This is a genomic window from Pseudomonas fluorescens (assembly GCF_902497785.1).
In the GTDB taxonomy this organism is placed as follows: domain Bacteria; phylum Pseudomonadota; class Gammaproteobacteria; order Pseudomonadales; family Pseudomonadaceae; genus Aquipseudomonas; species Aquipseudomonas fluorescens_BO.
On sequence record NZ_CABVHK010000019.1, the window covers coordinates 55,366 to 112,176 of the forward strand.

Sequence of the window (56,811 nt, forward strand, 5' to 3'; positions counted from 1 at the left end):
TCAACTCGTACCGCCGTTTTGGCGCGCAGTTCTACGTACCGAACTCGCCGAGCTGGGGCATCGACAACCGCACCGTCGCGGTCCGTGTGCCGACCGGTTCGCCAGACTCCGTGCGCATCGAGCATCGTGTCGCTGGCGCCGACGCCAACCCGTATTTGCTGATGGCCTCGGTGCTGGCGGGTATCCACCACGGCCTGACCAACCAGATCGAGCCGGGCGCCCCGGTGGAAGGCAACAGCTACGAGCAGAATGAGCAGAGCTTGCCGAACAACCTGCGCGATGCACTGCGCGAGCTGGACGACAGCGAAGTCATGGCCAAGTACATCGACCCGCTGTACATCGACGTGTTCGTGGCGTGCAAGGAAAGCGAGCTGGCCGAGTTCGAGAATTCCATCTCGGACCTTGAGTACAACTGGTATTTGCACACCGTTTGATTGGGTCAGCCCCATCCCTTACGACAGGCCATTAGCCCCGTAGGAGCTGCCGAAGGCTGCGATCTTTTGCTCTTGATCTTAAAAGCAAAATCAAAAGATCGCAGCCTTCGGCAGCTCCTACGGGGCACCGGCCAGACGATCACTCATTCCTCTGCGTCGAGTCACAACCATGCCAAACACTCGCAGCGACTGGGAACAACGCTTCCAGTCACTCACCATCGAAAGCCGCGCCTTCATCGACGGTGAATACCGCGATGCGCTCAGCGGTGACACCTTCGAATGCATCAGCCCGGTCGACGGCCGCTTCCTGGCCAATGTCGCCAGCACCGATGAAGCCGACGCCAACGCCGCCGTGGCCGTAGCGCGGCGCACCTTCGAATCCGGGATCTGGGCCAGCCTCGCTCCGGCCGAGCGCAAGCGCATCCTGATTCGCTTCGCCGACCTGATCCTCGCCAACCAGGAAGAACTGGCCCTGCTCGAAACCCTCGACATGGGCAAGCCGATCAACGATTCGATGAACATCGACATCCCGGCGACCGCCAACGCGATCCGCTGGAGCGCCGAAGCCATCGACAAGATCTACGACGAAGTTGCTGCCACCCCTCACGACCAACTCGGCCTGATCACCCGTGAGCCTGCGGGCGTGGTCGCCGCCATCGTGCCGTGGAACTTCCCGTTGATCATGGCCAGCTGGAAGTTCGCCCCGGCCCTGGCGGCGGGCAACTCGTTCATCCTCAAGCCTTCGGAAAAGTCGCCACTGACCGCGATCCGCATCGCGCAATTGGCGCTGGACGCCGGCATTCCGAAAGGCGTGTTCAACGTCCTGCCGGGCTATGGCCACACCGTCGGCAAGGCGCTGGCGTTGCACATGGACGTCGACGTGCTGGCCTTCACCGGTTCGACCGCGATTGCCAAGCAACTGCTGATCTACTCGGGCCAGAGCAACATGAAGCGCGTGTGGCTCGAAGCCGGTGGCAAGAGCCCGAACGTGGTGTTCGCCGACGCGCCGGATTTACGCGCGGCAGCCCAAGCGGCGGCCAGCGGCATTGCTTTCAATCAGGGCGAAGTCTGCACCGCGGGCTCGCGATTGCTGGTGGAGCGCTCGATTCGCGAGCAATTCATTCCGCTGCTGGTGGAAGCGCTGCAAGCGTGGAAACCGGGGCACGCGCTGGACCCGCAAACCACCGTTGGCGCGGTCGTCGATCAGCGTCAACTGGACAACGTGTTGCGCTACATCCAGATCGGCAAAGACCAGGGCGCGCAACTGATCGCGGGCGGCAGTCGCACCCTCGAAGCCACCGGCGGCCTGTACGTGGAGCCGGCGATTTTCGACGGCGTGACCAACGCCATGACCATCGCCCGTGAAGAAATCTTCGGCCCGGTGCTGTCGCTGATCACCTTCGACTCCGCTGAAGAAGCCCTGGCCATCGCCAACGACAGCATCTTCGGCCTCGCCGCGGGCGTCTGGACCAGCAACCTGAGCAAGGCCCACACCTTCGCTCGCGGCTTGCGCGCCGGCAGCGTCTGGGTCAACCAGTACGACGGCGGCGACATGACCGCACCGTTCGGCGGGTACAAGCAGTCGGGTAACGGTCGGGACAAATCGCTGCACGCGTTCGACAAATACACCGAACTCAAAGCGACCTGGATCAAGCTCTAATACTTCTACAACGACGGTTGCCGGCGAGTGTCGGTGACCCTCGGAGAAACCTATGAAACAAGGCTCTATTGAACAACAGCATGTAAACAGCTACTACGCCGCCACCCGCAACTTTACCGGCGACTTTCCGGTGCTGGAACAAGCGGTGGACTGCGACGTCTGCGTGATCGGCGCCGGCTACACCGGTTTGTCCTCGGCGCTGTTCCTCGCCGAAGCCGGTTACAGCGTGACCGTGCTCGAAGCCGCCAAAGTCGGGTTCGGCGCCAGCGGTCGCAACGGCGGTCAACTGGTCAACTCCTACAGTCGGGACGTCGATGTCATCGAAGAGCGCTACGGCGACAAGACCGCTGAAGTGCTCGGCAGCATGATTTTCGAAGGCGCCGACATCATTCGTCAGCGCATACAACACTACGACATCCAGTGCGATTACAAGCCGGGCGGGATTTTTGCTGCGCTGAACAAAAAGCAGCTCAAAGGCCTGGCCGAGCAGAAAAGCAGCTGGGAACGTTACGGCAACAAGAACCTGAAGATGCTCGACGCCGCCGAGATCAAGCGCGAAGTCGGGTGCGACAACTACGTCGGCGGCCTGCTCGACATGCAGGGTGGCCACATTCATCCGCTGAACCTGGCCCTCGGTGAAGCCTCGGCGATCATCGGCCTCGGCGGGAAAATCTACGAACAATCGGCGGCGGTGGAAATCACCTACGGCGAGCCGATCACCGTGCGCACCGCCAAAGGTGTGGTCCGCGCCAAGTACTTGCTGATCGCCGGCAACGCCTACTTGCCGCAGGGCCTCGACAACCGCGTGACCAGCAAAAGCATGCCGTGCGGCTCGCAAATCGTCGTCACCGAGCCGTTGTCCGAGCAGGTGGCGCGCAGTCTGATCAAAAACAACTATTGCGTCGAAGACTGCAATTATCTGCTCGACTATTACCGCCTCACCGCCGACAACCGCCTGCTTTATGGTGGCGGCGTGGTCTACGGTGCGCGTGAACCCGACGACATCGAGCAGCTGATCAAACCGAAAATCCTCAAGACCTTCCCGCAACTGAAGGACGTGAAGATCGACTACCGCTGGACCGGCAACTTCCTGCTGACCATGTCACGCATGCCGCAATTCGGTCGTATCGAGAAAAACGCCTACTACATGCAAGGCTACAGCGGTCACGGCGTTACCTGCTCGCACCTGGCCGGCAAACTGATCTCGGAAATGATCCGCGGCGACGCCGAGCGTTTCGACGCCTTCGCCTCCTTGCCGCACATGCCGATGCTCGGCGGCCGCACCTTCCAGGCCCCGCTCACCGCCATGGGTGCGGCGTACTACGCGCTGCGTGACCGGTTCGGCATCTGAGTCCAATGCAATCGGCGGCCATCCAATTGGCCGCCAGCGAATGCCATCGAGTGAAATGCAATCCATGTGGGAGCGAGCTTGCTCGCGATGACTGACTGTCAGCTGACATCAATGTTGAATGAACCGCCCTCATCGCGAGCAAGCTCGCTCCCACTGGTTCTGCATCCGGCCTGACTGGCAACCGGCCTACGGCCTTTTTATCCGGCCATCGATCGAACCTGCTGAGCAACACCCCCAAACATGATTTAATACCCGCCTTTCACCATTCCGGGACAGGGAAGCGGTACCTTCGCGGCAAAAGTCGCCCGCCATCCACCCCCATAACCCTTAAGTATTTCTCGCATAAGGCTGTCATGGACACGGGCTCACGACTCAAATTAGTACGCGAAAGCTACAAACTGTCCCAGCGCGAGCTGGCCCGGCGTAGCGGCGTCACCAATGCCACCATTTCCCTGATCGAGCAGAATCGCGTCAGTCCCTCCGTCAGTTCCCTGAAAAAACTGCTCGAAGGCATCCCCATGTCTTTGGCGGACTTTTTCACCTTCGACCAGCCACCCCGCGAACACCAATACGTCTTCCGTGCCAATGAACAGCCGGATCTCGGCCGCCACGGCCTGCGGCTGCTGCTGATCGGCGCGTCGGTGCCGAGCCGGCAGATGCGCTTGCTGCGCGAGCAATACGCACCGGGCGCAAGTTCGGGGGAAGAGCCGATCGTTCACTCAGAGGGCGAGGAGTGCGGGCTGGTGACGAGGGGAACGGTCGAGCTGACGGTGGATGGGCAGATCAGTGTGCTCAACGCCGGTGATGGCTACTACTTCCCGACCACGCTGCCGCACAAGTTTCGCAATATTGGCCAGGATGAAGCGGAAATCATCAGCGCCAACACACCGGCAAACTTCTGATGAAGAGGCGCGTGTATTACGTTCGTCTCGACGAATGAGTGGTTAAGATTTTGAGTTGTGTGCTGAGATAGGAGGAAGACACAAAACTCTTCAGTTTGCGATTGGGGTATGTTGGGTTTCTCTAAGTATTATTTTTTAGATATTTTGCTTTGCAGTTATTAACAAGGAGGTTTGATGCGCGCTTACACAATAACCGTAGTCTTTATTGCTGCATGTCATGTTTACTTCAGTCTGGGCGAAGGAAAGTCTCCGCTGTCCATTTTGTTTGTATTTCTCATTTTAAGTCCGTTTCTTCCTTTCGTATGGAAAGAGTTGGCAAATGTAAAGCTGGGGAAAGATGGGATTTCCCTTGAAAGACTAAAAATCGACGTAAATAGTACAATCAAAGAAGCTACTCATGGCAAAGCCATCGATCCCAAGTCCCTTGATGACCTTTTTAAAACAGTAGAATTGAACGAATGGATGACTTTGGTGTTGGCCCGGATGCTTATGCGACAAGGCTTGGTGTGCCTCGTGCCAGATCACGGTTTTGGCCCATCACCAAGTTTGGTAAAGCTGATCCCTCTATGCCTGGCTAAAGGACTGATCTCCTCAGAGGAAGCTGTCCATTTGGACGAACTCCGTGAGATAACCTTCTTTGCCGAATGGTGGGACGGGAGAGCACCCAACCATGGGCAATGGCGCTGGGCACTTGAAAATTGCCAAAACATTGTGCGCGCACTGTTTGAAAAACAACCTATATCCTGAGTCATTTTTGCATATCATGGAGGGAGTATGTGGTGGGATGTAATGCTGGTATCGGTAAAGGTAACAGTCACTGTATGGTTGGTTTCATATCTTCTTCGACCTTTTCTTCCTTGTTGGTATAACAATACTGCGGAGATTATTGGTTATCGGCTGCTTGGCGTAATTTTTGCGGTACCTGCATTCGCGCGTAATGTATGGATAGTGTCATCATCTATCATGTATTACTTTGGGATGTTCTCAATTTTGGGGCTGTTGTTGGCGGGGGCATTTCTTTTTGGCTATACGCTACTAATGGAATTAGGGATTAATATTGCCGGCTTATGGCCCTACTATTTGGTCTTAAGTAAAATTGCACAGAATAAAACCGCCTGGGCTGGAGCCACGACCGTCATTGCGACAACCGTCGCTATTGGTCATATGTGGAATCTAAGAATCACTACAACAAAATTTTATGAAGAGATGAAAAAATTTGCCAGGGAGGAACGGGAAGCCCGAGAAAAACGAAGCAAAGAGCAGAAAAATAAATCGCTTTACTAACAGCTAAAAAGTATTGCAAGGGTGAGTCTTGCTCATCCATGTCTGAATTGACCAACCCTGAACCTGATCCTGGCCCGTTGCCGAAAAGAGACGGAAAAGGGTGACGAATAAGGTTTCAAGTAAATGGACTTCACCTCATGATCGCCCCCCGCATCCGCCCGCTCGCAATCTGCATCTTCCATCACGACGGCAAGATACTGGTCAACGAAGCGCACGACCCCATCACCAACAAACCATTCTTCCGCCCAATCGGCGGCGGTATCGAATTCGGCGAAACCAGCGCCCACGCCATCGAGCGTGAAGTAGACGAAGAGGTTGGTTTATCCATCACCGATGTTCGTTTGCTGGGCACGCTGGAAAGCCTCTTCACCTATGCCGGCAAACAAGGACACGAAATCGTCCAGGTCTACGATGCGAAGTTTGTCGATGCCAGCGTCTATGGGTTGTCGCACTTGGACGGTCACGAAAGTAACGGTGCGGCGTTCATCGCCAAATGGCTACCGTTAACAAGCTTTACTGACGAAACGCCACTGGTGCCTGCTGGGCTCTCGGATCTGCTGAGGAAAGTTGCCCTGCTGGACTGACGCCAAGCTTTGTCCAAAGAAAAGCGGCGAGCCCTAACCGCTCGTCCGCTTCTCCGCACGTTTTCGATGCTGATTCTTCCAATGCTGTGTAATCCCACGCGCAGGAAGAATCAACATGATGAATCACAAGATTGTGGTACTGACGCTTGCAGCCATTCTGTCGGGAAGTTCGCTGTATGCCGTCGCAGCTGACTCTACAACGGGAACAACCTCTTCCGACGGCAAGAGCGAGACTCGTAAACCCGCACCCGAGGCGACCAATGCCGATCCCGATGCTGGCTCGCTGCCAAAAGGCGCGGATGGCGGGACGACGGATAACGGTCCTACGCCGGGTGGAACCAAGGCGGGTGGAACCGGGGGGAGTAGCAGTAGTAGTGGTGGGAGTTAGTTTTTGGTTCTGAAAGGTTGGTCTATTGGGGCGGTTGGAAATGCCTGTGTCGTGAGATGCGGGCATTTTTTCGTCGGCTGTTTTTGGCGGACGAGGTCGTTAGGTATCAGTTGAAAAAGCCCGGATGGAAAGAGTTGGATAGTTTTTATGGGCTGCCATTTCGCAGCCGATTTAGGCTAGAGCGGGCTTGGCAGCGGATTTGCCTGGTACAGGTTTTCACTTGCCGGGAGCTGCGGCTGGCGGCGCTATTGGGCGTACGGTGAGTTCCAGACCTATCGCTGTCATCAGCTTTCTTATGGTCTCAAAGCGCGTTTTGGATCCGCCTTTAAGCAATTTGTAAAGGCTTTCGCGGTTGAGTCCGGCTTCCAGGGCGACTCTGTTCATGCCTTTGGCTTTTGCAACTTCGCCCAGAGCATGAATGAACGCAGCGTCGCCAAACTTCATGCTTTCGGAAATGTAAGCAGCCATAATTTCCGGGTTGTCGAGAAAGCTGGATGCTTCATAGAGGCTTGTGCCTGAAGTGTCCAGGCCAAGGATCGGCATATCTTCGGGATCGAATCGGTTATTTGTCATTTCATTTACCTCTCATGGCAACGAGGATTTGTTTAGCTCGTTTGATGCCTCTCATTTGATCAGTTTTATCGCTTCCAGTGAGCATCGTGTAGACGGTCGTCCCGGTGCGAACGAAATAGAGCCTGTAGCCGGGGCCACCAAAAACACGCATTTCGCTCACACCGCCGCCCACGCTTTCGCAATCTCCAAAATGGCCCACTTCGGCGCGGTCCAGCCGGTTTAAAATAGCGGTTTTTCCATCAGCATCCTTTACATCCCGCAGCCACCTATCAAACTCCAGCGTTTTGTAGATACTGTTTTTTTTCTTCTCGATCATAGACTCGTATGTAGCCTACTGGCTACTCCATATTTTTGGCGGCCATTGGTTGCAGGTGTACGTGTGTCCTGCAATCGCGCCGTTGAGCAGTCATGGGCTAAAAAAACCAGCCTCCATGCGGTTTTTTTACGTTTGAGGAACGGTTACTCACCTCTGGCGCTAGCAAACCCACGCTGCTCAATCACCCGAAACACATCGCTCACGTCCTGGAGCAAGATCCGGGCGATGTTGGCGACGGTGTTGATGTCGTTTTCGGCGTAGTCGGGGAGGTTGGTGCAGCCCATGAGCTGTAGGTAGGGGAGGACAGCGTTGAGGCGTTCGCTGACGACGTTGTGGAGCTCGCGGATTGGGGCGTCGCTGTCGACGACCAGGACGGGGTAGTCGGTGGCGAATTGGGACATTGGGATGAAGCGGCGTGGCGGGTGTTGGGTTGTCATGGAAGTAGTCCTAAAAAGATGAATCACAATCGCCTCATCCGATTGCCGGCGAAGGTTGGCAATGGGCGTCTGGCGGTCTTTGGTGTCTTCTTTTTGGGCTGCGAATCCCGGGCACCGACAATGGCGGTCAGGCCAAACTATAAGCGCCAATTTCTGGGCTCACAACCGGGCTGTAGGACGCTCCGGCCATCGTTCGGGCAAGGCGCAATGCCACTGTCTGCGGGCTTTTCGCGATATTCCGGGTGGTGTGGGGTGCCGTTGGAAATGGGGTGCAGGGTTTGGGGTCGCTTCGCGGCCCAGCGGGGATAAATCCCCTCACCACAGAGGGTAAATTCCTACGAGATTCTCGGATGGCGGGTTTGAGAGTCGAGCGGTGAAAAAAACAACAAAGCCCCAATGGTTGGGGCTTTGTGGTTTCAAGCTATGCGGTTTCCAACGACTGATTGCGGATCAACCGACGTCACTGCCTGGCCTGCGGCGAATGCGGATTCGGGTTGGTGTGTTTCGGTCCCGCCACGGCCCACGCGATCAATCCGAACAGCGGAACAAATACAATCACCACCATCCAGACGAGTTTATTGCTGGATTTGCCTTCGGCCTTGCGGACTTTGTTGATGGCCCATAACTCGATCAGCACGAGGACTGCGGCGAGTACGATCCAGAGGGTTTCGGTTTGCATGGGTTACCTCCTAAGGTCATGGCTTTAGGTGGTTTGATGCGGGTGGGGTTCATTTATTTTTGGGATCAGAAGATCGCAGCCTCGTTGCACTCGACAGCTCCTACAGGCGATGGCGTCAGTTTGGACGCCATCGCGAGCAGGCTCGCTCCCACAGGGGATTGGGGGATTTTAAATGGAGTTGGCGAGTTTTCCGCTGCAGAGGCGGCGTTTGTAGGCGGTGTCGCGGTTGGCCAGCCAGTAGTAGAGCGGCGAGGTGATGAGCAGGCCGACCAGCCACGACAGGTCGGCGCCGTTGATGTGTTCGGAGATCGGGCCGACGTACAGCGGGGTGTTCATGAAGGGGATTTGCACGGCGATGCCGATGGCGTAGGCCAGCAGTGCCTGCGGGTTGTAGCGGCCGTAGATGCCGCCGTCGACCTTGAAAATCGAGTGGATGTCGTATTGGCCTTTGTGAATCGCGTAGAAGTCGATCAGGTTGATCGCGGTCCAGGGCACCAGCACCACGAGCAGCACCAGAACCATGTCGACGAAGTGGCCGATGAAGTTGGCGGAGGCGCCGACGGCGGCGAAGCAGCAGGCGGCGAGGATGATGATCGAGAGGATGGCGCGGCTTTTGGCGGTCGGGATCCAGCGGTAGGCGAAGGTCTGGATCAGGGTGATCAGCGACAGCACGGCACCGTAGAGGTTGAGGGCGTTGTGGCTGATGACGCTGAGCAGGAACAGCACCAGCATCAACGGGCCGATGGAGCCGGTGGCGAGTTTGACCGCGTCCATGGTGTCCATGCCGACCGGCGTGGCGAGCACGGCGACGGCGCCAAAGATGAACGAGAGGCTGGAGCCGAGCACGGTGCCCAGATACGTGGTCCAGAACGTGGCGGCCACCGGCACGTTGGCCGGCAGGTAGCGCGAGTAGTCGGAGACGTACGGCGCGAAGGCGATTTGCCAGAGCGCGGCGAGGGACACGGTGGCCAGCCAGCCGGAAATGTTGAAGCTGCCGCGGGTGAGGAAGTCAGCGGTTTGCACATGGGTGAAGATGTAGCCGAAGCCGAGCACGATGCCGGCACCGAGTACCCAGGTGCCGATGCGGTTGAGCACGTGGATGAAGCGGTAGCCGATGATGCCGATGATGCCCGAGCCGAGGGCACCGATGACGATGCCGACCGGCACCGGCACGCTGTCGACTACGCCGTGCAGGGACTTGCCGGCGAGGACGATGTTGGAGGCGAAGAAGCCGATGTACATGATGCCGGCGATCAGCACCACCAGCAGGGCGCCGAGGGAGCCGAACTGGGCGCGGCTCTGGATCATTTGCGGGATGCCCATCTGCGGGCCCTGCGCCGAGTGCAGCGCCATCAGCACACCACCGACCAGGTGACCGACGAGAATGGCGACGATGCCCCACACCAGATTCAGGTGGAACATCTGCACGCCGAGCGCGCCGGTGACGATGGGCAGCGGGGCGATGTTGCCACCGAACCAGAGGGTGAACAGGTCGCGGGTTTTGCCGTGGCGATCTTCGGGCGGCACGTAGCCGATGGTGTGTTTTTCGATGAGCGGGGCGGAGGTAGTTGCTGCGGTAACCATGACGGACTCCAAGGCAATTTGAGTACGTGGACGTACTTCGGTGAGCGTCGCAACGGGGCGACGCTTTTCTTGTTGGAGTGGATGATGTGCGGTGGGTCGGGATAGATAAATTACAAAGATTGTTGGTAGAGACGTTAAAAAATGTAGGTCGATGGTCACCAAAAAACCTGTGGGAGCGGGCTTGCCCGCGATAGCGGATTGGCGGCCAACACAGGTGTTGATTGTTAGATCGCTATCGCGGGCAAGCCCGCTCCCACAGGGTATTAGGGGTGTTCAAAATCTATGCTATCCGCTGATTGACAGCAGCATTCTGTGGAGCATTTCATCGCAGCCGTTCAGTTGGTCGAGGCTGATGAATTCGTCGGGTTTGTGACCCTGGTCCATGCTGCCGGGGCCGCAGACGACGGTGGGGATGCCGGCTGCGTTGAAGAGGCCGCCTTCGGTGCCGAAGGCGACGGTGGCGAATTCGCGGGAGCCGCAGAAGGCGGCGATCAGTTCAGCGGCTTCGCTGCGTGCGTCGGTTGCCAATCCGGGGTACGCCGATAGCTCGCTGAAGCGGATTTCACTCTGTTCACTCACGGCCTTCATGCGCGGCAGTAATTGCTGATCGGCGTAGGTCTGGAGTTCCTGCGCAACCATTCGAGGATCATCAGTCGGCAAAGCACGGATTTCAAAATCGAAGCGACAATCGGCGGGCACGATGTTCAGCGCTTTACCGCCGGAAATCACCCCGGTTTGGACCGTGGAAAATGGCGGATCAAATCGAACGTCATGATGTTCCGGGGCTTTCAATCGACTGCCAATCCGCCCCAGCTCGCCGATCAGTTCGGCAGCATATTCAATCGCATTGACCCCCAGCGGCGCATACGCCGAATGGCACGCTTCCCCCTGAATATCGCAGCGCATCGCCAGTTTGCCTTTATGCCCGAGCACCGGTTTCAGTTCGGTCGGCTCGCCGATGATGCACAGCATTGGTTTGACCGGACGTTGCTCCAGCTCCGCCAGCAACGAACGCACGCCAAGGCAACCCACCTCTTCATCGTAGGACAGCGCAATGTGCACCGGCAGTCTTAACGAAGCGTTCACCAAGGAAGGAACAAGGGCCAGCACACACGCGATGTAGCCTTTCATGTCCGCCGTGCCGCGCCCGAACAGTTTGCCGTCTCGCTCGGTCAGTTCGAAGGGTGCCACCGTCCACGCCTGACCGTCGACCGGCACCACATCGGTGTGCCCTGACAACACGATGCCCGGCAGGTGAGCCGGGCCAATGGTCGCGAACAGGTTGGCCTTGCTGCGCTGCTCGTTGTAGATCAAGTCGCACGACACGTCGAAACTCGCGAGGTAGTCGCGGACAAACTCGATTAGCTGCAGATTAGATTCACGGCTGGTGGTGTCGAACTCCACCAACCTTTGCAGCACATCGCGGCTGCTGCTCATCGGTCGTCTCCGGCAACGCCATAACCCGGGGATTTGTCCGGGGCGAGGGCGCGGTCGATGTAGTCCTGAACCTGTGGGCGGTAGGCGTCCCAGAGTTTTTCCAGTTCGCCGATGGGGTTTTCGTCGGCCCAGTCGACTCGCAGGTTGATGATCGGCCAGGTGAGTTCACCGACCACCACCAGCGCGGCTGAATGCACCGGGCCCGCTTCACCACCGGCGACGATGGCGGCTTTCATGGCGGCGAGCAAGCGGTCGGCGAGTTGGCCTTCGCCGTGTTCGAACGCTTCGACTATGGCCTCGATCACGCCACGATGTGCGAGCATGTTGCCGGCGGCGACGCACTGTTCGCCGGCCACGGCGTTGTGGTTGCCAAGGGTTTGCGCGCCGCTGAAGTGAGCGGTCTGGCCGAGGTGGTCGATGGCGGTGATCTGGCGGTATTGGCTGTAGCCGTTGCGGGTGAGGACTTTGTCCAACGCCTCGGCGGGGGTGAGGCCTTGCTCCATCAGGGCGAGCACTTCGGGACCGAGGGAGGGCAGGGTGATGTTTTGCGTGGAGACGGCGCCGACGCCCGGCAGCAGCCATGGGCAACGGGCGCCGACGGCGATGCTGGAGGAGCTGATGGCGATGCCGAACTGGCCGGTTTCGGGGCAGCGGGCGGTGATGGAGAAGGTCATGGGGTTTGGCTCCTGGGCATATGAAGTGTCTGGGCGGGCCTCATCGCTGGCAAGCCAGCTCCCACAGGTCCGTCGTCGTGCCAAATGTTGTGGCCACTGAAGAACCCTGTGGGAGCTGGCTTGCCAGCGATGGCTGCGACTCGCTATTCCTGCTTACTCGGGAATCACCGCAATCACATCAATCTCCATCAACCACTGCGGCTGCCCCAACGCCGACACCACCAACCCGGTCGAAATCGGAAACACGCCTTTGAGCCACTTGCCGACTTCCTGATACACCGGCTCGCGATACCGCGGGTCGATCAGATAGGTCGTGGTTTTGACGATGTGGCTCAGGTCGCTGCCGGCCTCTTCGAGCAACTGCTTGACGTTGCGCATGGCTTGTTCAGCCTGCGCGCGCGGATCGCCGAGGCCGACCAGTTGGCCTTCGAAATCCGTCCCGACCTGGCCCCGGACATACACCGTGTTGCCGGCGCGGACGGCCTGGCACAGGTCGTTGTCCAGGCTTTGGTTTGGGTAGGTTTCCTTGGTGTTGAACATGCGAATGCGGGTGTGGGTTGGCGTGGACATGTGAAGCTCCTGAAAAAATTTTAAGCGCTGACGGTTGTTTTGTTGGCGAGCGGGGCGACCTCGGCCTCACGTTGCGCCGCATCGTGGTAGTCGAGATAGGAGCGCTGAATGGCGATGTGATCAGCCACGTATTTGGCGTCATGCCAAACGCCCCAGATAAACGAAGACCCGCGCCGTGACTGCCAAGGCAATCCGAGGAAATACACCCCCGGCTCACTCGACACACCGCGCTGGTGCTGCGGCTTGCCCTTGTCGTCGAAAGCCTCGACCTTGAGCCAGCTGTAATCGGTGGCAAAACCGGTGGCCCAGATGATCGAAGTCACGCCAGCCTGGGTCAGGTCGAGTTCAAGAATCGGGTTGGTCACGCAGTCCGGATCGGGGAAGGTAATTCGCGCTTCCGGCTCTTGCGGCAGATCCAGGCCATTGCGCTCGATGTAGGCGTCGGCGGCGTTCAGCAGGGCCAGATAGTTCTCATCGCCACGTGCCAGGTTCTCGGCCAGGTTCGCTTGAAAAGTCGCGACGCCGCCGTTGAACGCCTGGGTCAGACCGACCAGCGTCATGCCGCGATGCGCCAGCCCACGGAAGTCCACCGTGCGCCCGCCATGGGCGCCGCTGACGGCGATGGTGACGTGCTCGCGGCCCGGTTTCATCGCCGCTTGATCCCACTCGCCTAACACCCCCAGCCACCAGCAGAAATCCCGGTTGCGGTAGGCGCGAGGCGGGCGGTCGTGGGCGCCGACGGAGAGGTAAACTTGCTTGCCGGCACGCTGCAATTCATCGGCAATCTGTACGCCGGACGAGCCCGCACCGACCACCAGCACCGCGCCTTCAGGCAGTTGCGCCGGGTTGCGGTAGTCGGCGGAGTGGATCTGCAGGAAGGGTTGGTCCTGCGGCGCAATCGGCGGGATCACCGGACGCTGGAAAGGCCCGGTGGCGGCCACCACACGGTTGGCCTCGATCACGCCTTCAGAGGTTTGAATGGTGAAGCCCGGGCGGCCGACATTGCGCTCGACGTTCAGCACGTCCACGCCGGTGCGGATCGGCGCGTTGAATTTCTTGGCGTAAGCTTCGAAGTAATCGGCGACCCGTTCTTTTGGCGCAAACGCGTCGGGGCTGAGGTCGTCGAAATCCAGGCCGGGGAAACGGTCGTGCCACGCCGGACCATTCGCCACCAGCGAATCCCAACGCCCGGTGCGCCAGCGTTCGGCAATGCGGTTGCGCTCCAGCACCAGGTGCGGCACGCCGAGTTTGCTCAGGTGTTCACTCATGGCAATGCCAGCCTGACCGGCGCCAACAATCAACGTATCTGTTTTTATTATTTCCGTGGTCATCTCAATACCCTTCGAAGTTGGAGTGAGGTCGCGAACGGCCTGCCATTTCTTGGGCTCAAGACTAGGGATGACCCTGGTATCGGTAAAATATTATTAAGCTGGCATTTGAGTATAAATAACTGAGGCAGAGCCGCTTCTGTAAACTGGCCGCACCTTTCACTCCCTCGAACAAGAGATCCTCATGGCTAACCAAGACATCACTTTCACCCCCGATCCCGATGCGGACTCCATCTCCTCCGACGTCGCCGGTTTCGGCGGCCTTCTGGTTTCAACGCAGATCCCGACCCGCGCTGACGGCAGCCTGGAACTGGGCGACATCACCCTGCAAAGCGAGTGCACGTTGCAGGCCTTGAAGGTCGCGCTGGAGCGCGCCGGCAGTTCCATGGACCGCGTTTTGCACCTGACCATCTACCTCACCGACATGGCCGACCGCGCTGCATTCAACGAAGTTTACAAACGTTTCTTTGCCAAGCCATGGCCGGTACGTGCCGCCGTGGGCGTGGCTGCACTGGCGGTTGAAGGCATGCGTGTGGAAGTGACCGCGATGGCGGCGAAGGGCTGAATGTCAAATCATGGTTATCTGATTTAGAGATAACCATGATCTGATTAATTCGCTTCTTGAGATATCCCGTGCGCGCGTAGTGTCTGCCCTATCTGAAGAACAGAAGGGCAGATGATGAACAGATTGAACACGACCGTCACCCGTGCGAACCCCGTGAGCGCATGGCAGGGCACGGTGGCAGGCTTTGCCGCAAGCCTCGTCGGCATCGGCCTGGCGCGGTTCGCTTATACGCCGCTGCTGCCGGCGCTGATCGGTGCCCATTGGTTCGATCCCTCCAAAGCTGCTTACCTGGGCGCCGCCAACCTCGCCGGGTATCTGGCCGGCGCGATTTTCGGTCGCTCAATGGCGGCGCGCACCTCAACGGTGTTCGTGCTCCGAGCGATGATGTTGCTGGCGAGCGTGGCGTTTTTCGCCTGTGCCTGGCCGGTGTCGTTCGCGTGGTTCTTCGTGTGGCGATTCCTCTCCGGAACCGCGGGTGGCGCGTTGATGGTGCTGGCCGCTCCGACGGTGTTGGCGCACGTGACGCCGGCTCGACGCGGTTTGGTCGCCGGGATCATTTTCATGGGGGTGGGCGTCGGCATTGCAGCGTCCGGCACGCTGGTGCCGCTGTTGCTGCAACAGGGCCTCGGTGAAACGTGGCTGGGTCTTGGCCTGATTTCATTGCTACTGACCGCCATCGCCTGGCGCGGCTGGCCGAAAGGCGACGCACCCGTCGCAAGCGCGACCCAACACCATCGCCCGGCGCCCAACCGCACGCTCAAGGCCCTGTATGTGGAGTACGCCCTCAATGCTGCCGGTTGGGTGCCGCACATGATTTTCCTGGTGGATTTCGTTGCCCGGGGCAGGGGCGAGGGTCTTCAGGTGGGGGCGCAATACTGGGTGCTGTTCGGCATCGGCGCGACGCTGGGACCGCTACTGGCCGGCGTACTCGCCGACCGGATCGGCTTCGGTCGCGCGTTGCGGCTGTCGTTCATCATTGAGGCGTTCGCCGTCGCGGTGCCGGCCCTCGGGCTTGGCGCTGGCTGGTTAATCCTGTCCAGCGTGATCGTCGGCGCGTTTGTCACCGGGACGGTGCCGCTGGTGTTGGGCCGGGTGCATGAAGTGCTCGCCCATCATCCCGCGCAGCAGAGTTCGGCCTGGCAAACCGCAACGGTCGGATTCGCCTTGTTCCAGGCAATCGCCGCCTATGGGTTGTCGTTCCTGTTCTCTCACAGCGACGGCAACTACAGCTTGCTCTTTATGCTCGGGACTTCAGCGATGCTGCTGGCGTTTGTCATCGATGTGGTCGCGGGCGCGAAACCCTCTACCGATGCCCGGAGCGCCTGACATCGTGAATTACTCCGAGCGCAACCTAATGTATTGGCGCCGCAACCTGACGGTGTGTGTCTTTGGCTCGTTTACCACGCTGGTCAGCCTGACCATGCTGTTGCCGTTTCTGCCGTTGTATGTGCAGCAACTGGGCGTGACCTCGCAGGCGGAGGTGGTGCAGTGGTCCGCTGTGGCCTTCGGCGCGACATTCTTCGGCACGGCCATTACTGCGCCGTTGTGGGGACGGTTGTCCGATCGTTATGGGCGCAAACCCATGCTCGTGAGAGCGGCCGTCGGCATGGCGATTGTCATGTCGCTGATCGGGCTCGCCCGGGACGTCACCGACCTGGTTGCCCTGCGCCTCATCGCTGGCCTCATCGGTGGCTACGCCTCTGCGTCCATCGTCATGATTGGCTCACAAGTACCGCGCGAACGGGCCGGTTGGGCGCTCGGTGTGTTGTCCACTGGCGCGTTGTCCGGCAGTTTGATCGGGCCGTTAGTGGGCGGGTTTTTACCGGAGTGGGTGGGTATTCGCGGTACGTTTTTCGTCGGTGGAGCGGTGATTGCGGTGGCGGCCGTCGCCACGCTCCTGCTGGTGCGTGAGGATTTCGACCCGGTGGCGGATGCCAGAAAAAGCGCCGGGAAAAACCGGACTGAGGGCGACGCTTCCAACCGGCCGATCATTGCGGCACTGCTGGTTTCGGCAATGATGGTGCTGCTGGCCACCATGTCGATCGAGCCGATCATCACGGTGTACATCGGCGACCTCGGCGTGCCTGTCGGTCATCAGGCGCGCATCGCCGGCGTGGTCATGGCCGCTTCCGCGTTGGGCAGCCTGTTGACCGCCGCAAAACTGGGTGCGCTGGCCGACCGGATTGGCAGTTGGAAGGTGATTGTCGGGTGTTTGCTGTTGACGGCCATCGTCATGGTGCCCCAGGCGTACGTCACGCAATGGTGGCAGCTGGCGGTGTTGCGCGGTGTCATGGGCATGACCATCGCCGGGCTGTTGCCGGCAATTGGCAAGCTGATACGGCATTCGGTCGAGGAGTACAACTCGGGCAGAATTCTCGGCTACTTGCAGTCGGCGCAGTTCGCCGGACAGGTCATCGGCCCACTGATCGGCGGGCAGATCGGCGCCCATTTCGGCTTGCATCACGTGTTCCTGGTGACCGCCGTATTGTTGCTGTCATGCGCCGGCATGAACGGCTGGGTGAGCCAGCGCGAGCGCCGTCACGCCGTCCTGCCGAACGCTGTCCAGAAAGGTCGATAACGCACTGGAAAAATAGCCATCGATGCGCCGGACAAACACCGTCTCGACCTCGGCGATGTCTGGCGCCAATTCATGCGCGTTGACCAAGCCGTCGCGCATGGCGTTCGCCACGACGCCTCGAGGCAACAGGGTGATGCCTACGCCGGCGGACACACAGGCAATGATCGCCTCGATCGAACCAAACTCAAGCGGCTCGGGCGCCAGAATACCGAGGTTGGCCAGCAGTGAATCCAGACGTTGGCGGTAGGAGCAACCGATGCGGAAGACCACCGTCTTCAGGTGGTCGACGCCGGCGACATCCTCAAGGTTTTTGATGGCGGGGGAGGTGACCAGAACCAGCTGTTCGCGAAAGGCCTCTTCACTCAGCAGTTCCGGGTGATTGACCGGGCCGACGACAAACGCCCCTTCAAGCTGACAGTCGACCACGCCCTGAATCAGGCTGCACGTGGTGCCGGTGCGGATCACCGGGCGAACGTCGGGGTAGGCCTTGGCGAACTTCGCAATCAGTCGTGGTAGGCGCAGCGCCAATGTGGTTTCCAGCGTACCGATCTCGAAAACACCTTTGGGATGACCATCGTCCCGTGCCGCACAGGAGGCATCGGACAGCAGCCGGGACAGGCGGGCGGCGAACGGCAGGATCCGTCGGCCGGCGGGTGTGACCTGAACGCCTCGGGCGCTGCGTTGGAACAGCGCTACGCCAAGCTCGTCTTCCAGCGAGCGGATCCGCGCTGAAACGTTCGACTGCACGGTGTTCAGTTCGCTGGCGGCCTTGTTCATGCTGCCATGGCGCGCCACTGCGTCTACGACTTTGAGATCGGTAACGTCCATCGGAATGACCTATCTGGAAAACGGATAACTAGCTGAAGAAAAACTGCTTTCAGGAGATTAGGTTTATCAGCATCCAAAGACAAGCGCTGGTCTGATGATCATTGTAGGAGCGAGCTTGCTCGCGATGGACGCTAACGATGACGCGTTACTTCTGGATGCAAGCGGTGCACTTACGACCATCGCGAGCAAGCTCGCTCCTACAGGTTGGTGTGGGCGCTGGGTTTTCTGGTTCATCAAAAACGATCGCAGGCATCATTATTGATCGTTTTACATGATCTTTTGCCGGGCATAGGTTGAGGCTGCAGATACCCCGCAGCCAGTGGCAAATCGCGTCTTCGCATTTGAGGCTGTGGAACAACAATAACGCTTCCACTGCAACACGGAGTCAACGTGAACCATGCATCCGAATCAGTCAGAATCCGCAACCATCCCCAGTACCAGGCTTTGGTCTCACGGCAGCGAAAGTTTGTCGCTTGTCTGGTCGCCGCCACCCTTGTCCCGTACTTCGCGTTCATCCTCATTGCCGCGTTCTCGCCCCACCTGCTTGCGCTGAAACTCTCGGCCACCAGTGTCATTAACATCGCCTGGCCGCTGGGCGTCGTTTTTATTGTCGGGGCGTGGTTGTTTACCGGCCTGTACATTCTGCGGGCCAATGGTGAGTTCGATGACCTCACCGCAGAAATCCGGGCGGGGGCAATCGTATGAAAAATTTTCTGCGTTACCTCATAGTGTTTTCGCTGCCGGGCGCGTTCGCGACCTGCGCTTCGGCCGCCGATGTGTTGCAAGCCGTCGAGAAACAGCCGCTGAACATCACCGCGATTGCGATGTTTCTGGTGTTCGTGCTGACCACGTTGGGCATCACCTGGTGGGCCGCTTCCAAAACCAAATCCATGGACGATTTCTACAACGCCGGCGGGGGCATCACCGGCTTCCAGAACGGTCTGGCGCTGGCGGGCGACTACATGTCGGCGGCGGCGTTGCTGGGCGTCACCAGCATGATCTTCTTCAACGGCTTCGACGGGGTGTTGTACTCGATCAGCTTCTTCGTCGCCTGGCCGCTGCTGCTGTTTTTGTTTGCCGAGCGGATCCGTAATCTGGGTCGCATCACCCTCTCGGACATTGCGTCTTTTCGACTGGATCAAAACCGCATCCGCACCCTGATGGCCTTCGGTTCGTTGACCGTGGTGTGCTTTTACCTGGTGGTGCAGATGGTCGGCGCCGGGCAGTTGATCCAGCTGTTGTTCGGGCTTCCCTACAACTATGCGGTGATCGCTGTCGGCCTGTTGATGGCGGTGTATGTGACGTTTGGCGGGATGGTCGCGACCACCTGGGTGCAGATCATCAAGGCGGGTCTGTTGCTGTTGGGTGGCACCTTGCTTGCGGTGCTGGCATTGAGCAAGTTCGGCTTTTCCTTCGAGGCGTTGTTCGAGCAAGCGATTGCCGCTCACCACGACGGCGAGCGCATTCTGTTGCCGAGCAAACTGGTGGCCGATCCGCTGGCGTTGATCTCACTGTCCCTCGGGCTGGTCTTCGGCACCGCAGGATTGCCGCATATCCTGATGCGCTTTTTCACCGTGCCGGACGCCCGGCAAGCACGCAAATCGGTGTTCATCGCCACGGGCTTCATCGGCTTCTTCTACCTGATCGTTGCGGTGTTGGGGCTGGCGGCGATTGTCATCGTCGGGCAAAACCCGGTCTTCTATGAGTCCGGCATTCTCGGTGGAAAGCTCGTCGGTGGCGGCAACATGCCGGTGATGCACCTGGCCAAAGCGGTGGGCGGTGACTTCCTGCTGGGCTTCATCTCCGCGGTCGCGTTTGCCACGATCCTCGCGGTGGTGTCGGGGTTGACCATGGCGGGCACCTCAGCGATTTCCCATGACCTCTATGTGATGGTGTTGAAGAAAAACCGCGCAGAGGCGAAAGACGAGCGTCGCGTGTCGAGAATCGCCTCGGTGGGCATCGGCATCGTCGCCGTAGTGCTGGGGATTTTGTTCAAGGATCAGAACATCGCCTTCCTGGTGGCGCTGACGTTTGGCGTGGCGGCCTCGGTCAATTTTCCGATACTCGCGCTCTCGCTGTACTGGAAAGGGCTGACCACACGCGGAGCGCTGATCGGCGGGATCGCCGGGCTGGTGAGTTCGGTGAGTCTGGTGATTCTGTCGCCGGCGGTGTGGGTCAAGGTGTTGGGCAATCCCGAAGCGATTTTTCCCTTCGATTACCCGGCGATCATTTCGATGAACGTGGCGTTCTTCTGCACCTGGCTCGGCTCGGTCACCGATCGCAGCAGCGCGGCAGTGCTGGAGCGAGCGCGTTTCGAAGATCAGCAGGTCCGCGCCCGCACAGGCCTGGGCGCCGCCAAGGCCGTCAGCCATTGAACACCGTCACTTTCCTCTTTTGATTTGCGCACTCTGCACAAGGAGTCTGCCATGCAACGTCGAGACAATGGCTTAAGGTTTTCCCCCATCACGGTCGTGCTGCACTGGGTCGTGGCGCTGTCGCTGCTGGCGATCCTGTGCCTGCAAGTGCTGATCGGCCAAGCGTCCAGCGACGCCACGCGGGCGGCCTTCGTCCACCTGCAAAACCTGGTGGGACTGATCCTGTTTCTGGTATCGATTTATCGGTTCTGGGCGCGGATCACTTCCTACCATCCGCTGCCAGTCGGCACGCCCAATCCGATTGAAGTGATCATCAGCCGTTCTGTCGCCGTGGCGCTGGCCCTGGCGATGGTGCTGCTGCCGGTGGCGGTGTGGGCATCGAGGTCGGCTGCCGGAGAGGCCGTGGAATTGCCGGGTGGATTTGCGATCCCGGCACTGCTGCCCATTCATGCAGGGCTCAAACACGTCGTCGATGTGCTGTTCAATATTGGCGCATCGGCGTTCGTCGCCGGTCTGGCGCTGCACATCTTCGGTGCGCTCAAGAATCACTTTCTCCTGAAGAACAACACGCTCAAGCGGATGCTTGGAAAACATGTGGAGCTGTGAGTCATGAACGAAGCCAGATTTGATTTTACGGGTAACGCCATTACCCAACTCTGTGGAGTGAGGTACCCGATTTTTCTCGGCGGAATGGCCGCCATCTCCGGCCCGCAGTTGGTGGCAGCCGTGGCCAACGCCGGGGGTATGGGGGTCGTCGGCGGCCTGCGTCTGCCGCCGCTGACCTTGCGCCGATGGATCGAGGAAACACGCGCGCTGACCGACAAACCTTTCGGGGTGAACCTGGTGCCGCAGTTCGGCGGCCCGGACGTCTTCGAAGCGCAGTTTCAGGTGGTGCTAAAAGCAAAGCCCAGGCTGCTGTCACTGTTTTACGCCGAGGCCTATTGCGCCGACATGATTCCCCGGGCGAAAGACGCGGGGCTGGTGGTCATGGTGCAAGCGGGTTCGGTGGAACTGGCGAAAATCGCCATCGCCCAAGGCGCTGATATTGTCGTGGCGCAGGGCAGTGAAAGCGGCGGGCATTTGAATCGCGGCACCATCGGCATCATGCCGTTGCTGACGTCGATTCTTTCGGTGGCGGAGGGGCGACCGGTGCTGGCGGCCGGCGGCATCGTCCGCGGTGACGATGTCCGCGCACTGATGTCACTTGGCGCGTCCGGGGTGGTGGTGGGCACCGCATTTATTGCCACCGACGAGTCGAACGCGCACCCGCTGTACAAGCAGAAGATCGTTGAAGCCACGACGGATGACACCGAATACCGCACCGGGTATTCATTCGGCTGGACCTACGGCACGCCGCATCGGGTGATCCCCAATCGTGACAAGTGGAACCTGCTGCGTTTCATCGGTGGCGGGGCGCGGGCGATTGATAAACCGCGCATGGCCAAAAAGCTGTCGTTGTACGCGGGGCAGGGGGTTGGCAAGATCGACAGCGTGGTCCCCGCAGCGCAGCGTGTGGCCGAGTTGGCGTCAGGGCTGCCGATGACAACAAGCTTTCAATCATTGATCGCTGTATGAAACCAACGGCTCGGCGCTGATGCCCGAGCCGTTTTTTGTTGCCAGGACCGAAGCTACACCGCCACCGGCCGGGCAATCTGTTGCTGTGCCAGCCCGATGAACGCGCTCATGGCCGAGGTGATCATCGAGTCGTTTCGGCGAATGAAGAAGGTCGAGACGTTGGCGAATTCCGCCGGCAGCGTGTGGCAGCGAATCGCATGGCGCATGCTGCAACTTTCCGCGATGGCCTTGGGCAGCAAGGTCACGCCCATGCCGGCGGCTACGCATGACAGGATGCCGTCCAGCGTGCCCAGTTCCATGATCTGGTTGGGCACCAGGCCGACTTGATAGAACCAGTTTTCCAGGGTCGAGCGATAGAAGCATCCGGTGCGAAACACCAGCACGGTCTGTTGCGGGATTTTTTCGATGAGTGCGGCCAGTGACTCGAACTGGCTGCTGCTGACCAGCACCAGTTCCTCCTGGAAAACCTCTTCCTGGGCCAACGTCGAATTCTGGTGAAAACCGCCGACAAACGCGCCGTCGAGACGGTGCGCTTCAATCGCCTTGATCAGCTCGGCGGTGGTGCCGGTGAGCAGCGACAGTTGGACCTCGGGGTATTTTTCGCGGTACTTGGTCAGCACCTGTGGCAAGCGAATCGCGGCGGTGGTCTCCATCGAGCCCAGTCGCAGCAGGCCGGCCGGAACGCCAGTGTCCATCAAGGCACTGCGGCTTTCTTCGGTCAGCTGCAGGATGCGCCGCGCATACCCGAGAAAGGTCTCGCCCGCCGACGTCAGCACCACGCCGGATTTCTTGCGGATGAACAGCTCCCGGTTCAGCTCGGTTTCCAACTCCTTGACCCGCATGGTCACGTTGGACTGCACCGTATTCACATTGATGGCAGCTGCGGTGAAGCTGCCGAGTTCGGCCACCGCACAGAAAATCTTCAGTTGGCGCATTTCCATGATCGTCGCTACCTATCATCAAAAGTGATGGATTGCATCGCAAGTCATCATTTTACGGGCTTTGCAGACGGCGAGTAAAGTCAACAAAACAGCCTGATGAGCGTAGCGGACCGATGACACTGACTTCCCACATTGACCATGTCTTTGCCGGCGGCCTGGGGGTCTTGAAGCCCGAAGGGCAGCGCACCGGTATCTTCAAACGAAGGCTGTCAGGCCCCGCGCGAGTCGAAGTTCTCGGGATTGTCGGTGACGAGCACGGTGATACCCGGGTGCACGGCGGTCCGGAAAAGGCTGTTCATCACTACGCGGCAGAAAACTATCAGACGCTGGCACAGGCGTTCGCGCACTGCGCCCATGAGCTGCTGCCGGGCAGCCTCGGGGAGAATATTTCAGCGCGCGGATTGACCGAGCGAAACGTGCACATCGGTGATGTGTTGCAGATGGGCAGCGCGGTGTTGCAGGTCTCCCAGCCGCGCAGCCCGTGCTGGAAAATCAACCATCGTTTCGACGCCGAGCGCCTGTCGATGCATGTCGCCCAAGCGCGAATTACCGGGTGGTATTACCGGGTCATCCAGCCTGGCTTCATTGAGGCAGGGGGCGGGATTGAATTGCTGGAACGGCACACGCAGCGGTTTTCCATCGACGAGTTCTGGCAGGTGCAGCTGTCGCACAGGCCCTTGATTGACGATCTGCTGGAGTTGGCGGCAACCCCTGGCCTGGCCGAGGACTGGCGGCGGCGGTTGAGTGAGCGTGCGAAGTGGCTGAAGAAAGCGGCGCCGGCTCCACAGCGCTGACCGGTGGCGAGGGAGCTTTTGTGGCGAGGGAGCTCGTCGGATCGCCGCACCGTCCCGCTCGGCTGCGTAGCGGCCGCAAAATTTTAGGGCTGCTGCGCACCCCGGCGGGAGCAAGCTCCCTCGCCACATAAAGCTAATCGGCATTAGAGCTTCACGATTTATGATCCATGCGATCATTTATCATCATTTTACATGATCAATCGGCTGGCCTACTTTGGCCCAGACAGGCAACGCCACACCGCCTGGCACTTTCCTGACAACAACAAGAGATGGCTCTTATCCACCACCAGGGGACACCCGCCATGAGCAACCAGCCAGTAGACATCGCACACTATATTCACGGCCGCGCGACGCCCGGCACGTCGGGTCGCACGCAGAACGTCACCAACCCCGCCCTGGGCTCGGTCATTGGCAAAGTGGCCCTCGCCAGTGCCGCTGAGGTCGATGCCGCGGTGAAGTCGGCCGCCGCTGCGTTTCCAGCGTGGTCGGCGCTGCCGCCGCTGCGACGCTCGCGCATCATGTTCAAGTTTCTGGGGTTGCTCAACGAACACCGCGACGAGCTCGCACGCATGATCACCGCCGAACACGGCAAAGTCTTCACCGACGCCCAGGGTGAAGTGACGCGCGGCATCGAGGTGGTCGAGTTTGCCTGCGGCATCCCGCAACTGCTCAAGGGTGACTACACCGAGCAGGTCTCCACCAATATCGACAACTGGACCATGCGTCAGTCGCTCGGTGTGGTCGCCGGCATCACCCCGTTCAACTTCCCGGTGATGGTGCCGATGTGGATGTTCCCGGTGGCCATCGCCTGCGGCAACACCTTCGTGCTCAAGCCCAGCCCGATCGATCCGTCGCCTTCGCTGCTGATCGCTGAACTGTTCAAAGAGGCCGGGCTGCCGGATGGCGTGTTCAACGTGGTCCAGGGCGATAAAGAGGCAGTAGACGCGCTGATCGATCATCCGGACGTCAAAGCCGTGAGCTTTGTCGGATCGACGCCGATTGCCAACTACATTTACGAAACCGGCGCCCGCCACGGCAAGCGCGTGCAGGCGCTGGGCGGCGCGAAGAACCACATGGTGGTGATGCCTGACGCTGACATTGATCAAGTGGTCGACGCGCTGATCGGCGCGGCATTCGGTTCCGCCGGCGAGCGTTGCATGGCGATTTCGGTGGCGGTGTTTGTCGGTGATGTCGCCGATAAAGTGATGCCGAAACTGGTGGAACGCACCCGCACGCTCAAGGTGCTGGAAGGCATGAACCTGGCCGCCGAGATGGGCCCGATCGTCTCGCAGGTGGCGTTGCAACGCATCACCGGTTACATCGAACAAGGCATCTCGGAAGGCGCGGAATTGCTGGTCGACGGGCGCGGTTTTGACGGTGCGCAGGCCGGGGCCAATTGCGCCGAGGGCTTCTGGCTCGGTGGCACGGTGTTCGACCATGTCACTCCAGAGATGAAGATTTATAAAGAGGAAATCTTTGGCCCGGTGCTGGCGTGCATGCGCGTGAAGGATTTTGCCGAAGCGGTCGACCTGGTCAACTCACACGAGTTTGGCAACGGCACCGCCTGCTATACCCGCGACGGTCACATCGCGCGTGAGTTCGCCAGCCGTATTCAGGTGGGGATGGTCGGTATCAACGTGCCGATTCCGGTGCCGATGGCGTGGCACGGTTTTGGCGGCTGGAAGCGCTCATTGTTCGGTGACACGCACGCTTACGGCGAAGAGGGCGTGCGTTTCTACACCAAACAGAAGTCGGTGATGCAGCGCTGGCCGAACAGCATCGCCAAGGGCGCTGAATTCGCCATGCCGACGTCCAAGTAGTTTCTGCTCCACAGGTGTGGGTGGGATGACGTGCTGGCGCGGGCTGCACGGCATCCGTCTTTCCCAGCGGGAGCGAACACTTCGCTCCCGGTTTTTTCGTTGAGGTGAACCACAATGCCGCTGCTCAAGTTCGACATCCTTCAGGGACGCACTGATGAACAGCTCAAGACCCTCCTCGATGTAGCCCATCAGGCGATGGTCGAGGCTTTTGAAGTGCCTGCCAGTGATCGCTACCAATCGGTGACCCAACACCGGTCGGGGGAATTGGTGCTGCACGACACGGGACTGGGTTACACCCGCTCGGCCAGTGTGGTCTTGCTGACGGTGATTTCGCGACCGCGTTCCCAAGTGCAGAAGACCACGTTTTATCGCTTGCTCGCCGAGAAGCTCCAGGCCGAATGTGGCTTGTCGCCGGATGACCTGATTGTCTCGCTGGTGGAAAACGCCGATGCAGACTGGTCCTTCGGCCGCGGGCGCGCGCAATTTCTGACCGGAGAACTGTAGCGCCGGTTTTTTCTTCCTACTCATCACGTCCAGGTGTCGTCATGTCCAATCCTCTGCTGTCGCTGTTGAAAATCGAACTGCCGATCCTGCAATCACCGATGGTCGGTGTGTCCACTCCGAAACTGGCGGCGGCGGTGTCGGCTGCCGGCGGGCTGGGCGCCATCGGCATTGGCGCGAGCAACGTCGACCAGGCGCGGGCGATGATCCGGGAGACGGCGGCGCTGACTGATAAACCGTTCAATGTGAACCTGTTCTGCCACCGACCTGCCATTCACGACAGCGCTCGAGAGGCGCAGTGGCTGAGCGTCCTGGCGCCGGTGTTTGCCGAGTTCGGCGCGGATGCGCCTACGTCGCTGCGGGAGATCTACACCTCATTCGTCGCAGATCCGGGCATGTTGCAGATGCTGCTGGAGGAAAAGCCCGCGGTCGTCAGCTGCCATTTCGGGCTACCCCCGCAACCGGCCATCGATGCACTGAAGGCCGCCGGCATTGTCTTGCTCTGTTCAGTGACCAGCCTGGCCGAAGCGCGCAGTGCGGAACAGGCCGGCGTGCATGCACTGGTGGCCCAGGGTTACGAAGCCGGGGGGCATCGCGGCGTATTCGACCCGCAGCAAGACTTGCAGATGGGCACCTTGGCGCTGGTGCGTGTGTTGGCGCGGGCCTGCCAACTGCCGGTGATCGCCGCCGGCGGAATCATGGACGGCGCGGGCATCAAGGCCGTCATGCAGCTGGGGGCCAGTGCCGCGCAGTTGGGAACGGCGTTTATTCTCTGTCCTGAATCGTCCGCCAACGGAGCCTATCGCGAAGCCTTGAAAGGCCCGCGTGCCCACCAGACCCAAGTCACTAGCGTCATCTCAGGGCGACCTGCCCGTGGCATGATCAATCGCAACTTCACCGGCTTCGACGTGGCGGGCATTGAACTGCCCGACTATCCGCTGACGTACGACGCCAACAAGGCGCTCAACGCCGTGGCAACCACGAAGGCCAACACGGACTTTGCCGTGCAGTGGGCCGGGCAAGGTGCACCGCTGGCGCGTGAGTTGCCGGCTGCCGCTTTGATGAACCTGCTGGCGGCGCAACTGCAAGACTGACGTGCGTTGCATCGCGGGCGTTATGGGGGGTCCGAAGGTACGTCCAGCAGCCAGTGCACACGCTGGCTGAGGTCGTTCAAGCTGAACGGCTTGGTTAAAATCCGGGTGGATTCATCCGTTGAAACCAGGCTGGACCCGCCGGCAAAACCGGTGATGAACAGCACCTTGAGGTGCGGATATTTCGCTTTGAATTCCGCCGCCAGATCGACCCCATTGATCGCGCCCGGCAAGCCAATGTCGGTCAACAGCAAATCGACGTGTTTGAGTTTCTCTGCCTGTTTCAGCGCGGAGACGCTGTCCACGGCCTCAATGACGCGATAGCCCAGCTCGCCCAAAAACTCCGAAGTCATCTGCCGAATGGCTTTTTCGTCGTCGACCAGCAAGATGGTTTCGTTGCGCGCGGAGGGCTGCGTTTGTTGACTGCCAGTCGTGTTTTTCGTTTGCTCGGCGGGCTGCGAATCGTCAACCGGAAAATACAGCGTCACCGTCGTCCCAACCCCGAGACTGCTGTGCACTTTGACCTGGCCACCGGATTGCTGGGTAAAACCGTAGATCATCGAAAGCCCCAGGCCGGTGCCTTCACCAATTTTCTTGGTGGTGAAAAACGGGTCGAAGATGCGCGACAGAATGTCCGGGCTGATGCCGGTACCGGAATCGGTGGCCGAGATGCTCACGTAGGCGCCCGGTGGCAATTGTCGATCGGCCAGCGCGTTCGCGTCGATGATGCATCGATCGACGACCAGGCTTAACGTGCCTCCGCCGGGCATTGCATCCCGAGCGTTGATCGACAGGTTCAGCAGCGCGTTTTCCAATTGATTGAGGTCGCACCGGATCCGGTCGTTTGCCCTGTACGAACTCTCGACAACGATGCTGGGACCGACGGTGCGGCGAATCATTTCTTCAAGCCCGGCCACCACGGTGCGCGGCTGCAGCAGTTCGGGCTCAAGTGATTGCTGTCTGGAAAATGTCAGCAGCCGTTGGGTCAGCGCAGCGGCCCGGGAGGCTGACGTCATGGCCACGGAGTTGTAGCGGGTCAGCTCGTTGAAGCGCCCGGCATCGATGCGCCGCTGCATCATTTCCAGGCTGCCGATGATGCCCGCCAACAGGTTATTGAAGTCATGGGCGATGCCGCCGGTCAGCTGGCCGACCGCTTCCATTTTCTGACTCTGCCGAAGCTTGGATTCCGCCATGGCGCGCTCATGTTGTTCGGCTTCCAGCTGCGCGGTTCGCTGAGCAATCCGGTCTTCGAGCAGATCGTTCCAGTCCCGCAGCGCGCCCTCCAACTGCACTCGATTGTCGATGTCTTCGATGGTCCCGTACCATTGCTCACAATGGCCTGCAGCATCGAAGCTGCACAGGGCGCGGAATCTGAACCAGCGATATTCGCCGCTGCGTTTTCGCAGGCGCACGGGCGAGTCGAAGGGTTCGAGTGTGCTCAGTGATCGATCCCAGAGTTTGACCAGGGCTTCGCGATCGTCAGGGTGAGTCGCACTGGCCCACTCGCGACCTAATGTGTGTGCAGTGTCCAGGCCCGTAAATTCAGACCAGCGCAGATCAATAGAAGTCAGCGCGCCGACCCTGTCCGCCGTCCATGGCCACAGCGGATTGAGTTCCGCAGCAATGCGGTAGTGTTTCTCGCTTTCCCGCAGTTTTTCTTCGGCTGTGCGCATCACCTGCAAGGTATTGAAGCGCTTCAACACCGCGCCCAGCAAGTTGCTGTACACGCGCAGAAAGTCGATGTCGTTTTCGGTAAATTGCCGAGGGATTCGACTGTCGACCTCGAAAATGCCAAAGGGACGTGTCGCGGTCGCCCCGTGGACCAGCACGTTGACGAAGGCTTTGACCCCGTTGTCGGTTTGAAAGGCGTGATAACGGAAGCGCGTTTCGGTGGCGATATCCACCGAAATCACCGGACGGTCTGTGTCCAGTGAGTACCGCTCCGGGCTGCCTTCGCAGGCCTGGACCCGGACCTGGCCGACTACACCGGGTTTCCAGCCAACGCCATTGCGCACGACAAACGTGACGCCGTCATCGAGCAACAGCATGAACTTGGCCATATGCGTCTCGAGCGCAGCGCCCACCAGGCGACAGGCTTCGTCGAGGATGTGCTCCAGATCGTCTGACACCAGGGCGAGCTCGCCAAACTCGGCAAGCACTTTGCGCTGGCGCAGTAACGTAGCCTCGACTGCCATGATTTCACCCCTGTGGATATTCATGTACGAGGCTGGCACGTCGGGTAGGTTCCGCCGGGATGACGGGATGCACGCAATGCGCTGTTAATGCCTGCATTGCGCCAACACCACTTGGCAGGTATCCGGCGTACCGCCGGAGCGGCCGGCATAGCGTATGCAATTATTCAGGGATTTTTGGCGGGCCATGCTCAGGGTCGGGCCCCAGGCCAGTCCACCCTCGCCAATGGTGGGGACGGCTTTGGCATAGCAGCTTGAACCTGTGTTTGGGGCTGAGTAGTGAGACGTGGTGGGTTTGCCTGAACATCCGCCGGTGAGTGCCAGGTTGAGGGCGAGGAGGGAGGGCAGGAGCCAGGCCGGGGATTGGTGGGCTTTGGTTCTGGTCATCCGGGTTCTCCTGTATCGGCGCTAGCGGTGTTTTGTGAGTGTGTTCTATCAGGTTAGCTGTGTTGGGGGTGTTGGGGGTTTTGTGTGTTTATCCGTTTTTGCGGTGATGGCGGATATTGGTTTCGCCCTTACGGCGAGTCACTTTGAAAAGCGCAAAGTAACCCAACGCTCTTGCCCCACCACTTGGCACCTCGCTTGGGCTCGGTGTGCCCTCACTCCGGCATTGCTCCGCGGGTCGCCGCGAAGGGCCATCCCTGGCCCAGCGCGGCTAAACCGGCATCCTTGCCGGTTTCCCCGCTACGCAATGCCTGCGTTCGGCCAGCGTGGTTTTACGGGGCGCTGAGATCAAAATCAAAATCAAAACCGCGGCGGCCTTCGGGCCGACCGTGGCATCAAGCGGGCGCGCTGCGCTGATTTGATTGTGCACACACACTAAATTTGCACCGTTCCCCTGTGGGAGCGAGCTTGCTCGCGATGGCGGATTCCTATCCAACATTGATATTGGCTGACACAACGCTATCGCGAGCAAGCTCGCTCCCACAGGGGTTTGTTGTGGGGCATGGTATTGGTGTTCAGCGCTGATTGCCTGATCGAACTCATGGTCAGGTCGGCTATCAGGCCGCCTCGGTTAGATTTTGATCTCAGGCGCCCCGTTAACCACGCTGGCCGAACGCAGGCATTGCGCAGCGGGGAAACCGGCAAGGATGCCGGTTTAGCCGCGCTGGGCCAGGGATGGCCCTTCGCGGCGACCCGCGGAGCAATGCCGGAGTGAGGGCACACCGAGCCAGAGCGAGGTGCCGAGTGGTGGGGCAAGAGCGTTGGGTTACTTTGCGCTTTTCAAAGTGACTCGCCGTAAGGGCGAAACCAATATCCGCCATCACCGCAGAAAGGGATATGTACACAAAAACCCCAACCCCAATCAAACAACCGCCGTGCTCCCCCGCAAGGTCAACGTAAACGGCAACACCACATGCCGCTGCACAATCCCCCGCTTCTCAATCAGCGCAATCACCATCTCCACAGCCTTCTGCCCAAACATCTCCGCCGGTTGCGAGATAGTGGTCAACGGCGGATCGCAGTAAGCCGCAAACGGTATATCGTCGAAACCCACCAGGGAAATATCCTCGGGCACCCGCAAGCCCTGTTGCTTGATCTGCTTCAACGCGCCAATGGCCATTTCATCGTTTTCGCAAAAAAGCGCCGTAGGGCGATCAGGCAACGCCAGCATCTCCGCGGCGCCGTCATGCCCGGCCTGCAAACTGAAATCACCATGGCAGATCAACGCGGGGTCGGACTCCAGACCCGCCTGGCGCAAAGCATCCTGATAACCGGCCACGCGCTCGCGGGTCAGCGGGCTGCTTTTAGGGCCTTTGATCAGGCCGATACGACGGTGGCCCAATTCAATCAAATGCTCAGTCATGGCCTTCGCGGCCGCGTGGTTGTCGAGGCTGATGGTCGGGTGGCGACCGCCGTGGATCACCTCACAGGCATTGACGATCGGCGGCAGTTCGGCGCTGGGGAAGGGGGCTTCGAACGGGTCATAGGCGCGCAACTGGATCACGCCATCGGCCTGATGGGCGTAGACCAGTTCGGCAAATTCGCGCTCGATGTCCTCGCGGCCCTGGGTGTCGCACAGCAACAGCCGGTAGCCAGCGAGTTGGGCCGCCTGTTGCGCACCGCTGATCACCTTGGCGAAAAACGTGTTGGCAACGGTCGGCACCAGAATCACCAGGTTGCCGGTTCTGCGCGAGCGAAATTGTACGGCCATCTGGTTCGGTCGGTAACCGGCCTGTTCGACGGCGGCGTTGACCTTGTCCCGGGTCTCGGGGAGCACGCGCTCAGGCGATTTGAGTGTTCTGGACACCGTGGCGACGGAGACGCCGGCCAGCCTGGCAACTTCGCGAATGTTGGACAAAAGCACCTCGTTAACGAACTGAGCAGCGGCGAGCTTAGCGCAGGTCGGTCCGGTGCTGGAACTTTCGTGAGGTCCATCCGGGGTTTGACACCTCGCCCGCCAACGCCTAAATTTCCGTCACGATGTAACCGGTTACATCAACAGCCTCAACCAGAGAACAATGACGATGAACGCTCCAGTAGCAAAAATAAGAATGGGATTTGTCGGTGGCGGGGAGGGCGCCTTTATCGGTCAGGCCCACCGCCAGGCCGCCGGGCTCGACGGTCGTTTTGAGCTGGTGTGCGGCGCGTTCAGTCGCGACGCGCGCAACAACCAAAACACCGGCGCCGCGCTGGGCGTGCCTGCGGCCCGTTGCTACAGCGACTGGCGGCAGATGCTCGACACTGAACGCGCGCTGCCCGCCGACCAGCGCATGGAATTGCTGATCATAGTGACCCCCAATCACCTGCACGCGCCGATTGCCAGTGCGGCGCTGAGTGCCGGGTTTCATGTTTTCAGCGAGAAACCCGCGGCGTTGAATCTGGCCGAGTTGTTGCCGCTCAAAAAAATCCTTGAGAGCAGCGGCCGCCTGTATGGCCTGGCGCACACGTACCTGGGTTATCCGATGGTCTGGCAGGCACGGCAGATGGTTCGTGATGGCGTGATCGGCAAGGTGCGCAAAGTGCTTGTCGAATACCCGCAGGGCTGGCTGAGCGAAGACGTGGCGGGGCAGGGCAACAAGCAGGCCGGCTGGCGCGATCAGCCGGAACAGTCCGGGCTGGGCGGCTGCATCGGTGATATCGGCACCCATGCCTTTTCCTTGGCCGAATTCGTCGCCGACCAACCCGTCCTGCACCTGTGCGCGATGTTGAATACCCACCTCGACAGCCGGCAACTGGATGATGACGCCGCCCTGTTATTCAAAATGGACGACGGCGCCACGGGGGTGCTGATCGCCAGCCAGGTCTGCGCCGGTGAAGAGAACCCGTTGAAAATCCGCATTTACGGCGACAAGGGCGGCCTCGAATGGCGTCAGGAACAACCGTCGAGCCTGATCCATCGTGCCCTTGATCAACCCCTGCGCGTTTTACGCTCCGGCGTCGGCCAGCCCTGGTTGTGCGACGCCGCGACCCGACGCATGCGTCTGCCGGCCGGGCATCCCGAGGGCTACCTGGAAGCCATGGCCAACCTCTACGGCGATTTCGCCACGGCGATTCGCGGCCACGTCGAGGGCAACGCCGCCCCCGGCGTACCGGGCATCGACGTCGGGATGCGCGGCATGGCGTTTATCGAAGCGGTGATCGCCAATCACCGTGGCGACAGCAAATGGACCGAACTGGTCTGCCCCCAATGAATCCGGAGCACCCACCCGTGAAACCTACCTCTCCAACGGGCCTGCGCGGCCCGGGCATCTTCCTCGCGCAGTTCATGTCCAGCGAAGCGCCCTTCGACACTTTGGCCAATATCGCGCACTGGGCCGCGTCCCAAGGCTACAAGGCCATTCAGTTGCCGACCTTGGGCACGCAATACATCGACCTCGCGCGCGCTGCCGAGAGCCAGGAATACTGCGACGAATTGAACGCCGTCTGCGCTCAAGCGGGCGTCGAGATCAGCGAGTTGTCGACGCACCTGCAAGGCCAGCTGGTGGCGGTGCATCCGGCGTTTGACGCCTTGTTTGACGACTTCGCCCCGGCGCATTTGCGTGGCCAGCCTCAGGCACGAACCGAATGGGCGATCGAGCAATTGAAGCTGGCGGCGCGGGCCAGTCAGCGATTGGGGTTGAAGGCCCACGCGACTTTTTCCGGCGCGCTGCTTTGGCCCTATATCTATCCCTGGCCGCAACGTCCGGGCGGATTGGTTGAACAAGGCTTCGCCGAACTGGCCCGGCGCTGGTTGCCGATCCTCGAGTGTTTCGAGGAGGCCGGTGTCGATCTGTGCTACGAAATCCATCCCGGCGAAGACCTGCATGACGGCGCCTCGTTCGAGCGGTTTCTGGACGCGGTCAATCATCACCCCCGCGCCGCGATTCTGTATGACCCCAGCCATTTGCTCCTGCAACAGATGGACTACCTGGGCTTCATCGACCGCTACCACGCGCGCATTCGCATGTTCCACGTCAAGGACGCCGAGTTCCGGCCGGATGCGCGCTCAGGCGTCTACGGCGGTTATCAGGGCTGGGTTGAGCGGCCGGGGCGTTTCCGTTCGCTGGGTGACGGCCAGATCGACTTCAAATCAATCTTCAGCAAATTGACCCAGTACGACTTCAACGGCTGGGCCGTGCTCGAGTGGGAATGTTGCCTGAAGGACTCCGCCCAGGGCGCCGCCGAAGGGGCGGCGTTCATCGAGCAGCACATGATCACGAAGACGCAGAAGGCCTTCGACGACTTCGCCAGCGTGCAGGCGGACGCCGCTTTCAATCGACGCTTGCTGGGGTTGCCCGACGCCTGATCACGACCTTGCTCTGCGCTCCCACCACAACAACAAAAAACCGGTGACTGTTATGACCCTGATGACCGCGCGCTTGAGCGCCATGATGTTCCTGCAATTTTTTATCTGGGGCGGCTGGTTCGTCACCCTCGGTACTTTCCTCGCCAGTAACCTGGGGGCCAGCGGCGGCCAGATCGGCATGGCGTTCTCGACCCAGTCCTGGGGCGCGATCATCGCGCCGTTTGTGATCGGCTTGATCGCCGACCGTTTCTTCAATGCCGAACGCATCCTCGCGGTGCTGCACCTGGTGGGCGCGGTGCTGCTGTACCAGCTTTATCGAGCGCCGGACTTCAGCACGTTTTACCCGTTCGTGCTGGCCTACATGATGATCTACATGCCGACCCTGGCCCTGGTGAATTCGGTCGCGTTCCGCCAGATGAGCGACCCCGCGCTGGAGTTTTCGCGGATCCGCGTGTGGGGCACCATCGGCTGGATCGTCGCCGGCGTGGTGATCAGCTTTGTCTTTGCCTGGGATTCCCAAGCCATGATTTCGTCCGGCGGGCTGCGCAATACGTTCCTGATGTCGGCGATTGCCTCTCTACTGCTTGGGCTCTACAGCTTCAGCCTGCCGCGCACCGCGCCATTGAAGCCGGAGGCGGGCCAGGGCGGTCTCAAGCAAATGCTCGGGCTGGATGCCCTGGGCTTGCTGAAAGACCGCAGTTACCTGGTGTTCTTCATCGCCTCGATTCTGATCTGCATTCCCTTGGCGTTTTACTACCAGAATGCCAATCCGTTTCTGGCAGAGATCGGCGTGACCAATCCCACCGCGAAAATGGCCATCGGACAGGTCTCCGAGGTGCTGTTCATGCTGCTTCTGCCGCTGTTCATTCACCGCTTCGGCATCAAGCTTGCGCTGTTGGTGGGGATGCTGGCGTGGGCCTTGCGCTACCTGTTGTTTGCTTACGGCAACAATGGCGACCTGGCGTTCATGCTGTTCACCGGCATCGCCCTGCACGGCATCTGCTACGACTTCTTCTTCGTCTCCGGGCAGATCTACACCGACGCCAAAGCGCCGGAACGCTTTCGAAGCTCCGCGCAGGGGCTGATCACGCTGGCGACCTACGGGTTGGGCATGCTGATCGGATTCTGGGTGGCAGGGCAGGTGACTGACCACTTTGCGCTGGGCAATCTGCATGACTGGAAGAGCATCTGGCTGTTTCCGGCCGGGTTCGCGTTGGCGATATTTTTCTGTTTCGGGCTGACGTTCAAAGGGCGGCGCGAGGCAGTCGTGCTCAGGCCGTAGCGGTAAAATTGACGTCATAAAATAGAGGGGCGGCGCGGCCCGTATGGCCCTTGCAATGTGCCGTCCTTGTATCTTTAATTGTGACAGGATGTGAACGTATCACCCCGTTAACAGGTCTTGAACATCAAGGTCTGAGTACGCTGCTTGAAGAACTGCATGGATCTTTTCTGCTTTACCCATGGAACATTCAAAGGATGATCAACACATGAAACAGCACTTGGCGGCGTTTGCCCGAAAACACCTGTCGCCTTCCATGCGCTATGAGATGCGGCACGCTGCGGACTGGTCGCGAGATGTCCTTGGGCGCGCGTGTTTCTGGCGCTGGGAAATTGCCCGGTTCAAATTACAGAGCGAGAGTGCTTACGAGTTTCTGTATATCGGCAGGAAAAACCAGCGGGAGATGGCCAAGCTGCTGATCGGCGGAAAGGCCGCGGCGTATTCCCCGCCGGCCGATGGCGATCCGGCACCTGCCGCCTCGGATCAAGTGGTCGTGGTCAGTGAAATGCCGAGTTCGGGGGCGTTGTCGGTGCCCTTGTACCTGAGTGCCGTGGTACCGCTGGGCCGACCCCTCGAGGAAATCACCAGCAAATACGATAGTGAGTTGCGTCGAAGCATTCGCAAGAACCGACCGCGCTACCGCATGGTCCAGACCGTGCTCGACGAGGAGATTGAAAAGGCCGACAGGGAATTGCTTCGACCCTATGCCGCGGCCAGGCAAGGTATCCATGTGGCGCAATTTGCCACGCAGGAAGTGTTCAGGATCGCCAAGACGGCTGGCCGGCTCGACCTGATCATGCTCGAGGACGAAGTGGTTGCCTGCCACCTCGGCTGCGTGATCACCCGGGGCGGCAAGCGTTACTGGAGCACGTTGCGTTTCGGCTATACCGAGGCGGTTTTTTCCGACGCCAAAAAGCTTCGCGAGGTGAACTCGATCACCACGTTCATGGCGCTGGAATGGGCCCTGGAAAATGGCTTCGACTATTACGACATCGGTCTTTGCGTGGCCCGTCCGGATGACGGACTGCTGAAATGGAAAAGAAGACGCGGCGGTGATGTTGATTCCCTGAACAACCACGCGTTCATGTTTGTCCGGTTGCCCAAAGCCGGCACGGCCAAATTTCTCTGGGACACGCCGCTGTTTGCTGTCGAAGGCAAGGAATTGACCCTGCACCTTGGCTTGCCGGACGGACCCAGCGATGAGGAAGTCGCCAGTCGCTACCATGAAATGGTCTTTGGCGGACTGCACAAAATTTATCTGTACTGCGCCGAGCGTTCCGGCGAACAGTTCCTCGACACCTTGCGCAGTCGCTACGCCAGTTTGCAGACCCCACCCATCATGCAAAGGATTGCTTCCAGCTGAGCCGGTTTCAGGACTTTGGTAAGCACGAGCTGGTTTTTTGTAGGAGCTAGCTTGCTCCGGGCGGCGTTCCGACGATGGACTCAGGACGGCGTTTTTTTTCGGGAGAAACGCGTCATCGTTAACGCTTATCGCGAGCAAGCTCGCTCCTACAGAAAGTTGAGCCTGTCCCGCAGAGAGGAGTTTTCATGGAAAGCGATGTCTCGCAACTCAGCAGGTCCACCGCTGGCAATCGAAAGAAATGGACCCTTGCCGCCTACCGGTTCATGGCGCGAAAAAGGCTGCAGCGCCGCGCGGAGATCAGTCTCAAAAGCCTGGCGGTGAAGAGCTGGGATATCGCGCCGGGCGGGGTGTTCCATTCGCCGCCGGCTATCTGCCTGCCGGGACAATTGGAGCGCGTGACCGGGTGGGAGGCGAAGCGCTTTTATCCTTTCGAGCACCCGGCCCGCACCATGGAAGGCCTGGGTGATGTGGTCCAAGGCCCGACTCGCGGCTATTTGATCAAGGATGTGTGGCTGATCGATGGCGCGCTGTACAAGGACACTGCAAGTCTGTGGTTGTCGCTCAAACCGAGTACGTTTCCGCGCATTCAGGTCGACACCGAGATCGACCGCGCCGCGGTCTACTGCACGCAAAACGGCAATACCTGGTTCGGCACCTGGCTGATGGAAGACTGCCCGACGTATGCCTTGGCCTGCGATGAAGGCGTCCCGGTCACCACCGCGCCCTCCGCCAGGTTCCCCATCTTCACCCAGGCCCCTGCCTACGAAGACTGGTTCGGCATGCAGCCGACTCGCTTGAATGCTGCGTTTTTCCGCGAGCTGGTGCTGTTCGATGATATGAGTAACAACCAGAGCAAGCATCTGCGCTACCGCGCCATGGGTGAAAAGTTGCTGTCGCACGTGAACCATGAGAGCCACCCTGGGGTTTTCATTCTGCGTGGTGGCGACGGTGACCTGCGCTTTTTGCGCAACGAACTCGAGGTCGCCGAGCACCTGCGCAAGACCCGGGGCTTTCGCATCCTCAATCCGTTGAAAACCGATGTCCCGACCATCGTCGCGACGTGCGCTGGGGCGCGGACGGTCATCGGGGTCGAAGGCAGCCAGCTCGTGCATGGCGTCAACATTCTGCAAACGGGCGGGTCTTTGCTGACACTGCAGCCGCCGAACCGCTTCGTCAGCTACTACAAATTCCTGACCGACCGCGACCGGCAGAATTTCGGCTTCGTGGTCGGGACACCTGAGGGCGACGGCTTCAAGATCGATATTCAGGAAGTGGAACGTACGCTGGACTTGCTGCCGTAATAACAGGGCGACCAACAACAAAATTTCGCCATCACTGCACGTACATGGCGAGATTTTGATACTACACGTCGAGTTGGCGGGAGCGACGCAACCCTGACGGCGATTATTGTTTTCCCACTAACGCGGGAAACAATAATCATGCTGCCGACGACCAGAAGAATTGATAGTCACGTACACTTTTATACGTCGCAGGATCTGCGTCGGGTCGCTGGCTCGTTGCCTTATACGTTGCCTGAGCCGCATCCGCTCACCGCTTATCTGGATGAACTTATTACTGCCGGGATCACACCCGAAGTTATAAATAATGTGCATCTAAGTATCCTGCCCGATTCAGAAAACGTGTTTGCTTCGTTCGAAGAACTCAAACAACTCCAGGCGACAAACCCTCAGCGTTATGGCGACATTAAACTGGTAGGGACGATCAAGGCGGACCCTGTTTACGCCACTCGGGCACGTCTTGCACACCCGCAGGTTATCGGTGCCCGAATCGTGCTACACGATGCCAGGCCGGAAACGGTGTCGGCCACGCGCTTCAGCGATGAGCAATGGTCGGCGTTTTATGCACGACTGCTTCCGCACCAGCACCTGCACCTCTACGCCAAAGAAGCTGAGACCAATCTGCGCGTGCTGCGCCACATCCCGGACGATATCCGCGTGATCATCGATCATCTCGGCAGCTGCCACAGCGAGCGCGGCAGCACCGAGCCGGCTTACCTGGCGCTCCTGCTGGAAGCCGGAAGGCGCGGCAACGTGTGGTTCAAGGGTCCGGGCTATCGCACTTCTGTCTCTGCCGAGGAAACCGCGCGTTTCGTGACGCAAATCATCGGCGCCGTCGGCGCAGACAAAGTGTTGCTGGAAGCCACCGACGCCCCGCATGTCGGAACTGACAACAACGGTCAGTCTTATGCCGAGCTGTTTGATTTAAACAAAGCTTTCACTTTTGTTGATGCCGTAGCACAGCAAGTTTCCAGACAAACCCGAATTCCTGTTGGCCAACTTCTTCGTGGAGCTTCTGGCCAGTTGGCAGGTTGATTCACGCCCACGCTCTACACTTCGAGAACTCTAGCGATGACAGTCATTACTACAAAAGAAATAAACTTTGCCGTTAAGTACGGGGACGAAACGCTGAACCTCAGAGGAACAGTGTTTGAACCTCAAGAACTCGACGCGGCTGCCCGCAAACTGCCACCGGTGGTGTTCAACTCCGGCTTCACCGGTGGCGTGACGATGTACGGTCAGCTGTTCGGTCGCGCCCTGGCAGCCCGGGGTTATCGAGTGATGACCTACGACGTGGCCGGCTTTTTCTCCAACAAGGAAATTCGCAACACGCTCAAGGCCGGTGATCAGGTCATCACCCATGTGATCCTCGAAGACCAGAAAGATGAAGTCCTCGGCGCGGTGCAATGGGCACGCGACAATTTCGGCGAGATGCCGGTCGTAGCGTCCTGGGCGATGGGCTCGGTGGCCAGCCTCGGGGCAGTGGCTGAACTGGCCGCGGCGGGCGGCGAGCAGATCCGTTTCTGGGTGCCGATGAGCTACACCAACATCCGCAACCTGCAAGCCCTGCGTGCCGACAAAGCAGCGGCTGACGCGGCGATTCTCGAACTCCCGGACGACGCGGCGATCCCGCCGTTCGACACCGGCACCGCCGCGACCGGCCTCGGCTATTACCCACTGGATCCTGAGACCCAGGCCTACGTGGATCAGCAGTTGGGCGGCTACACCGAAGCGGGCGGCGCTGACCGTTGGCCGGGCTGCACTCACGTGTCGGCGAAGTCTTACAAATCCTATGTCGCGTATGATCCGGAGCAGTCCATCGAAGGTGCAAAAGGCTTCCCGCCGGCACTGATTATCCATGGCGCCGACAACACCCTGCACATGCCGTCCGAGTCAGTGCGTCTGCACCGCCACTACCCGGGCGATGCCGGCCCGAGCGCGCTGATCATTGCGCACATGCAGCACGGCCAGCAGAACCAGGTCGACAGCCCGGTGTTTACCTCGATGATCCAGAGCATCGACGAGGCCATCCGCGCACGCGGCTGATCCTCTTGCCCGCCCTGTGAGACCCCGGCGAGGGGTCTCACAAGCGATTCCAGAACCGCGACCGCACAGGCTGCGGTTTTGCCCATCCACGTCTCGAAGATTCTGTCTGGCTGTCTGCGTGGCCAAGCCCTAACATAGCGCGTCCAACGCCATTCCTCCGGGCTGGCCTGAGCCGTGTTGTTCAACGGCTGGAACCACCTATGACAAGGATCTGGCGATGACGAGCCCCAGTGAATCAGCGACGTCTGTGAACAATTCCACCACCAAGCGCATCGGCCTGCTGATCCTCCCGCAGTTCTCCATGATGGCGCTGGCGGGTGCCAGTGAACCGTTGCGCGCAGCGAATCGTCTGTCCGGCAAGACGCTCTATGAATGGATTGTCCTCACGGAATCCGGCGGCCCGGTCAGTTCCAGCAGCGGCTTCGAGATCCAGACCCTGCCAATCGATCAGGCGCCCGAAATCGATCGCGTTTTCGTCCTCGCAAGCCTCGACATCGAACATCAGAAACCACCGAAAATGCTGCGCTTTTTACAGCGTGCAGCGGCCCGGGGGAAAACCGTGGGCGCCTTGAGCACCGGTACCTTCATTCTGGCGCGTGCCGGGTTGCTGGAGGGCAAGCGCTGCACCTTGCACTGGGAATCCATCGGGCAGTTTTCCGAAGAATTTCCCAACATCGAGGTGACCAAGGAGCTCTACGTCAATCATGGCAACCGCTGGACCTGCGCGGGAGGCACCGCCGCCATTGACCTGATGCTGGCGCAAATTGCCCTGGATTTCGGCAACCAACTGGCCGCCAGCGTTGCCGAGCAATTTCTCCATGCCAGGATCCGCGCGCCCGAAGAGCATCAGCGGATGTCGATTCAGTGGCGGTTCGGGATCCACGATAAACGCCTGACGGCCGCCATTGCGTTCATGGAAAACAATCTGGAGAGCATTGTCGGCATCGAAGAAATCGCCGACCGCTGCAACTTGTCGCATCGCCAGTTGGAACGCTTGTGGCATCAGCACTTCGGCATGACGCCGAAAAAATTCTACCTCGAGCTGCGGCTCAATGAAGCGCGCCGGTTGCTGCGCGAAAGCACCCAGCCCATTGCATCAATCGCCTACAGCTGCGGCTTCGTTTCCGCGTCTCACCTGGGCGCTGCTTATCGTCGGGTGTGGGGATGCACGCCCGGGGAAGAGCGGCGGAAATTTGATGATGCGCATTCCTGACGGTGATGGCCGCCACTGTCGGCCATCGGGATCCAATTTGGCGAATATACCCCCCGCGCCAAACCTCTCTGAAAAACCCCATAGCAAGCTAATGACTGGATGCGACGGCCGGTGCGCGCAGGCAACGTTCGACGAGGCAGCTATTCTGTAGTGATCGTGCTCCCAGTCGAATCCAGACCTTTTAATGGCAACTGTCGGGCTTCGTGACGTCGATTTTTTGATAGAGATCGTCGCACTCAAAGCTCAGGCTCCGTCCTGTGGCGAGTTAAGGTTGATGACAAATCCGGCACACGCTTCCAGATGCGCACACCGGAAAAAACAACAATGACGTGAAGAAGGCATATCAACCATGGAAACCTTGAGTTTCATTCTGGAAAACGGAGCGCTGATCGGCCTGCTACTCGGTCAGCACCTCCTCATCGTGGCGGTAGCGGTGGGCCTGGCGATTCTGACGGGCGTACCTGTCGGCATCGCGATCTCCCAGCACCCCAGAGCCCGCCGTTGGGTCCTGGCCTTTGCCGCTGTGCTAATGACCATTCCCTCTGCCGCGCTGTTCGGCTTGATGATTCCGGCCCTGTCGCAGATCGGCTACGGCATCGGTGTCGTGCCGGCCGTCATTGCGCTGTTTCTCTACTCGCAACTGCCGATCATCCGCAACACCACCACCGCGATCTCGAACATCGACCCCGCCTTGCGCGAAGCGGCGGTCGGGATGGGCATGTCGACCTGGCAGCGTCTGCGCAAGGTTGAGCTGCCGCTGGCGGTGCCGTTGATCATGGCGGGCGTGCGCATGGCGACGGTGATCAACATCGGCATCGCGGCCATCGCGGCCTATATCGGCGCCGGTGGCCTGGGCAGTCTGATCATTCGCGGTATCGCTCAATCCGATACGCGCCAGCTGTTGGCCGGCGCGATCATCATCAGCGTCATTGCCATCGCCGCCGATTATGCGTTGTACGGGTTGCAGCGCCTGTTGACGCCCAAAGGCTTGAACAAGAACACAGTGGCCGCTGGCCGAATGAAGGAAGCTACGACGTGATCCAGATCGATAACTTAAACAAAAAATTTGGCTCAATCACTGCAGTAGAAGATGTCTCTTTCAACGTTGAAGAGGGACAGATCTGCGTACTGCTCGGGCCGTCGGGCTGCGGCAAAACCACGACGCTGAAAATGATCAACCGCCTGATCACGCCCACCTCGGGCACGATCAAAATCGGCGGGCGCGACACGTCCGAACTGGACAGCGTCACCCTCAAGCGCTCGATCGGCTATGTGATCCAGCAAGTCGGTCTGTTCCCGAACATGACCGTCGAGGAAAACATCTGCGTCGTCCCCAATCTATTGGGATGGGACAAGACCAAAAGCCGCAAGCGCGCCGCTGAGCTGCTGGAAGTCGTCGCGCTGGACCCGGCCAGGTTTTTGAAACGCTATCCGTGCGAACTCTCGGGCGGTCAACAGCAACGCGTCGGCGTGGCCCGGGCGTTGGCGGCCGACCCACCGGTGATGCTGATGGACGAGCCGTTCGGCGCCATCGACCCGATCAACCGGGACGTGATCCAGGATGAGTTCATGCGCATCCAGCGCCAGGTCGGCAAGACCGTACTCTTCGTCAGTCACGACATCGACGAAGCGGTGAAAATGGCCGACTGCGTCGCCCTGTTTCACAACGGCAAAATTGAACAGTTCGGCAGCTCGGATGACCTACTGGCCCGCCCGAACAGTGAATTCGTCGCCAACTTCATGGGCGGCGACCGGATCATGAAGCGCCTGCGGCTGCTGCGCGCGGCTGACGTCGCGACGATGATCGCGCCACGGGACCAGATGCAGGTAGTGGGCGGCAACAACGGCATCGCTTCGCGCTCGCATTTGATCGTCAAGCCGGGCGATGACTTGCGCCAGGTGCTCTCGCAACTGCTGGGTCGCGGTCAGGACTGGGCCTTGTGCAACGACAGCGACGGGCGCTTTATCGGCTATGTCCATCAGGCCGATATCCTCGCACGACTTGTTGAAAACATTACGCCAGTGGTGCACTGATCATGTCTGACTTAATGCTTCGAGTGTGGGAGGGGCTCCAGTATTACTGGGGCGATATCAGCTACCTGACCGTCCAGCATATGCAGATCGTGGCGGTCAGCGGCGCGCTGGCTTTGCTCGTCGCGCTGCCGTTGGGCGTGTGGATGAGTCGTCCGGCGAACCAGCGCTACGCCATGGCCAGTATGCAGGTGCTCAACGTCGGGCAGGCGATACCCAAGCTCGCGCTGTTGGCGCTGGCCATGAGCCTGATCGGTGTTGGCAGTGGTGCGGCGATCTTCGGCTTGTGGGTGGCGACGTTGTTGCCGGTGGCGGTCAACACCTATGAAGGTTTGCGCGCCGTCCCGCAGCACTTGATCGAAGCCGCCGAGGCCATGGGCATGACGCCCCGGGAAACGCTGTGGAAGGTCGAAATTCCGAACGCCATGAACGTGATTTTTGCCGGCATTCGCACGGCACTCGCGATCAACGTCGGCACCGCACCGCTGGCTTTTCTGGTGGGCGGCGGCGGGCTGGGCGAGCTGATCTTTACCGGTATCGACCTGAATGACTTCGGCATGATGCTGGCCGGCGCCGTAGCGACCGCGCTATTGGCCATTGCGGTGGATTTGACTTGCGGCCTGTTGCAGAACCTCACGGTTTCTCGGGGTTTGAGGTTGGCAGGGCGCGAATAGAGTTAAAGGCAAATAAACAATAACTAATAAAACGAGGTGCATTATGCGTTATCGAATGCTGGCCAGCCTGATCTGCACACTGAGTCTGATGTTCGGGATCACCGGCAGTGCGTCAGCCAACAGCACCATTGTTGTCGGCGGGAAAAAATTCACAGAGCAGCAACTGGTTGCCGAAATGACCACTCAGTTATTGCGCGCCAATGGTTACAGCGTCGATAAACGCCCGGACCTCGGCTCTTCTATTTTGCGTGCGGCACAAGAGAACGGTCAGGTCGATGTGTATTGGGAATACACCGGCACCTCGCTGGTGACTTACAACAAAGTCACCGACAAACTGGATGCTGACGAAACATACAAACGCATCAGTACCCTGGATGCAGCGAAGGGCATTACCTGGCTGAACCCGTCAAAAGCCAACAACACTTACGCGTTCGCCATGCGCAAGGACGAGGCCGAGAAAGAGGGCATCGCCTCGCTCAGCGATCTTGCGAAGAAAATCGGCGAGGGCAAAGCCTACAAGTTCGCCTCCAACGCGGAATTCTTTTCCCGGTCCGATGGTTTGCGACCTCTGCAGGAAACGTACAAGTTTGAATTCCCGCGCAAAGACGTCATCCGCATGGACGGTGGCCTGACTTATCAAGCACTGCGCGATGGCCAGGTGAATGTGGCATTGGTGCTGTCGACTGACGGGCGCATTCCGGCCTTCGGGTTTGTCGTGCTGAAGGACGATAAAGGCTTTTTCCCCAGCTACGCGCTGACGCCAGTGATTCGGACCGAGGTCGTCAAAGCGAATCCGAAGATCGGTGAATTGCTCAATGCGCTGTCGTCCAAGCTGGATGACGACACCATCGCCGGTCTCAACTCCCGGGTCGACGTCGGCCGTGAGTCCATTGAGAGTGTATCGACCGAATTCTTGCAAAAGAGCAAGTTGCTCTGATAACGGCTTCAACCGTTTGAAACCTTCTTAAACGATCAGGGCCAGCGGAATACCGCTGGCCTCTTTTTCGTGCGCGTCTGCAACGCTGAATCAGATAAGTCCCCGTTGTGCCCAAGTTCATCGCACCTGCTTGAGGCGAGAGCCCGTTCGCCTGTCCCCATTAGGAGAATCAAAAGTGCAGTTCAATAAAAAGTTCGTGGCATGCTCATTATTGTTACTGGCCGCCAGTGCTCAGGCGGACGACAAAATCGACCAGATGACGCTCGCCGATATGCGCCAGGCGCTGAACAGTGGGAGCCTGACTTCCGAGCAACTTGTCCGGCACTACCTGGATAACATTCGCGCCAACAATCATCAGGGGCAAAACATCAACGCCCTGGTGACTATCAACGAAAAAGCCCTCGAACAGGCTAAACAGTGGGATGCCGCACGGGCAAAAAACCCCACGGCCAAGTATGCGCCGCTGGCCGGCATTCCCTTCGTTGCCAAGGACAACTTCGACACGCGCGGCATGGTCACTTCGGGGGGCTCCTATGTGCTGCGTTCATCGCAGCCGAGCCAGGACGCGTTCACCGTCAAGAAGCTGATCGACGGGCAAGCGATTCTGCTCGGCAAAGCCAATATGTCGGAACTGGCGGCGTCGTTTGGCTGGTTTGGCTACAGCTCGTTCGGCGGCCAGACGCTCAACCCGAAAAACACCAAGCGTGATGCGTCGGGGTCCAGCAGCGGCTCTGCGGCCGCCGTGGCGGCCAAATTTGCGCCCTTCGCGCTGGGCTCGGACACCAGCGGGTCGATCCGCGCACCGGCCAGCGTCACCGGGACGGTGGGTTTTCGGCCGTCGTTGGGGTTGATCAGCCGCAGCGGGATTATTCCGCTTTCGCTCGCGTTCGATACCGGTGGCGTCATCACCGATAGCGTCCTTGATCAAGCCATCGTGCTGGATGCGATCAAGGGCCAGGACCCCAGCGATTCAGCGACCCTGGACCTTGCCTCAGACCCGATTCACTTCGAGCAGGGCTTGAGTCAGTCCTCGCTCGAAGGCAAGACCATTGGCGTTATCACCAACTTCAAGGGCGCCAATCCCGAGGTTGATCAGGTGTTTCAGGCCGCGCAGGAAACCCTCGTCAAGCGCGGCGCGCATGTGGTCGCCATCGAACTGCCCAAGGGATTTGAAACGCTGTGGGGCGATGTCCTCGGCCCGGTCGGGGAGGGCGAATTCAAGCCGCAATTCGAGCGTTACCTGGCGACCCTCAATCCGAATCAGCCGCGCACGCTGGCGCAATTTCTCGACCTTGCCCGGAAAAACCAGGCAGCCAAGGGCGCGCACGGCATGAACCCGGCACGCCTGGCCGGGCTGGAAGCGCTGGAGAAAACCACTGGCACCGATTCGCCGTTGTACATCTCGATTCTCTCCAGAAAAATCCCGCAGCTGCGCGAGGAACTGATGAGCATCATGAAAACCAACGAGGTCGACAGCCTGTTCTTCGCCACACTCAATTGCCCGGCGTCGGTGATTCATGGCGTCAAAGACGACAGCTACGTGTGCCAATCCGGTGATACCTACGCGTCCTCGTACATTGCCTCGGCGACTGGCTTCCCCGAGATCACGGTTCCGGCAGGCACGATCAAAGGCAACCTGCCTGTCGGTGTTTCGTTTCTGGGCGGCTATGGAGAAGACGCCAAAGTCGTGAGTTTTGGCTACGCCTTTCTCGGGCGCTAAGGGCCGCTCATATCTGTTCCAGCAACCACCTGCGGAATGCGATCAGCGATGGCAGCATTTCGTTGCGTGGCGGATAGGTCAGGTAGTAACTACGTTGACTGGCGAACGGCAGGTCGAGGCTGATCAACTCTGAATTGAGCAGCTCGTCGGTCACCAGGATGCGCGGCACCAGACCGATGCCGATGCCGGCCCTGACGGCCTGGATCAGGTGTGAAGTGAGTTCGAAGCTGGGCCCCAGGCGCATCATTCGGTGGGGCAGGCGGTGGTGGCTGAACCACTCGCCCCAGACATTGGAATTGTTCGCGACGTTGAGCAGCGTCTGTGCGCCGATGCGCTCCGGAGTCCAGTCGTCATGGGCGCTGGCGACCTGTGGCGAGATGATCACCATCAGTTCCTCGGCGTGCAGGCGATGGCTGATCAGGCCCGGCATGTCGCCGCTGCCGACGACGATGGCGGCATCGATGCCGCTGGTTTCGAAGTCGACCGCGTCAATCCGCGAGTTGATGTGCACCAGCATGCCGGGATGGTTTTTGTAGAAGTCATGCAGGCGCGGCAACAGCCATTTCGAGCCGAACGTCGGCAAGGTCGCCAGACGCAGGTTGCCGCTGCCGGATTGATACGCCATCGCCTGCAACGTGGCGCTGCGGATGCGCCCGAGCGCATCACTCATTTCCCGTTGATACAGGCGACCGACGTCGGTCAACTGCACCTGTCGGCCTTCGCGGCGAAACAGCGTCAGGCCCAATTGCTGCTCAAGCGCCTGGACCTGGCGGCTGACTGCGCTCTGCGTCAGGGACAATTCCAGCGCGGCGCGGGTGTAGCTTTCATGGCGGGCGGCGGCTTCAAAGGCCAGCAGCAACGACATCGAGGGAGTGAGGTGGCGGTAATTCATTCAGAAAAGTCATCGATAGCGGCAGGAATATCCGTTTGTCCGGCGCCCGAACCTGCAGGATCATTGGCGCAGCCGACGACCTGAGGCTGGCCTATTAATGCTCAGGCGACAAGTATTTTGATTATTTCCGTGATTAGACCGACAAGAGGCACCCTGCGATGATCGCCCAACTGCCCACCGTTGCACCGGCGCCACAGTACCCGGAATTTCTCGAAGCGCTGCGCACCCGCGGCTTTCGCGGTCAGCTCAGCGCCGACTACGCCACGCGTACCGTGCTGGCGACCGACAACTCGATTTATCAGCGTTTGCCGCAAGCGGCGGTGTTCCCGCTGGACGCCGACGATATCGCGCGCATCGCCACCTTGATGGCGGAACCGCGTTTTCGTCAGATCAAACTGACCCCACGCGGTGGCGGCACCGGCACCAACGGCCAGTCCTTGACCGATGGCATCGTCGTCGACCTGTCGCGACACATGAACGGCATCCTTGAAATCAACGTCGCCGAGCGTTGGGTGCGGGTGCAGGCGGGCGTGGTCAAGGATCAGCTGAATGCCGCGCTCAAACCCCACGGGCTGTTCTTCGCCCCGGAGCTGTCGACGTCGAACCGCGCGACCATTGGCGGGATGATCAACACCGATGCCAGCGGCCAGGGCAGTTGCACCTACGGTAAGACCCGCGACCACGTGCTGGAACTGCACAGCGTATTGCTCGGTGGCGAGCGGCTGCACAGTCAGCCATTGTCCGACGCGCAACTCGACGCGGCGTGCGCACACACCGGACGCATCGGCGAGGTCTACCGTACGGCGCGGCAGATTCACGAGACCCAGGCCGACTTGATCGAGTCGGTATTCCCCACACTCAACCGCTGCCTGACCGGTTATGACCTGGCGCACCTGCGCGACGAGCAGGGGCGCTTCAACCTCAACAGCGTGCTGTGCGGCGCCGAAGGGTCGTTGGGTTACATCGTCGAAGCCAAGCTCAACGTGCTGCCGATTCCCACGTATTCGGTGTTGGTCAATGTGCGCTACGGCAGCTTCATGGATGCCCTGCGTGACGCCAACGCATTGCTCGCGCACAAGCCGCTGTCGATTGAAACCGTCGATTCCAAAGTGCTGATGCTGGCGATGAAAGACATCGTCTGGCACAGCGTGGCCGAGTATTTCCCGGCGGACGCCGAGCGCCCGACACTGGGCATCAATCTGGTGGAGTTCAGCGGCGAAGACGTGGCGCAGGTGAATGCTTGCGTGGCGGCGTTCGTTGAACATCTGCAAGTCGACACAACGATTCAACGGCTGGGCCACACACTGGCGGAAGGTGCCGCGGCAGTCACCCGCGTCTATGCCATGCGCAAACGCTCGGTGGGGCTGCTGGGCAACGTCGAAGGAGAGGTACGCCCGCAGCCTTTTGTCGAAGACACCGCCGTGCCGCCGGAGAAACTGGCCGACTACATCACTGAATTTCGCGCATTGCTGGACAGCTATGGCCTGGCCTACGGCATGTTCGGCCACGTCGATGCCGGGGTGTTGCACGTGCGCCCGGCGCTGGACATGAAAGACCCGGCCCAGGCCGCGCTGGTCAAGCCGATTTCCGATGCCGTGGCCGCGCTGACCCGGCGTTACGGCGGCCTGCTGTGGGGTGAACACGGCAAGGGTTTGCGCTCGGAATACGTCCCGGAGTTTTTCGGCGAACTGTACCCGGCGCTGCAATCGCTGAAGGGCGCGTTCGACCCGCATAACCAGCTCAACCCCGGCAAGATCTGCACCCCGCCGGACAGTGCTCAAGGTCTGCTCAAGGTTAACGAAGTGACCTTGCGCGGCGATCTCGATCGGCAAATCGACGAGCGCGTCTGGCAAAGTTTCGGCACCGCCGTGCACTGCAACGGCAACGGCGCCTGCTACAACTTCGATCCCGACGACGCGATGTGCCCGTCGTGGAAAGCCACCCGTGAACGCCAGCATTCGCCGAAGGGCAGGGCGTCGTTGATTCGCGAGTGGTTGCGCCTGCAAGGGGCGGCGCAGATCGACGTGCTGGAAGCGGCCCGGGGCAAGGTGTCGTGGTTGAAAGGATGGCCGGCGCGGTTGCGCAATAACCTGGCGCGCTCGCGGGGTGAGGCGGATTTTTCCCATGAAGTCTACGACGCCATGGCGGGCTGCCTGGCCTGTAAATCCTGCGCCGGGCAATGCCCGATCAAGGTCAACGTGCCGGAATTTCGTTCGCGCTTTCTGCAGCTCTACCACGGCCGCTACCAACGGCCGATGCGCGATTACCTGATCGGCTCGCTCGAGTTCACCATTCCCTACCTGGCGTACGCGCCGGGGCTGTACAACGCGGTGATGGGCTCGCGATGGATCAGCGGTTTGCTTGAGCGGCACATCGGCATGCTCGACAGTCCGCTGATCCACCGCTTCAACTTGCAGGCCGTGTTGACCCGCTGCAATGTCGGCGTGGCCAGCGTGTCGGCCCTGCGCTCACTCACACCGGCGCAACGTGAGCGCAGCGTGGTGCTGGTGCAGGACGCCTTCACTCGTTACTTCGAAACACCGTTGCTGGCGTCGTTTATCCAGTTGGCGCATCGGTTGGGCTATCGCGTGTTCCTGGCGCCCTACAGCGCCAACGGCAAGCCGCTGCACGTGCAGGGTTTCCTCGGCGCATTCAACCAGGCGGCGATCCGCAATGCCCGGCAGCTCAAGGCGTTGGCCGACTGCGAAGTCCCGCTGGTGGGGCTGGACCCGGCGATGACCCTGGTCTACCGCCAGGAATATCAAAAAGTACCGGGGCTGACCGAGTGCCCGAATGTCCTGCTGCCGCAGGAGTGGCTGGTCGATGCGCTGCCCGAAAGGCTGAATAGCGCCCCGCAGACCTACCGTTTACTGGCGCACTGCACCGAGAAAACCAACGTGCCGGCCAGCACGGCGCAATGGCAGACGGTGTTTGCCCGGTTCGGGCTGAAATTGGTGAACGAGGCCACGGGATGTTGTGGCATGTCCGGCACCTACGGCCATGAAGCGCGCAACCAGGACACCTCACGGGTTATTTTCGAGCAATCCTGGGCCGGTAAGCTGGACAAGCCCGGCGAAGCGCTGGCGACGGGTTACTCGTGCCGCAGCCAGGTCAAGCGCCTGGCCGATCAGCAACTGCGTCACCCGCTGGAAGTGCTGCTGGAGCATGCGCTTTAACGGTGAATGAACGCCCAATGTGCAGCCAAAAAAAGAGGTTTATCACGGATTGCCGGGGCTTTTTGATTCCCGCAGACACTGCAAACCCATTGTGGGAGCGAGCCTGCTCGCGAAGACGACGGCACATTCACATCAGAGGGGACTGACAGAGCGTTTTCGCGAGCAGGCTCGCTCCCACAGGTCTCAGCAGGTCTGGGCTCCATGCCGGCAAAAAAAAAGCCCGCCAAAAAATCGAGTGGCGGGCTTTTGGGAAGCACCGGTTCAGCCAGGAGAGCGTCGATCCGGTTTTGGGAAAACAGTCACATCAAGCGGCGATGCCTTGCACGTGTGCCAGCCGATCCAGGCGCAGGCGGTTGAAGGCCAGCAGGCGCATGACATAGCCGAGCTTGATCGCGGTCGGGCCGAGTATCGTCATGGCATGGGCGCCCACCAGCTGCGGCAGGCTGAGGTAGGCGTCGCAGCCATACGCCAGGATGATCCCGACCAGCAGCATGACCAGCCCGCCGAGCAGCAGCACGTGCGACAGCCTCAATACGCGAAGCGGATTGTCGAAGAAGTCATACATGTCGGTCACCCCGGATGCTGCGCGTCAGGCCACTGGAATCAGCGGGTCGGCAGCGGCCAGCGCAGTCGCCCGATCAGCCGCCGGCGGATAAATCCACACGGTGTTGATTTGGGTCTTGAGCTCCTTGGCTTCGGCCCCGACCAGTTTCAGCTGACGGTCCCAGCCTTCAGTGAACACCGCGCCCCAGGCCCCCAGGTCGAGGCAGGTCACGTACTTGGGCTGGCTGTAGGTCATCGGTTCGACGCCGAGCAAATCAGCGGCGACGTTGTTGCCGGCGTAACGGCCCAGGGCAATGGCGTGCTGGCACGACATGCCGGCAAAGTTGCCGAGGGTGTCGGTCGCGGCATACGCCACATCGCCGGCGGCGAAAACATCGGCATGCCCCAGGACCTTCAAGTTTCCGTCGACGTGCAGACGACCTTGCGGGTCGCGGGTGCCGACTATTTGGTCGGTGAGCGGGCTGGCGCGGAAGCCGACGGTCCAGATCACGGTGCTGGATTCGATGCGCTGACCGTCGGCCAGGGTCACGCCGCCAGCATCGACCGAAGCGACCGAGGCATTGAGCACCCATTCGATGCCCAGGTGTTCGGACGCTTCAACGATGGCGGGACGAATACCGTCACCCATCGACGCTGCGATTTGCGGGCCGCGATCGACCACGATCACTCTGATGTTGGCGTCGTCACCCAGTGCGGCGCGCAAACGGGCCGGCATTTCGGTGGCGGTTTCGATCCCGGTGAAACCGCCGCCGGCGACCACCACGGTGTTGCGTGCAGCGCTGTCCGGCAGATTTCTCAGCGCCTTGATGTGCGTTTCGAGGCGGGTGGCTTCTTCGATCTGGTCGACGTCGAAAGCGTGTTCGATCATGCCCTCAAGCGCAGGGCGAATCACCCGGCTGCCGGCTGCCAGCACCAGTCGGTCGTAACTCAGCGTGCCTCGGGTACCAAACACATCGCTGTAGGCCACCTGCTGGTTATCGGCATCAATGCTGTCGGCGGTGCCTTTGACGAATTTCACGCCCACGGAATCGAACAGGTCTCCGAGGGGCGCCATCATGGTATGCACATCAGGTTCGTAGAAGCGCGGACGAATGCGCAACTCGGCCTGGGGTGCGAGGACGGTGATCTGCACGTCGTTACGGTCATGCTTGTCCAACAGACGGGCGGCGCTCAATGCGCTCCATACCCCACCGAACCCTGCGCCAATAACTAGGATGTGCTGTGTCATGGGTTTACTCCTGAAGACCAAGTCGATCGTTGAATGGGGTGTCTGTTACGCGTGACCGTTTCGCTGCAGGAGATGGTATCGAGCGGGTCGGGGCGGGGCACTTCTACCTGGGGTTAGTGCCGACACGCTTAGGTGTGAGGCGGGCATACCAAGGTATTAAGGCGAGGGTGGGGTGGCTGTCAGGCGTGGGATTTGAGGATTTTTTCGACGCAGGCAATCAGTTCGCCGCAAGGGAAAGGTTTTGGAAAGAACGCGACGGGTTCCGGGGTATTGCCGCTGACCCGGGGAGGGGAGCCCTGGTAGCCGGTGATGAAGATGACTGGAATCCTGATGCCCCGGGCGGCCAGCGCTTCATACATTTGAATGCCCGACATGCCGGGCATTTGTATATCGGAGATCAGGCAGCCGGTGTCTTGAGGTCTGTCGCAGGTGAGGAAGTCTTCAGCGTTGGCATACACCCGCACGGTGTAGCCGTTGGAGCGCAACAAGCTGTCCAGCGCGATGCGCACTGACTCGTCATCGTCAACAACGGAAACCACAGCGGTATGAGGCATTTGGATACCTTGGCTGGTTGCGGGTAGCCATCGGGGGCGCCCGCTATTACCGCAAGATACGCTGTCCAGTCGGGGGGAATACTATACGTGGGTATAGCGCTGGTTTTGGGTTTGGGTTGGGGTTGGGGTTTGGGTGTATATCCGTTTCTGCGGTGATGGCGGCTATTGGTTTCGCCCTTACGGCGAGTCACTTTTGAAAAGCGCAAAAGTAACCCAAACGCTCTTGCCCCACCACTCGGCACCTCGCTTGGGCTCGGTGTGCCCGAACGAAGGCATTGCTCCGCGGGTCGCCGCGAAGGGCCATCCCTGGCCCAGCGCGGCTAAACCGGCATCCTTGCCGGTTTCCCCGCTGCGCAATGCCTGCGTTCGGCCAGCGTGGTTAACGGGGCGCCCAAGATCAAAATCAAAATCGCGGCGGCCTTCGGGCCGACCGGGGCGTCACGCGGGCGCGCTTCGCTTGTTTGTTCGTGCACACACTCTCACTGAATTTGCACTGTTCCCCTGTGGGAGCGAGCTTGCTCGCGATAGCGGAGTGTCAGTCGCCATCAATGTTGAATGTGAGACCGCCATCGCGAGCAAGCTCGCTCCCACAGGGAAATTTTGTTGGGCATGGGAGTGGTGTCACCATTCACCGCTGACGACCTGATCGAACCAACCCTCAGGCCAACTCACCCCCGACGATTGACCCCCAGTGCCTCGGCCATTCGCACTAGGTCGGCAAACGAGCGGGCGAACATTTTGCGCATGGCCTGGCCGCGATGGATCTTGACCGTGATTTCGCTCAGGCCGATTTCCCCGGCAATCTGTTTATTCATCAGCCCGGACACCGCCAGCGCCATCACGGTTTGTTCTCTGGGGGTGAGCGTCGCGTAGTGGCTGCGCAGTTCGTCGTTGCCGCGCTCGGACTCGCGCCGCACTTTGTCTCGGGCATGGGCGGCGGAAACGGCGTCGATCAAATCCTGTTCCCGAAACGGTTTGGCGAGGAAATCCACCGCGCCGGCCTTCATCGCCCGCACTGTCATGGCGATGTCGCCGTGCCCGGTCATGAACACGATCGGCAAGTTTATATTGGCGGCCAGCAATTCATGCTGGAAATCCAGCCCGCTGGTGCCTTGCAACCGCACATCCAGCACCAGGCAGCTGGGGATGTCCGGGCGGTTGAAGTTCATGAAGTCGGCGACAGAGCCAAACAGTTGCACCTGCAAACCGATGGAGCGCAACAGGCTGCCGAGTGCCTCGCGCAGCGGTGCATCATCATCAACGATGAAGACCAGCGGCTCATGGTTGACGACTTTGTTCATGGGGTGATGTTCGTTCATGGGGCTTCCATAGAGTGCGGTAGTCCTGATTAAGCAAAGCGGGGCATTCAGTTCGCTTCAGGGGTCGCCAATACCGGCAACGCGAACCTGAACGACGTGCCCTGGCCGGCGGTGCTGGTGGCCCAGATCCGCCCGCCGTGAAAATCGATGATCGAGCGGCAGATGGACAATCCCATGCCCAGGCCGCTTTCCTTGGTGGTGAAGAACGGCGTGAACAACGAAGGCAAGACCTCGGGTGCAATGCCCGAGCCCCGATCTTCTACTTCCACCACCGCTTCGTCGTTGCTGATCCAGGTGCGCACATGCAACACGCGATCGCGCACCTTGACCGCGTCCATGGCGTGGCAGGCGTTGATGATCAAATTGATGATCACCTGCTGCAGCTGCACCCGATCCGCATGGACCTGGCCCGAGCGTGCCGACAGTTCGACTGTCGGGCTGATCTTGTGATGCGCCATCTCTTGCTGGACCAGGCCCAGCGTCTCGCTGACGATATCGTCCAGTGATTCGCGCTGACGCAGCGGATCACATTTGCGCGACAGCGCCCTGATGCGGCTGATCACATCGCTGGCGCGGCACGAACTGGCGATGATGCGATCCAGTGATTGCAGCGCTTCGTTCAGGTCCGGCGCCGGGCGATCGAGCCAGCGGCGACACGCTTCGCCGCTGCTGGTGATCGCCGTCAGAGGCTGGTTCACTTCGTGGGCAATCGACGCGGCGAGCTCGCCGAGTGACGTGACGCGGGTGACGTGCGCCAGTTGTGCCTGAGCGCAGAAGAGGGCCGCCTCCGCCTCTTTACTGGCGGTGACGTCCATCAATGCGCCGATGTATTCGCAATCGTCGTGCTGTTCGAAGAGCGGGCTGGCAATCATCTGAATGTGTTTGATGCGGCCGTCGGGCATCAGCAGTCGGTGTTTGACTTCGATCAGGGCGTCACGCCGCGCCGCTTTGACAAAGACTTCCTGCGCGAGGTGCCGATCATCAGGGTGGGTGCGCGCCAAAACCATCGACACGGTCGGGCTGTCGCCCAGCGCGCATTCAAAGATCCGCGCCGATTCGTCCGACCAGGATATGTGTTCGCTGTCGCCACGAAACCCGACGCTGCCAGTTCGGCTCAGGCGCTGGGCGCCCGTCAGGTACACCTCGTTATGGCGCAGGCGGTCGGCCGCGTATTTGCTGCGCAGGGCCAGAAAGGTGATGGCCGACAGCGCGGTCAGGCAGCGAAAAAACCCCGTCGTTGAATCCCAGCGGTGATAGCCGCCGTTGTAGAGAAACATTGCCGTCAGCAACAACATGCACATCAGCGCGATGGAGATCACCACGTTAATGGAAAACAGGTTGGCGGCCATCAGTAACAGCGTGATGTACAGAATCGTCGGGGCGAGGTCGGTGTGGGTCTCGGAATTGATCACTACGATGCCGCAGGCCACGATCAGGCCGATCAACCAGCCCAAGGCGTTGATCAGCGGATTGGGGCTGATGCAGGTCGCTGCATCCAGCGTCCTCAGGTGGGCAGTGCGCGGCGCTTTGCCGAATAAACTGTAGAAAAACGGCAGCGCTTTGCGCGCAGTGGCAGACCTGTTGTTGTTCATTAGGGTCGTGCACTCCTGATGTCGGGGGGACGGAGCAAGGGTGCTTATCGTAGAAGCAATCGTTCTCATCGGGTAGGACATAAACCCCTGAAATACGGCCACGTGACCCGTTGGGCGAGGCGACATCAAAGGCTCTACATGACGTCAGCCATCACGCCCCTCAGCGAGAAAACCGGTTGCGGTATTCACGCGGTGAAATCGACAGATGGCGGTGGAAGGTGTAGCGCATGCGCTCTTCGTCGCCAAAACCGCACAGCTGGGCGATTTGATCGATGTTGCGCGGTGAGTCTTCGAGCATTCGTCGCGCGGCTTCCATGCGAAACATCTCAATGGCCTTCGCCGGGGTGCGCCCCACCTTGCGCTTGTAGACCCGGGCAAAATTGCGCGGGCTCATCTGCGCCTGGCGGGCCAGGGTTTCGACTGTCAGGTTGGCGTCGCTGAGGTTGGCGCTGATCCACAGGTGCAAATCGTCGAAGCTGCCACTGTCGTCCATTTGTGATTGCAGCAGCTGGCTGAACTGCGCCTGACCACCGGGGCGCTTGAGAAACACCACCAGCTCCCGGGCGACCTGCAACGCCACTTCGCGACCGCAATCGGCCTCGACCAGCGCCAGCGCCATGTCGATGCCGGTGGTGACCCCCGCCGAGGTCCAGACGGTGCCCTGCTGGATGAAAATCGCATCGATGTCGACATCAATGGTCGGGAAACCACTCTTGAGCATGTCGCACATCGCCC

53 protein-coding genes (2 of these 53 cut by a window edge) are annotated in these 56,811 nt (G+C 60.0%); 32 read left to right on the forward strand and 21 right to left on the reverse strand.

Features of this window, described 5'->3' with window-relative positions; genetic code table 11:
- From F8N62_RS25205 to F8N62_RS25235, 7 genes are all read left to right on the forward strand, one after another.
- Positions 1-434 carry the 3' end of a glutamine synthetase family protein gene (locus tag F8N62_RS25205; RefSeq protein WP_150713216.1) on the forward strand. It extends 943 nt beyond the left edge of the window, so the window shows 434 of its 1,377 coding nt (coding positions 944-1,377); its start codon lies off the left edge, out of view; its stop codon occupies positions 432-434.
- 169 nt (positions 435-603) lie between these two features.
- Positions 604-2,094 (forward strand): aldehyde dehydrogenase, encoded by a 1,491-nt coding sequence (locus F8N62_RS25210; RefSeq protein ID WP_150713217.1) that lies wholly within the window; start codon positions 604-606, stop codon positions 2,092-2,094.
- Between the two features lie 52 nt (positions 2,095-2,146).
- Complete coding sequence (locus tag F8N62_RS25215; RefSeq protein WP_191632439.1) at positions 2,147-3,445, forward strand: NAD(P)/FAD-dependent oxidoreductase; 1,299 nt, start codon at positions 2,147-2,149, stop codon at positions 3,443-3,445.
- Between the two features lie 353 nt (positions 3,446-3,798).
- Entirely contained in the window at positions 3,799-4,347 is a 549-nt protein-coding gene (locus tag F8N62_RS25220; RefSeq protein WP_007946335.1) for a cupin domain-containing protein, read from the forward strand.
- 174 nt (positions 4,348-4,521) lie between these two features.
- A complete protein-coding gene (locus tag F8N62_RS25225; RefSeq protein WP_150713218.1) occupies positions 4,522-5,094 on the forward strand; it encodes a hypothetical protein in 573 nt (190 codons plus the stop codon).
- A 27-nt stretch (positions 5,095-5,121) separates the two neighbouring features.
- Positions 5,122-5,631, forward strand: a complete 510-nt coding sequence (locus tag F8N62_RS25230) for a hypothetical protein (RefSeq protein WP_150713219.1) — start codon at positions 5,122-5,124, stop codon at positions 5,629-5,631.
- Positions 5,632-5,768: 137 nt separating this feature from the next.
- Entirely contained in the window at positions 5,769-6,215 is a 447-nt protein-coding gene (locus F8N62_RS25235; protein WP_150713220.1) for an NUDIX hydrolase, read from the forward strand.
- Between the two features lie 604 nt (positions 6,216-6,819).
- Here the strand turns inward: F8N62_RS25235 and F8N62_RS25245 are convergent.
- The 9 genes from F8N62_RS25245 to F8N62_RS25285 all read right to left on the reverse strand — a co-directional run bounded on the left by F8N62_RS25245 (position 6,820) and on the right by F8N62_RS25285 (position 14,204).
- Positions 6,820-7,176, reverse strand: a complete 357-nt coding sequence (locus tag F8N62_RS25245) for an addiction module antidote protein (protein ID WP_150713222.1) — start codon at positions 7,174-7,176, stop codon at positions 6,820-6,822.
- A 1-nt stretch (position 7,177) separates the two neighbouring features.
- Complete coding sequence (locus F8N62_RS25250) at positions 7,178-7,492, reverse strand: type II toxin-antitoxin system RelE/ParE family toxin (RefSeq protein WP_150713223.1); 315 nt, start codon at positions 7,490-7,492, stop codon at positions 7,178-7,180.
- A gap of 143 nt (positions 7,493-7,635) precedes the next feature.
- Positions 7,636-7,929 carry a fructose-bisphosphate aldolase gene (locus tag F8N62_RS25255; RefSeq protein ID WP_150713224.1) on the reverse strand — a complete coding sequence of 98 codons (294 nt, stop codon included), beginning with the start codon at positions 7,927-7,929 and terminating at the stop codon, positions 7,636-7,638.
- Positions 7,930-8,389: 460 nt separating this feature from the next.
- Positions 8,390-8,608 carry a PLD nuclease N-terminal domain-containing protein gene (locus F8N62_RS25260; protein WP_150713225.1) on the reverse strand — a complete coding sequence of 73 codons (219 nt, stop codon included), beginning with the start codon at positions 8,606-8,608 and terminating at the stop codon, positions 8,390-8,392.
- A 168-nt stretch (positions 8,609-8,776) separates the two neighbouring features.
- A complete protein-coding gene (locus tag F8N62_RS25265; RefSeq protein WP_150713226.1) occupies positions 8,777-10,192 on the reverse strand; it encodes a purine-cytosine permease family protein in 1,416 nt (471 codons plus the stop codon).
- A 285-nt stretch (positions 10,193-10,477) separates the two neighbouring features.
- The gene (gene argE, locus F8N62_RS25270; RefSeq protein WP_150713227.1) at positions 10,478-11,629 is read right to left on the reverse strand and encodes an acetylornithine deacetylase; all 1,152 of its coding nucleotides are present in this window, start codon (positions 11,627-11,629) and stop codon (positions 10,478-10,480) included.
- Complete coding sequence (locus F8N62_RS25275) at positions 11,626-12,303, reverse strand: DUF1028 domain-containing protein (protein WP_150713228.1); 678 nt, start codon at positions 12,301-12,303, stop codon at positions 11,626-11,628. Before F8N62_RS25275 ends, argE begins: the two co-directional genes overlap by 4 nt.
- 153 nt (positions 12,304-12,456) lie before the next feature.
- A complete protein-coding gene (locus F8N62_RS25280) occupies positions 12,457-12,873 on the reverse strand; it encodes a RidA family protein (RefSeq protein WP_150713229.1) in 417 nt (138 codons plus the stop codon).
- 20 nt (positions 12,874-12,893) lie between these two features.
- Positions 12,894-14,204, reverse strand: coding sequence for a flavin-containing monooxygenase (locus F8N62_RS25285; RefSeq protein ID WP_150713230.1), 1,311 nt, complete (start codon positions 14,202-14,204; stop codon positions 12,894-12,896).
- Between the two features lie 181 nt (positions 14,205-14,385).
- Here F8N62_RS25285 and F8N62_RS25290 point away from each other — a divergent pair, with 181 nt between their 5' ends.
- From F8N62_RS25290 to F8N62_RS25300, 3 genes are all read left to right on the forward strand, one after another.
- Entirely contained in the window at positions 14,386-14,766 is a 381-nt protein-coding gene (locus tag F8N62_RS25290; protein ID WP_150713231.1) for a RidA family protein, read from the forward strand.
- A gap of 114 nt (positions 14,767-14,880) precedes the next feature.
- Entirely contained in the window at positions 14,881-16,092 is a 1,212-nt protein-coding gene (locus tag F8N62_RS25295; protein WP_318181640.1) for a YbfB/YjiJ family MFS transporter, read from the forward strand.
- A gap of 4 nt (positions 16,093-16,096) precedes the next feature.
- Positions 16,097-17,344: an MFS transporter gene (locus tag F8N62_RS25300; RefSeq protein ID WP_191632440.1), complete on the forward strand. Its 1,248-nt coding sequence runs from the start codon at positions 16,097-16,099 to the stop codon at positions 17,342-17,344.
- Here the strand turns inward: F8N62_RS25300 and F8N62_RS25305 are convergent.
- Positions 17,261-18,172 carry a LysR substrate-binding domain-containing protein gene (locus F8N62_RS25305; RefSeq protein ID WP_150713234.1) on the reverse strand — a complete coding sequence of 304 codons (912 nt, stop codon included), beginning with the start codon at positions 18,170-18,172 and terminating at the stop codon, positions 17,261-17,263. The genes F8N62_RS25300 and F8N62_RS25305 overlap by 84 nt on opposite strands.
- Before the next feature lie 390 nt (positions 18,173-18,562).
- Here F8N62_RS25305 and F8N62_RS25310 point away from each other — a divergent pair, with 390 nt between their 5' ends.
- The 4 genes from F8N62_RS25310 to F8N62_RS25325 are packed head-to-tail and all read left to right on the forward strand — an operon-like array spanning position 18,563 to position 22,122.
- Complete coding sequence (locus F8N62_RS25310; RefSeq protein WP_150713235.1) at positions 18,563-18,877, forward strand: DUF485 domain-containing protein; 315 nt, start codon at positions 18,563-18,565, stop codon at positions 18,875-18,877.
- Positions 18,874-20,547 (forward strand): cation acetate symporter, encoded by a 1,674-nt coding sequence (locus F8N62_RS25315; protein ID WP_150713236.1) that lies wholly within the window; start codon positions 18,874-18,876, stop codon positions 20,545-20,547. Before F8N62_RS25310 ends, F8N62_RS25315 begins: the two co-directional genes overlap by 4 nt.
- 51 nt (positions 20,548-20,598) lie before the next feature.
- Positions 20,599-21,153: a cytochrome b gene (locus tag F8N62_RS25320; RefSeq protein WP_150713237.1), complete on the forward strand. Its 555-nt coding sequence runs from the start codon at positions 20,599-20,601 to the stop codon at positions 21,151-21,153.
- 3 nt (positions 21,154-21,156) lie between these two features.
- Entirely contained in the window at positions 21,157-22,122 is a 966-nt protein-coding gene (locus F8N62_RS25325) for an NAD(P)H-dependent flavin oxidoreductase (RefSeq protein WP_150713238.1), read from the forward strand.
- Positions 22,123-22,175: 53 nt separating this feature from the next.
- On the opposite strand, the gene F8N62_RS25330 is transcribed toward F8N62_RS25325, so the two are convergent.
- Positions 22,176-23,063, reverse strand: a complete 888-nt coding sequence (locus tag F8N62_RS25330) for a LysR family transcriptional regulator (RefSeq protein ID WP_150713239.1) — start codon at positions 23,061-23,063, stop codon at positions 22,176-22,178.
- A 113-nt stretch (positions 23,064-23,176) separates the two neighbouring features.
- Between F8N62_RS25330 and F8N62_RS25335 the strand changes: the two genes are divergently transcribed.
- From F8N62_RS25335 to F8N62_RS25350, 4 genes are all read left to right on the forward strand, one after another.
- Positions 23,177-23,857 (forward strand): MOSC domain-containing protein, encoded by a 681-nt coding sequence (locus F8N62_RS25335; RefSeq protein WP_150713240.1) that lies wholly within the window; start codon positions 23,177-23,179, stop codon positions 23,855-23,857.
- 302 nt (positions 23,858-24,159) lie between these two features.
- Positions 24,160-25,677 (forward strand): CoA-acylating methylmalonate-semialdehyde dehydrogenase, encoded by a 1,518-nt coding sequence (locus F8N62_RS25340; RefSeq protein ID WP_150713241.1) that lies wholly within the window; start codon positions 24,160-24,162, stop codon positions 25,675-25,677.
- A 114-nt stretch (positions 25,678-25,791) separates the two neighbouring features.
- Positions 25,792-26,181, forward strand: a complete 390-nt coding sequence (locus F8N62_RS25345; RefSeq protein WP_150713242.1) for a tautomerase family protein — start codon at positions 25,792-25,794, stop codon at positions 26,179-26,181.
- A gap of 41 nt (positions 26,182-26,222) precedes the next feature.
- On the forward strand, positions 26,223-27,272 hold the full coding sequence (locus F8N62_RS25350) for an NAD(P)H-dependent flavin oxidoreductase (protein ID WP_150713243.1): 1,050 nt from the start codon (positions 26,223-26,225) through the stop codon (positions 27,270-27,272).
- Positions 27,273-27,292: 20 nt separating this feature from the next.
- On the opposite strand, the gene F8N62_RS25355 is transcribed toward F8N62_RS25350, so the two are convergent.
- The 3 genes from F8N62_RS25355 to F8N62_RS25370 form a co-directional block, all read right to left on the reverse strand.
- Entirely contained in the window at positions 27,293-29,464 is a 2,172-nt protein-coding gene (locus F8N62_RS25355) for an ATP-binding protein (protein ID WP_150713244.1), read from the reverse strand.
- 84 nt (positions 29,465-29,548) lie between these two features.
- Positions 29,549-29,848: a hypothetical protein gene (locus F8N62_RS31980; RefSeq protein WP_150713245.1), complete on the reverse strand. Its 300-nt coding sequence runs from the start codon at positions 29,846-29,848 to the stop codon at positions 29,549-29,551.
- A 919-nt stretch (positions 29,849-30,767) separates the two neighbouring features.
- Positions 30,768-31,763, reverse strand: a complete 996-nt coding sequence (locus tag F8N62_RS25370) for a LacI family DNA-binding transcriptional regulator (RefSeq protein ID WP_150713246.1) — start codon at positions 31,761-31,763, stop codon at positions 30,768-30,770.
- A gap of 166 nt (positions 31,764-31,929) precedes the next feature.
- Here F8N62_RS25370 and F8N62_RS25375 point away from each other — a divergent pair, with 166 nt between their 5' ends.
- The 13 genes from F8N62_RS25375 (at position 31,930) to F8N62_RS25435 (ending at position 46,751) form a co-directional block, all read left to right on the forward strand.
- Positions 31,930-33,096 carry a Gfo/Idh/MocA family protein gene (locus F8N62_RS25375; protein WP_412071985.1) on the forward strand — a complete coding sequence of 389 codons (1,167 nt, stop codon included), beginning with the start codon at positions 31,930-31,932 and terminating at the stop codon, positions 33,094-33,096.
- Positions 33,093-34,190, forward strand: a complete 1,098-nt coding sequence (locus F8N62_RS25380; RefSeq protein ID WP_150713301.1) for a sugar phosphate isomerase/epimerase family protein — start codon at positions 33,093-33,095, stop codon at positions 34,188-34,190. Before F8N62_RS25375 ends, F8N62_RS25380 begins: the two co-directional genes overlap by 4 nt.
- A 52-nt stretch (positions 34,191-34,242) precedes the next feature.
- Entirely contained in the window at positions 34,243-35,472 is a 1,230-nt protein-coding gene (locus tag F8N62_RS25385) for a nucleoside permease (protein ID WP_150713247.1), read from the forward strand.
- A gap of 205 nt (positions 35,473-35,677) precedes the next feature.
- On the forward strand, positions 35,678-36,832 hold the full coding sequence (locus F8N62_RS25390; RefSeq protein WP_150713248.1) for a hypothetical protein: 1,155 nt from the start codon (positions 35,678-35,680) through the stop codon (positions 36,830-36,832).
- Between the two features lie 185 nt (positions 36,833-37,017).
- Positions 37,018-38,133 (forward strand): glycosyltransferase 61 family protein, encoded by a 1,116-nt coding sequence (locus F8N62_RS25395; protein ID WP_150713249.1) that lies wholly within the window; start codon positions 37,018-37,020, stop codon positions 38,131-38,133.
- A 138-nt stretch (positions 38,134-38,271) separates the two neighbouring features.
- Positions 38,272-39,165: an amidohydrolase family protein gene (locus F8N62_RS25400; protein WP_150713250.1), complete on the forward strand. Its 894-nt coding sequence runs from the start codon at positions 38,272-38,274 to the stop codon at positions 39,163-39,165.
- A 111-nt stretch (positions 39,166-39,276) separates the two neighbouring features.
- The gene (locus F8N62_RS25405; protein WP_224791411.1) at positions 39,277-40,176 is read left to right on the forward strand and encodes an alpha/beta hydrolase; all 900 of its coding nucleotides are present in this window, start codon (positions 39,277-39,279) and stop codon (positions 40,174-40,176) included.
- Positions 40,177-40,393: 217 nt separating this feature from the next.
- Positions 40,394-41,389: a GlxA family transcriptional regulator gene (locus tag F8N62_RS25410; RefSeq protein ID WP_150713252.1), complete on the forward strand. Its 996-nt coding sequence runs from the start codon at positions 40,394-40,396 to the stop codon at positions 41,387-41,389.
- Positions 41,390-41,738: 349 nt separating this feature from the next.
- The gene (locus F8N62_RS25415) at positions 41,739-42,428 is read left to right on the forward strand and encodes an ABC transporter permease (RefSeq protein WP_150713253.1); all 690 of its coding nucleotides are present in this window, start codon (positions 41,739-41,741) and stop codon (positions 42,426-42,428) included.
- Positions 42,425-43,423: an ABC transporter ATP-binding protein gene (locus F8N62_RS25420; protein WP_150713254.1), complete on the forward strand. Its 999-nt coding sequence runs from the start codon at positions 42,425-42,427 to the stop codon at positions 43,421-43,423. Before F8N62_RS25415 ends, F8N62_RS25420 begins: the two co-directional genes overlap by 4 nt.
- A gap of 2 nt (positions 43,424-43,425) precedes the next feature.
- Positions 43,426-44,094 (forward strand): ABC transporter permease, encoded by a 669-nt coding sequence (locus F8N62_RS25425; protein ID WP_150713255.1) that lies wholly within the window; start codon positions 43,426-43,428, stop codon positions 44,092-44,094.
- Positions 44,095-44,137: 43 nt separating this feature from the next.
- On the forward strand, positions 44,138-45,031 hold the full coding sequence (locus tag F8N62_RS25430) for a glycine betaine ABC transporter substrate-binding protein (protein ID WP_150713256.1): 894 nt from the start codon (positions 44,138-44,140) through the stop codon (positions 45,029-45,031).
- Positions 45,032-45,206: 175 nt separating this feature from the next.
- Positions 45,207-46,751 carry an amidase family protein gene (locus F8N62_RS25435; protein WP_150713257.1) on the forward strand — a complete coding sequence of 515 codons (1,545 nt, stop codon included), beginning with the start codon at positions 45,207-45,209 and terminating at the stop codon, positions 46,749-46,751.
- A gap of 7 nt (positions 46,752-46,758) precedes the next feature.
- Here F8N62_RS25435 and F8N62_RS25440 read toward each other — a convergent pair whose 3' ends face one another.
- Positions 46,759-47,643, reverse strand: a complete 885-nt coding sequence (locus tag F8N62_RS25440; protein WP_150713258.1) for a LysR substrate-binding domain-containing protein — start codon at positions 47,641-47,643, stop codon at positions 46,759-46,761.
- A gap of 158 nt (positions 47,644-47,801) precedes the next feature.
- Between F8N62_RS25440 and F8N62_RS25445 the strand changes: the two genes are divergently transcribed.
- Positions 47,802-50,819, forward strand: coding sequence for an FAD-binding and (Fe-S)-binding domain-containing protein (locus F8N62_RS25445; RefSeq protein WP_150713259.1), 3,018 nt, complete (start codon positions 47,802-47,804; stop codon positions 50,817-50,819).
- Positions 50,820-51,123: 304 nt separating this feature from the next.
- On the opposite strand, the gene F8N62_RS25450 is transcribed toward F8N62_RS25445, so the two are convergent.
- The 6 genes from F8N62_RS25450 to F8N62_RS25475 all read right to left on the reverse strand — a co-directional run.
- A complete protein-coding gene (locus F8N62_RS25450) occupies positions 51,124-51,384 on the reverse strand; it encodes a transmembrane sensor/regulator PpyR (RefSeq protein ID WP_150713260.1) in 261 nt (86 codons plus the stop codon).
- Positions 51,385-51,408: 24 nt separating this feature from the next.
- A complete protein-coding gene (locus F8N62_RS25455; protein ID WP_150713261.1) occupies positions 51,409-52,611 on the reverse strand; it encodes an NAD(P)/FAD-dependent oxidoreductase in 1,203 nt (400 codons plus the stop codon).
- 179 nt (positions 52,612-52,790) lie between these two features.
- Positions 52,791-53,165, reverse strand: a complete 375-nt coding sequence (locus tag F8N62_RS25460) for a response regulator transcription factor (protein ID WP_150713262.1) — start codon at positions 53,163-53,165, stop codon at positions 52,791-52,793.
- A gap of 668 nt (positions 53,166-53,833) precedes the next feature.
- Positions 53,834-54,484 (reverse strand): response regulator transcription factor, encoded by a 651-nt coding sequence (locus F8N62_RS25465; protein WP_150713263.1) that lies wholly within the window; start codon positions 54,482-54,484, stop codon positions 53,834-53,836.
- Positions 54,485-54,531: 47 nt separating this feature from the next.
- Positions 54,532-56,076: a sensor histidine kinase gene (locus F8N62_RS25470; protein WP_150713264.1), complete on the reverse strand. Its 1,545-nt coding sequence runs from the start codon at positions 56,074-56,076 to the stop codon at positions 54,532-54,534.
- A gap of 160 nt (positions 56,077-56,236) precedes the next feature.
- A protein-coding gene (locus tag F8N62_RS25475; protein WP_150713265.1) for a GlxA family transcriptional regulator crosses the window boundary here: on the reverse strand, positions 56,237-56,811 show its 3' portion. 445 nt of this gene lie beyond the right edge of the window; only the last 575 of its 1,020 coding nucleotides appear in the window; the start codon falls outside the window, past its right edge; the stop codon is at positions 56,237-56,239.

What these genes read in the sequence shown, in the direction of transcription:
- F8N62_RS25225 (WP_150713218.1), top strand. Translation starts at nt 4,522, where the DNA reads ATGCGCGCTTACACAATAACCGTAGTCTTTATTGCTGCATGTCATGTT.
- F8N62_RS25350 (WP_150713243.1), top strand. Translation starts at nt 26,223, where the DNA reads ATGTCCAATCCTCTGCTGTCGCTGTTGAAAATCGAACTGCCGATCCTG.
- F8N62_RS25380 (WP_150713301.1), top strand. Translation starts at nt 33,093, where the DNA reads ATGAATCCGGAGCACCCACCCGTGAAACCTACCTCTCCAACGGGCCTG.
- F8N62_RS25460 (WP_150713262.1), bottom strand. Translation starts at nt 53,165, where the DNA reads ATGCCTCATACCGCTGTGGTTTCCGTTGTTGACGATGACGAGTCAGTG.
- F8N62_RS25390 (WP_150713248.1), top strand. Translation starts at nt 35,678, where the DNA reads ATGAAACAGCACTTGGCGGCGTTTGCCCGAAAACACCTGTCGCCTTCC.
- F8N62_RS25455 (WP_150713261.1), bottom strand. Translation starts at nt 52,611, where the DNA reads ATGACACAGCACATCCTAGTTATTGGCGCAGGGTTCGGTGGGGTATGG.
- F8N62_RS25215 (WP_191632439.1), top strand. Translation starts at nt 2,147, where the DNA reads ATGAAACAAGGCTCTATTGAACAACAGCATGTAAACAGCTACTACGCC.
- F8N62_RS25345 (WP_150713242.1), top strand. Translation starts at nt 25,792, where the DNA reads ATGCCGCTGCTCAAGTTCGACATCCTTCAGGGACGCACTGATGAACAG.
- F8N62_RS25265 (WP_150713226.1), bottom strand. Translation starts at nt 10,192, where the DNA reads ATGGTTACCGCAGCAACTACCTCCGCCCCGCTCATCGAAAAACACACC.
- F8N62_RS25450 (WP_150713260.1), bottom strand. Translation starts at nt 51,384, where the DNA reads ATGTATGACTTCTTCGACAATCCGCTTCGCGTATTGAGGCTGTCGCAC.
- F8N62_RS31980 (WP_150713245.1), bottom strand. Translation starts at nt 29,848, where the DNA reads ATGACCAGAACCAAAGCCCACCAATCCCCGGCCTGGCTCCTGCCCTCC.
- F8N62_RS25430 (WP_150713256.1), top strand. Translation starts at nt 44,138, where the DNA reads ATGCGTTATCGAATGCTGGCCAGCCTGATCTGCACACTGAGTCTGATG.
- F8N62_RS25410 (WP_150713252.1), top strand. Translation starts at nt 40,394, where the DNA reads ATGACGAGCCCCAGTGAATCAGCGACGTCTGTGAACAATTCCACCACC.
- F8N62_RS25470 (WP_150713264.1), bottom strand. Translation starts at nt 56,076, where the DNA reads ATGAACAACAACAGGTCTGCCACTGCGCGCAAAGCGCTGCCGTTTTTC.
- F8N62_RS25375 (WP_412071985.1), top strand. Translation starts at nt 31,930, where the DNA reads ATGAACGCTCCAGTAGCAAAAATAAGAATGGGATTTGTCGGTGGCGGG.
- F8N62_RS25320 (WP_150713237.1), top strand. Translation starts at nt 20,599, where the DNA reads ATGCAACGTCGAGACAATGGCTTAAGGTTTTCCCCCATCACGGTCGTG.
- F8N62_RS25245 (WP_150713222.1), bottom strand. Translation starts at nt 7,176, where the DNA reads ATGACAAATAACCGATTCGATCCCGAAGATATGCCGATCCTTGGCCTG.
- F8N62_RS25465 (WP_150713263.1), bottom strand. Translation starts at nt 54,484, where the DNA reads ATGAACGAACATCACCCCATGAACAAAGTCGTCAACCATGAGCCGCTG.
- argE (WP_150713227.1), bottom strand. Translation starts at nt 11,629, where the DNA reads ATGAGCAGCAGCCGCGATGTGCTGCAAAGGTTGGTGGAGTTCGACACC.
- F8N62_RS25220 (WP_007946335.1), top strand. Translation starts at nt 3,799, where the DNA reads ATGGACACGGGCTCACGACTCAAATTAGTACGCGAAAGCTACAAACTG.
- F8N62_RS25315 (WP_150713236.1), top strand. Translation starts at nt 18,874, where the DNA reads ATGAAAAATTTTCTGCGTTACCTCATAGTGTTTTCGCTGCCGGGCGCG.
- F8N62_RS25425 (WP_150713255.1), top strand. Translation starts at nt 43,426, where the DNA reads ATGTCTGACTTAATGCTTCGAGTGTGGGAGGGGCTCCAGTATTACTGG.
- F8N62_RS25230 (WP_150713219.1), top strand. Translation starts at nt 5,122, where the DNA reads ATGTGGTGGGATGTAATGCTGGTATCGGTAAAGGTAACAGTCACTGTA.
- F8N62_RS25285 (WP_150713230.1), bottom strand. Translation starts at nt 14,204, where the DNA reads ATGACCACGGAAATAATAAAAACAGATACGTTGATTGTTGGCGCCGGT.
- F8N62_RS25305 (WP_150713234.1), bottom strand. Translation starts at nt 18,172, where the DNA reads ATGGACGTTACCGATCTCAAAGTCGTAGACGCAGTGGCGCGCCATGGC.
- F8N62_RS25400 (WP_150713250.1), top strand. Translation starts at nt 38,272, where the DNA reads ATGCTGCCGACGACCAGAAGAATTGATAGTCACGTACACTTTTATACG.
- F8N62_RS25395 (WP_150713249.1), top strand. Translation starts at nt 37,018, where the DNA reads ATGGAAAGCGATGTCTCGCAACTCAGCAGGTCCACCGCTGGCAATCGA.
- F8N62_RS25335 (WP_150713240.1), top strand. Translation starts at nt 23,177, where the DNA reads ATGACACTGACTTCCCACATTGACCATGTCTTTGCCGGCGGCCTGGGG.
- F8N62_RS25290 (WP_150713231.1), top strand. Translation starts at nt 14,386, where the DNA reads ATGGCTAACCAAGACATCACTTTCACCCCCGATCCCGATGCGGACTCC.
- F8N62_RS25255 (WP_150713224.1), bottom strand. Translation starts at nt 7,929, where the DNA reads ATGACAACCCAACACCCGCCACGCCGCTTCATCCCAATGTCCCAATTC.
- F8N62_RS25295 (WP_318181640.1), top strand. Translation starts at nt 14,881, where the DNA reads ATGAACAGATTGAACACGACCGTCACCCGTGCGAACCCCGTGAGCGCA.
- F8N62_RS25250 (WP_150713223.1), bottom strand. Translation starts at nt 7,492, where the DNA reads ATGATCGAGAAGAAAAAAAACAGTATCTACAAAACGCTGGAGTTTGAT.
- F8N62_RS25275 (WP_150713228.1), bottom strand. Translation starts at nt 12,303, where the DNA reads ATGACCTTCTCCATCACCGCCCGCTGCCCCGAAACCGGCCAGTTCGGC.
- F8N62_RS25325 (WP_150713238.1), top strand. Translation starts at nt 21,157, where the DNA reads ATGAACGAAGCCAGATTTGATTTTACGGGTAACGCCATTACCCAACTC.
- F8N62_RS25280 (WP_150713229.1), bottom strand. Translation starts at nt 12,873, where the DNA reads ATGTCCACGCCAACCCACACCCGCATTCGCATGTTCAACACCAAGGAA.
- F8N62_RS25330 (WP_150713239.1), bottom strand. Translation starts at nt 23,063, where the DNA reads ATGGAAATGCGCCAACTGAAGATTTTCTGTGCGGTGGCCGAACTCGGC.
- F8N62_RS25415 (WP_150713253.1), top strand. Translation starts at nt 41,739, where the DNA reads ATGGAAACCTTGAGTTTCATTCTGGAAAACGGAGCGCTGATCGGCCTG.
- F8N62_RS25445 (WP_150713259.1), top strand. Translation starts at nt 47,802, where the DNA reads ATGATCGCCCAACTGCCCACCGTTGCACCGGCGCCACAGTACCCGGAA.
- F8N62_RS25210 (WP_150713217.1), top strand. Translation starts at nt 604, where the DNA reads ATGCCAAACACTCGCAGCGACTGGGAACAACGCTTCCAGTCACTCACC.
- F8N62_RS25340 (WP_150713241.1), top strand. Translation starts at nt 24,160, where the DNA reads ATGAGCAACCAGCCAGTAGACATCGCACACTATATTCACGGCCGCGCG.
- F8N62_RS25355 (WP_150713244.1), bottom strand. Translation starts at nt 29,464, where the DNA reads ATGGCAGTCGAGGCTACGTTACTGCGCCAGCGCAAAGTGCTTGCCGAG.
- F8N62_RS25260 (WP_150713225.1), bottom strand. Translation starts at nt 8,608, where the DNA reads ATGCAAACCGAAACCCTCTGGATCGTACTCGCCGCAGTCCTCGTGCTG.
- F8N62_RS25440 (WP_150713258.1), bottom strand. Translation starts at nt 47,643, where the DNA reads ATGAATTACCGCCACCTCACTCCCTCGATGTCGTTGCTGCTGGCCTTT.
- F8N62_RS25235 (WP_150713220.1), top strand. Translation starts at nt 5,769, where the DNA reads ATGATCGCCCCCCGCATCCGCCCGCTCGCAATCTGCATCTTCCATCAC.
- F8N62_RS25385 (WP_150713247.1), top strand. Translation starts at nt 34,243, where the DNA reads ATGACCCTGATGACCGCGCGCTTGAGCGCCATGATGTTCCTGCAATTT.